Annotated in this window: 45 protein-coding genes and 1 pseudogene (2 of these 46 running past the window's edge); 15 read left to right on the top strand and 31 right to left on the bottom strand. The window is 73.7% G+C overall.

The features are described 5' to 3' along the window. The 4 genes from O7628_RS14565 to O7628_RS14550 all read right to left on the bottom strand — a co-directional run. Positions 1-144, bottom strand: partial view of a hypothetical protein gene (locus O7628_RS14565; protein WP_278131083.1) — the start only. 399 nt of this gene lie to the left of the window's left edge; the window shows 144 of its 543 coding nt (coding positions 1-144); its start codon is at positions 142-144; the stop codon falls past the left edge of the window. A 124-nt stretch (positions 145-268) separates the two neighbouring features. Beyond that, positions 269-2,653, bottom strand: a complete 2,385-nt coding sequence (locus O7628_RS14560; RefSeq protein ID WP_278131081.1) for a sodium-translocating pyrophosphatase — start codon at positions 2,651-2,653, stop codon at positions 269-271. Between the two features lie 376 nt (positions 2,654-3,029). Further along, complete coding sequence (locus O7628_RS14555) at positions 3,030-3,467, bottom strand: ATP-binding protein (RefSeq protein ID WP_074475345.1); 438 nt, start codon at positions 3,465-3,467, stop codon at positions 3,030-3,032. Continuing rightward, a complete protein-coding gene (locus O7628_RS14550; protein WP_178063006.1) occupies positions 3,464-3,820 on the bottom strand; it encodes an STAS domain-containing protein in 357 nt (118 codons plus the stop codon). Before O7628_RS14550 ends, O7628_RS14555 begins: the two co-directional genes overlap by 4 nt. Before the next feature lie 142 nt (positions 3,821-3,962). Here O7628_RS14550 and O7628_RS14545 point away from each other — a divergent pair, with 142 nt between their 5' ends. The 3 genes from O7628_RS14545 to O7628_RS14535 all read left to right on the top strand — a co-directional run bounded on the left by O7628_RS14545 (position 3,963) and on the right by O7628_RS14535 (position 7,467). Continuing rightward, the gene (locus O7628_RS14545) at positions 3,963-6,407 is read left to right on the top strand and encodes a DEAD/DEAH box helicase (RefSeq protein WP_278131078.1); all 2,445 of its coding nucleotides are present in this window, start codon (positions 3,963-3,965) and stop codon (positions 6,405-6,407) included. Between the two features lie 151 nt (positions 6,408-6,558). Beyond that, entirely contained in the window at positions 6,559-6,765 is a 207-nt protein-coding gene (locus tag O7628_RS14540; protein WP_043961488.1) for a hypothetical protein, read from the top strand. A gap of 123 nt (positions 6,766-6,888) precedes the next feature. Then, positions 6,889-7,467, top strand: coding sequence for a hypothetical protein (locus O7628_RS14535; protein ID WP_278131075.1), 579 nt, complete (start codon positions 6,889-6,891; stop codon positions 7,465-7,467). A 254-nt stretch (positions 7,468-7,721) separates the two neighbouring features. On the opposite strand, the pseudogene O7628_RS14530 reads toward O7628_RS14535, so the two are convergent. From O7628_RS14530 to ssd, 7 genes and pseudogenes are all read right to left on the bottom strand, one after another. After that, positions 7,722-8,036 (bottom strand): annotated as a pseudogene (locus O7628_RS14530) (Rv3654c family TadE-like protein); the annotation flags it as partial. Positions 8,037-8,182: 146 nt separating this feature from the next. Beyond that, entirely contained in the window at positions 8,183-8,500 is a 318-nt protein-coding gene (locus O7628_RS14525) for a TadE family type IV pilus minor pilin (RefSeq protein ID WP_074475394.1), read from the bottom strand. A gap of 125 nt (positions 8,501-8,625) precedes the next feature. Further along, complete coding sequence (locus O7628_RS14520) at positions 8,626-8,793, bottom strand: DUF4244 domain-containing protein (protein ID WP_074475350.1); 168 nt, start codon at positions 8,791-8,793, stop codon at positions 8,626-8,628. Between the two features lie 52 nt (positions 8,794-8,845). Next, positions 8,846-9,427 carry a type II secretion system F family protein gene (locus tag O7628_RS14515; protein WP_278136313.1) on the bottom strand — a complete coding sequence of 194 codons (582 nt, stop codon included), beginning with the start codon at positions 9,425-9,427 and terminating at the stop codon, positions 8,846-8,848. Positions 9,428-9,669: 242 nt separating this feature from the next. Beyond that, the gene (locus O7628_RS32685; RefSeq protein WP_347405160.1) at positions 9,670-10,992 is read right to left on the bottom strand and encodes a hypothetical protein; all 1,323 of its coding nucleotides are present in this window, start codon (positions 10,990-10,992) and stop codon (positions 9,670-9,672) included. Beyond that, positions 10,989-12,254 carry a TadA family conjugal transfer-associated ATPase gene (locus O7628_RS14505; protein WP_278131072.1) on the bottom strand — a complete coding sequence of 422 codons (1,266 nt, stop codon included), beginning with the start codon at positions 12,252-12,254 and terminating at the stop codon, positions 10,989-10,991. The genes O7628_RS32685 and O7628_RS14505 overlap by 4 nt, the downstream gene beginning before the upstream one ends. Then, entirely contained in the window at positions 12,251-13,306 is a 1,056-nt protein-coding gene (gene ssd, locus O7628_RS14500; protein ID WP_278136312.1) for a septum site-determining protein Ssd, read from the bottom strand. The genes O7628_RS14505 and ssd overlap by 4 nt, the downstream gene beginning before the upstream one ends. A gap of 405 nt (positions 13,307-13,711) precedes the next feature. Here ssd and O7628_RS14495 point away from each other — a divergent pair, with 405 nt between their 5' ends. Next, positions 13,712-14,590 (top strand): hypothetical protein, encoded by an 879-nt coding sequence (locus tag O7628_RS14495; protein ID WP_278131070.1) that lies wholly within the window; start codon positions 13,712-13,714, stop codon positions 14,588-14,590. Positions 14,591-14,661: 71 nt separating this feature from the next. Here the strand turns inward: O7628_RS14495 and O7628_RS14490 are convergent, their stop codons facing one another. The 8 genes from O7628_RS14490 to O7628_RS14455 all read right to left on the bottom strand — a co-directional run bounded on the left by O7628_RS14490 (position 14,662) and on the right by O7628_RS14455 (position 25,818). Then, positions 14,662-16,122 (bottom strand): endo-1,4-beta-xylanase, encoded by a 1,461-nt coding sequence (locus O7628_RS14490; RefSeq protein WP_278131068.1) that lies wholly within the window; start codon positions 16,120-16,122, stop codon positions 14,662-14,664. 282 nt (positions 16,123-16,404) lie between these two features. Continuing rightward, positions 16,405-18,306 carry an EAL domain-containing protein gene (locus O7628_RS14485; protein ID WP_278131066.1) on the bottom strand — a complete coding sequence of 634 codons (1,902 nt, stop codon included), beginning with the start codon at positions 18,304-18,306 and terminating at the stop codon, positions 16,405-16,407. Continuing rightward, positions 18,293-18,916 carry a sigma-70 family RNA polymerase sigma factor gene (locus O7628_RS14480; protein ID WP_278131064.1) on the bottom strand — a complete coding sequence of 208 codons (624 nt, stop codon included), beginning with the start codon at positions 18,914-18,916 and terminating at the stop codon, positions 18,293-18,295. The genes O7628_RS14485 and O7628_RS14480 overlap by 14 nt, the downstream gene beginning before the upstream one ends. Then, positions 18,913-19,206, bottom strand: coding sequence for a hypothetical protein (locus O7628_RS14475; RefSeq protein ID WP_178063000.1), 294 nt, complete (start codon positions 19,204-19,206; stop codon positions 18,913-18,915). The genes O7628_RS14480 and O7628_RS14475 overlap by 4 nt, the downstream gene beginning before the upstream one ends. A 207-nt stretch (positions 19,207-19,413) precedes the next feature. After that, complete coding sequence (locus O7628_RS14470; protein ID WP_278131060.1) at positions 19,414-22,728, bottom strand: DUF87 domain-containing protein; 3,315 nt, start codon at positions 22,726-22,728, stop codon at positions 19,414-19,416. Continuing rightward, positions 22,728-23,381 carry a hypothetical protein gene (locus O7628_RS14465; protein ID WP_278131058.1) on the bottom strand — a complete coding sequence of 218 codons (654 nt, stop codon included), beginning with the start codon at positions 23,379-23,381 and terminating at the stop codon, positions 22,728-22,730. Before O7628_RS14465 ends, O7628_RS14470 begins: the two co-directional genes overlap by 1 nt. Next, the gene (locus tag O7628_RS14460) at positions 23,368-24,414 is read right to left on the bottom strand and encodes a DUF559 domain-containing protein (protein WP_278131056.1); all 1,047 of its coding nucleotides are present in this window, start codon (positions 24,412-24,414) and stop codon (positions 23,368-23,370) included. The genes O7628_RS14465 and O7628_RS14460 overlap by 14 nt, the downstream gene beginning before the upstream one ends. A 363-nt stretch (positions 24,415-24,777) precedes the next feature. After that, on the bottom strand, positions 24,778-25,818 hold the full coding sequence (locus O7628_RS14455; RefSeq protein WP_278131054.1) for an EcsC family protein: 1,041 nt from the start codon (positions 25,816-25,818) through the stop codon (positions 24,778-24,780). Positions 25,819-26,395: 577 nt separating this feature from the next. Between O7628_RS14455 and O7628_RS14450 the strand changes: the two genes are divergently transcribed. Then, complete coding sequence (locus tag O7628_RS14450) at positions 26,396-27,199, top strand: HAD-IB family hydrolase (protein ID WP_178062988.1); 804 nt, start codon at positions 26,396-26,398, stop codon at positions 27,197-27,199. 60 nt (positions 27,200-27,259) lie between these two features. On the opposite strand, the gene O7628_RS14445 is transcribed toward O7628_RS14450, so the two are convergent. After that, positions 27,260-28,006, bottom strand: coding sequence for an oxidoreductase (locus O7628_RS14445; protein ID WP_278131050.1), 747 nt, complete (start codon positions 28,004-28,006; stop codon positions 27,260-27,262). Between the two features lie 213 nt (positions 28,007-28,219). Between O7628_RS14445 and acs the strand changes: the two genes are divergently transcribed. From acs to O7628_RS14425, 4 genes are all read left to right on the top strand, one after another. Then, a complete protein-coding gene (gene acs, locus O7628_RS14440; RefSeq protein WP_278131048.1) occupies positions 28,220-30,184 on the top strand; it encodes an acetate--CoA ligase in 1,965 nt (654 codons plus the stop codon). Positions 30,185-30,438: 254 nt separating this feature from the next. Beyond that, positions 30,439-33,231 carry an immune inhibitor A domain-containing protein gene (locus O7628_RS14435; RefSeq protein WP_278131046.1) on the top strand — a complete coding sequence of 931 codons (2,793 nt, stop codon included), beginning with the start codon at positions 30,439-30,441 and terminating at the stop codon, positions 33,229-33,231. Between the two features lie 333 nt (positions 33,232-33,564). Further along, complete coding sequence (locus O7628_RS14430) at positions 33,565-35,997, top strand: immune inhibitor A domain-containing protein (protein ID WP_278136311.1); 2,433 nt, start codon at positions 33,565-33,567, stop codon at positions 35,995-35,997. A 132-nt stretch (positions 35,998-36,129) separates the two neighbouring features. Beyond that, entirely contained in the window at positions 36,130-37,062 is a 933-nt protein-coding gene (locus O7628_RS14425) for an alpha/beta hydrolase (protein WP_043961451.1), read from the top strand. A gap of 46 nt (positions 37,063-37,108) precedes the next feature. Here O7628_RS14425 and O7628_RS14420 read toward each other — a convergent pair whose 3' ends face one another. Together O7628_RS14420 and O7628_RS14415 are read right to left on the bottom strand one after the other, a co-directional pair. After that, the gene (locus O7628_RS14420) at positions 37,109-37,474 is read right to left on the bottom strand and encodes a hypothetical protein (RefSeq protein ID WP_074475731.1); all 366 of its coding nucleotides are present in this window, start codon (positions 37,472-37,474) and stop codon (positions 37,109-37,111) included. Next, entirely contained in the window at positions 37,471-40,737 is a 3,267-nt protein-coding gene (locus O7628_RS14415; RefSeq protein ID WP_278131042.1) for an SseB family protein, read from the bottom strand. The genes O7628_RS14420 and O7628_RS14415 overlap by 4 nt, the downstream gene beginning before the upstream one ends. Positions 40,738-40,887: 150 nt before the next feature. Here O7628_RS14415 and mycP point away from each other — a divergent pair, with 150 nt between their 5' ends. Further along, positions 40,888-42,105: a type VII secretion-associated serine protease mycosin gene (mycP, locus tag O7628_RS14410; RefSeq protein WP_278131040.1), complete on the top strand. Its 1,218-nt coding sequence runs from the start codon at positions 40,888-40,890 to the stop codon at positions 42,103-42,105. 82 nt (positions 42,106-42,187) lie between these two features. On the opposite strand, the gene O7628_RS14405 is transcribed toward mycP, so the two are convergent. After that, positions 42,188-42,481, bottom strand: coding sequence for a WXG100 family type VII secretion target (locus tag O7628_RS14405; protein ID WP_074475415.1), 294 nt, complete (start codon positions 42,479-42,481; stop codon positions 42,188-42,190). Positions 42,482-42,506: 25 nt separating this feature from the next. Further along, positions 42,507-42,824 (bottom strand): WXG100 family type VII secretion target, encoded by a 318-nt coding sequence (locus tag O7628_RS14400; RefSeq protein WP_074475416.1) that lies wholly within the window; start codon positions 42,822-42,824, stop codon positions 42,507-42,509. Between the two features lie 282 nt (positions 42,825-43,106). Here O7628_RS14400 and eccE point away from each other — a divergent pair, with 282 nt between their 5' ends. The 4 genes from eccE (at position 43,107) to rarD (ending at position 46,859) form a co-directional block, all read left to right on the top strand. Beyond that, positions 43,107-44,939 carry a type VII secretion protein EccE gene (eccE, locus tag O7628_RS14395; protein ID WP_278131038.1) on the top strand — a complete coding sequence of 611 codons (1,833 nt, stop codon included), beginning with the start codon at positions 43,107-43,109 and terminating at the stop codon, positions 44,937-44,939. 62 nt (positions 44,940-45,001) lie between these two features. Continuing rightward, positions 45,002-45,388 (top strand): phage holin family protein, encoded by a 387-nt coding sequence (locus O7628_RS14390; RefSeq protein WP_278131036.1) that lies wholly within the window; start codon positions 45,002-45,004, stop codon positions 45,386-45,388. An 83-nt stretch (positions 45,389-45,471) separates the two neighbouring features. Beyond that, the gene (locus O7628_RS14385; RefSeq protein ID WP_278131033.1) at positions 45,472-45,912 is read left to right on the top strand and encodes a GNAT family N-acetyltransferase; all 441 of its coding nucleotides are present in this window, start codon (positions 45,472-45,474) and stop codon (positions 45,910-45,912) included. Further along, on the top strand, positions 45,909-46,859 hold the full coding sequence (rarD, locus tag O7628_RS14380) for an EamA family transporter RarD (RefSeq protein WP_278131031.1): 951 nt from the start codon (positions 45,909-45,911) through the stop codon (positions 46,857-46,859). The genes O7628_RS14385 and rarD overlap by 4 nt, the downstream gene beginning before the upstream one ends. A 417-nt stretch (positions 46,860-47,276) precedes the next feature. On the opposite strand, the gene O7628_RS14375 is transcribed toward rarD, so the two are convergent. Together O7628_RS14375 and O7628_RS14370 are read right to left on the bottom strand one after the other, a co-directional pair. Further along, positions 47,277-47,975: a zf-HC2 domain-containing protein gene (locus O7628_RS14375; RefSeq protein ID WP_178062982.1), complete on the bottom strand. Its 699-nt coding sequence runs from the start codon at positions 47,973-47,975 to the stop codon at positions 47,277-47,279. Next, entirely contained in the window at positions 47,972-48,466 is a 495-nt protein-coding gene (locus O7628_RS14370; RefSeq protein ID WP_229406618.1) for a sigma-70 family RNA polymerase sigma factor, read from the bottom strand. The genes O7628_RS14375 and O7628_RS14370 overlap by 4 nt, the downstream gene beginning before the upstream one ends. A 274-nt stretch (positions 48,467-48,740) precedes the next feature. Between O7628_RS14370 and O7628_RS14365 the strand changes: the two genes are divergently transcribed. After that, on the top strand, positions 48,741-50,867 hold the full coding sequence (locus O7628_RS14365) for a PhoX family phosphatase (protein ID WP_278131030.1): 2,127 nt from the start codon (positions 48,741-48,743) through the stop codon (positions 50,865-50,867). A gap of 142 nt (positions 50,868-51,009) precedes the next feature. On the opposite strand, the gene O7628_RS14360 is transcribed toward O7628_RS14365, so the two are convergent. The 5 genes from O7628_RS14360 to nuoL all read right to left on the bottom strand — a co-directional run. Continuing rightward, on the bottom strand, positions 51,010-51,792 hold the full coding sequence (locus O7628_RS14360; RefSeq protein WP_074475423.1) for an IclR family transcriptional regulator C-terminal domain-containing protein: 783 nt from the start codon (positions 51,790-51,792) through the stop codon (positions 51,010-51,012). Between the two features lie 178 nt (positions 51,793-51,970). Then, complete coding sequence (locus O7628_RS14355; RefSeq protein WP_074475424.1) at positions 51,971-53,053, bottom strand: polyprenyl synthetase family protein; 1,083 nt, start codon at positions 53,051-53,053, stop codon at positions 51,971-51,973. A 90-nt stretch (positions 53,054-53,143) separates the two neighbouring features. Beyond that, a complete protein-coding gene (gene nuoN / locus O7628_RS14350) occupies positions 53,144-54,697 on the bottom strand; it encodes an NADH-quinone oxidoreductase subunit NuoN (RefSeq protein ID WP_074475425.1) in 1,554 nt (517 codons plus the stop codon). Further along, positions 54,694-56,229 (bottom strand): NADH-quinone oxidoreductase subunit M, encoded by a 1,536-nt coding sequence (locus O7628_RS14345; protein ID WP_278131026.1) that lies wholly within the window; start codon positions 56,227-56,229, stop codon positions 54,694-54,696. Before O7628_RS14345 ends, nuoN begins: the two co-directional genes overlap by 4 nt. A gap of 64 nt (positions 56,230-56,293) precedes the next feature. Next, positions 56,294-57,671, bottom strand: the 3' portion of a protein-coding gene (gene nuoL, locus O7628_RS14340) for an NADH-quinone oxidoreductase subunit L (protein ID WP_178067032.1). Its footprint extends 566 nt past the window's final position; only the last 1,378 of its 1,944 coding nucleotides appear in the window; the start codon falls outside the window, past its right edge; the stop codon is at positions 56,294-56,296.

The raw sequence follows: 57,671 nt of genomic DNA, 5'->3' as shown, positions 1-57,671 counted from the left end.
GGCCCGCCACGGGCTGAGCGCCTCGCAGACCGACGCCGCCCACGCCTGCGGGCTGGGGCCGCCGCCGCACGCGGCCAGCGCCAGGACGAGCGTGGCGAGGACCGCCGTCAGCTTTCCGGCGGTCGCCGCCCGGCACGTGCGCATGCGTTGCAGCGTACGGCCTCCGCGCCGTCGTGCCACGGGTCGGTTTGCCGCCCCGGGCCCGCCACGGGGGTGCGGGCTCCCGGCCGGCGGTGGTCGACCGGCCGGGAACCCGCTGTGTCACCGCTCAGGCGTTGACCGTCTCCGGCCGCTGGTCGGCGCTGCCGGCGCCGGTGCCGCTGTCGTCGGAGTCGCCCATCGCGATGCCCTTGCGCTTGCTGAACACCACCGCCGCCACGACGATCAGCGTGGCCACCACCGCGATGCCGACGCGGAGGCCGACGTTGCGGTCGTCGCCGACGCTCCACGCCACGACGGCCGGCGCGATCAGCAGCGAGACCAGGTTCATCACCTTGATCAGCGGGTTGATCGCCGGGCCGGCGGTGTCCTTGAACGGGTCGCCGACGGTGTCGCCGATGACCGTGGCGGCGTGCGAGTCGGAGCCCTTGCCGCCGAACGCGCCGTCCTCGACGAGCTTCTTGGCGTTGTCCCACGCGCCGCCCGAGTTGGACAGGAACACCGCCATCAGGGTGCCGGCGCCGATCGCCCCGGCCAGGTACGCGGCCAGCGCGCCCGGCCCGAGGCCGAAGCCGACGGCGATCGGGGCGAGGATGGCGAGCAGGCCGGGGGTCATCAGCTCGCGCTGCGCGTCCCGGGTGCAGATGTCGACGACCTTGCCGTACTCGGGGCGCTGGGTGCGGTCCATGATGCCGGGCAGCTCGCGGAACTGCCGGCGCACCTCCATCACCACCGCGCCCGCCGAGCGGGACACCGCGTTGATGGCCAGCCCGGAGAAGAGGAACACCACGGCCGCGCCGATGATCAGGCCGACGAGGTTGCGCGGGTTCGCCACGTTCAGCGAGTTCAGGATCTCCGCGCCGACGTCGCCGACGCCCGCGTCCGAGTACGCCGTGCGCAGCGTGTCGGTGTACGAGCCGAACAGCGCCGTCGCCGCCAGGACGGCGGTGGCGATCGCGATGCCCTTGGTGATCGCCTTGGTGGTGTTGCCGACCGCGTCCAGCTCGGTGAGGATGCGGGCCCCGTTCTCGTCGATGTCGCCGGACATCTCGGCCACGCCCTGCGCGTTGTCGGAGATCGGGCCGAAGGTGTCCATCGCGACGATCACGCCGACGGTGGTGAGCAGGCCGGTGCCGGCCAGCGCCACCGCGAACAGCGACAGGGTGATGGAGCTGCCGCCCAGCAGGAACGCGCCGAAGACGCCCGCGCCGATCAGCAGCGCCGAGTAGACGGCCGACTCCAGGCCGACGCTGATGCCGGCGAGGATGACGGTCGCCGGGCCGGTCTGCGAGCTCTTGCCGATGTCCTGCACCGGGCGGCGGTTGGTCTCGGTGAAGTAGCCGGTGAGCGCCTGGATCGCGGCGGCCAGCACGATGCCGATGATCACGGCGGCGATGGTCACCCCGCGCGGACCCAGCGGCGGGTCGCCGCCGTCGACGCCGAGGCTGGCCCGCCACTCGGGCCCGAGCAGGTCGGCCCAGGTCGGCTTGAGGTAGACGAAGGAGGCGACCGCCACCAGCACCGCCGAGAACAGGGCGGAGAGGTAGAACGCCCGGTTGATCGCGGTGAGGCCGTTGCGGTCGGAGGCGCGCAGCCGGGTGATGAAGACGCCGACGATCGCCACCAGCACGCCGATCGTGGAGATGATCAGCGGGAGGACGAGGCCGTCGTTGCCGAACGCGGCCCGGCCGAGGATCAGCGCGGCGACCAGCGTGACCGCGTACGACTCGAAGAGGTCGGCGGCCATGCCGGCGCAGTCGCCGACGTTGTCGCCCACGTTGTCGGCGATGGTGGCGGCGTTGCGCGGGTCGTCCTCGGGGATGCCCTGCTCGACCTTGCCGACCAGGTCGGCGCCGACGTCGGCGGCCTTGGTGAAGATGCCGCCGCCGACCCGCATGAACATGGCGAGCAGGGCGGCGCCGAAGCCGAAGCCCTCCAGCACGGTCGGCGCGTCGCCCTTGAACAGCAGGACGACCAGCGCCGCGCCGAACAGGCCGAGGCCGACGGTGAGGAAACCGACCACGCCGCCGGTGCGGAAGGCGATCTTCATGGCGCCCTCCCGGCCGCCGGTCGCCTCCCGGGCCGCGGCGGCGACCCGCAGGTTCGCGCGGGTGGCCAGCCACATGCCGGCCCCGCCGATGAACGCGCTGAACAGGGCGCCCACCACGAAGAAGGCGGACCGGCCGATCTTCACCGCCAGCTCGCTGCCGTCGGTGTCGTGCACCGGCAACAGGAAGAGCAGCACCACGGCGATCACCACGAAGATCGCGAGGGTCCTGAACTGCCGGAGCAGGTAGGCCGAGGCCCCCTCCTGCACCGCTCCGGAGATCTCCTGCATGTTGGTGGTGCCCTTACCGGCTGCCAGCACGGCCTTGGTCAAGGCGGCGGCGAAGACGAGTGCCACCAGCGCGATGACCGCGGCGATGACGACGTACGTCAGGTTGGCTCCGGTAAGGGACAGTGCGCCGCCGTCGGCGGCCATGGTCCCGGACATCTGTGTCCTCCTGTACCGAACACTCGCGCCGGCCGGTGGAGACGCACGGACCGACGCCTGGATGCGGACTCGCAAGCGCGCCAACCCACTCCAGCGGACCAGCGATGAACACCCATACCCGCTGGCTGCGGGAAGGATCACTTGCTGACAACCCGCGTACTGTAGCCCTCCGTAGTGCCAGAGGTCACATTGAGGGGCACCCTGTTCGGATGATCTTCGTCGCTGTGTTACGCGAAGAATTCTGATATAAGCCCCGACCACGACGAACGGGCCGCCCTCCCGGTCGGGAGTGCGGCCCTGAGCAGGCAATCAGTGAGTTGAGCGCGGAGTCAGCCCGGACGACTGATCATGCGATCAGCAAGGGTTGAGCAGAGAGTCAGCGGTGCACCGGCCATACCATGCGGACCTCCGTGCCGACGCCCTCCTCGACGGGGCGCACCTGAAGATCCTCGACGAAACCGGCCAGCAGCGCGAAGCCCACGCCGGTGGTCAGATCGTCCTCGTTGAGCGACTCGTTGGCGAGCTGGTCGGCGTCCAGCGCGGCCAGGCCGATGCTCGCCTCGATCGGCGCCCGGTCCACCACCCGCACCGCGTACGCCCCGCTGTCGGACATCTCCACCAGCACCGGATCCGGCACGTTGTACTGCCGGTGCAGGGCCACCGCCCGGGTGCACGCCTCGCCGATGGCCAACCGCACCTCGTCGAGCAGGTCCTCGCGAACGCCGGCGCGGCGGGCCACCGCGACACCGACCAGCCGGGCGGTGCGCACGTGCACCGGGGCCGGCGAGAAGGAGAGCCGGACCGTCGCCATCAGGCGCCGGAGCCGGTCGGATCGGCCCCGATCGCCGCGTCGACGGTCGGGTACAACGGGAAGACCTGATCCAGGGCCGTGATCCGGAAGATCTTGAGCAGCGGCTCCTTGCCACAGACCAGCGCGAAGCTGCCGCCGGCCGCGCGCAGCCGCTTCAGCGCGCCCACCAGCACGCCCAGGCCCGTGGAGTCGAGGAAGTCGACCCGCCCCAGGTCGACCACGACGTGCCTGGCCCCGCCGTCGATCAGCTCCAGCAGCCGTTCCCGCAGGCGAGGGGCCGTGTAGACGTCGACCTCACCGCCGACCTCGAGCACCGTGTGCTCCCCCACGGCACGGGTCGCCAGCGACAGCTCCATCGGTCCTCCTCGCAAGAGTCGTAAACTCTCCTGGGCATCTAACCATCCCCGCCGGGGCCGTCCGCGAGGTCACCGGCGAAGGGCTCCCCCTTACCCACACCCCCGCCGGTCAACTCCGAACACTTGTGCGAGAGTGCAGGACATGCCCCCCGCAGCCACCGTAGCCGCAGGCCACGGCCCCGACCGCCCGCCCGGCGCGGCCCCGGCCGAGCTGCTGCGTCGGCTGCGCGCGCGCACCGGCGGCGACGCCGACCCGGTCACCCACGTCGAGCGGGTGCCGGCCCGGCCCGGCGAGCAGGCGTCGTGGCCGCCGTGGACCCCCGAGGAACTGCGCGCGGCGTTCGCCCGCCGCGGCGTCGTCGCGCCCTGGCGGCACCAGGCCGAGGCCGCCGACCTGGCGTACGCGGGCACGCACGTCGTCGTCGCCACCGGCACGGCGTCCGGCAAGTCCCTGGCGTACCAGCTTCCCGCGCTGGCCACCCTGCTCGCCGACCCCCGGGCCACCGTGCTCTACCTCGCGCCGACCAAGGCGCTCGCCGCCGACCAGTTGCGCGCCGTCGCCGGCCTGGACCTCGACGGGGTACGCCCCGCCACCTACGACGGGGACACCCCGCGCGCCGAGCGGGAGTGGATCCGCCGGCACTCCCGGTTCGTGCTGACCAACCCCGACATGCTGCACCACGGCATCCTCCCCGGGCACGCGCACTGGTCGGGGTTCCTGCGCCGGCTGGCGTACGTCGTCGTCGACGAGTGCCACACCTACCGGGGCGTGTTCGGCTCCCACGTCGCGCACGTGCTGCGCCGGCTGCGCCGCCAGTGCGCGCGCTTCGGGCGTACCCCCGTGTTCCTGCTGGCCTCGGCCACGTCGGGTGACCCGGCGACGGCGGCCGGGCGGCTCACCGGCCTGCCCGTCGCGGCCGTCACCGACGACGCCTCGCCGCGCGGCGGGGTGACCTTCGCCCTGTGGGAGCCGCCGCTGCTGCCCGGCGACCAGGCCCCCGGGGCCGGCGACCAGGCGGGCGGGGCCGGCGACCTCGCGCCGGTGCGCCGGTCGGCGCTGCGGGAGACCGCCGACCTGCTCGCCGACGCGGTCGCCTCCGGCGTGCGCACCCTCGCATTCGTCCGGTCCCGCAAGGGCGCGGAGGTGGTGGCCGCCACCGCGCGCCGCGCCCTCGACGAGGCCGTCCCCGGGCTCGGCGACCGGGTGGCCGCCTACCGGGCCGGCTACCTGCGCGAGGAGCGGCGCGAGCTGGAGCGCGCCCTGCTGCACGGCGACCTGCTCGGCCTCGCCTCGACCAACGCGCTGGAGCTCGGCGTCGACCTCGTCGGCCTCGACGCCGTGCTGATCTGCGGCTGGCCGGGCACCCGGGCGTCGCTGTGGCAGCAGGCCGGGCGGGCGGGGCGCTCCGGCGACGAGGCCCTCGCCGTGCTCGTCGCCCGGGACGACCCGCTGGACACCTACCTCGTGCACCACCCGGAGGCCCTGTTCGGCCGCCCCGTCGAGGCCACCGTGCTCGACCCGGCCAACCCGTACGTGCTCGCCCCGCAGCTCGCCTGCGCGGCGGCCGAGGCCCCGCTCACCCCCGCCGACCTGGACCTCTTCGGCGACGGCGCGAAGGAGGCCGTCGACTCGCTCGTCGCGGCGGGCGCGCTGCGGCAGCGGCCGACCGGCTGGTACTGGCGGCACCGGGAGCGCCCCGAGGTGGACCTGCGCGGCGAGGGCGGGGCACCGGTCTGCGTGGTCGAGGCGGCCACCGGGCGGCTGCTCGGCACCGTCGACGGCGGATCGGCCCACTTCCTCGTCCACGCCGGCGCGGTCCACCTGCACCAGGGCGTGTCGTACGTGGTCGACTCGCTGGACCTCGACGACGGGTGCGCGCTGGTGCACCCGGAGGAGCCCGACTGGTCCACCCACGCCCGGGACGTCACCTCCCTCACCGTGGCGTCGGTCCGCTCCTACGTCGACGCCGGGCCCGTCGGGCTCTTCCTCGGCGAGGTGGACGTGACCAGCCAGGTCGTGTCGTACCAGCGACGCCGGATCTCCTCCGGCGAGGTCATCGACACCCGCCCGCTGGACCTGCCGGCCCGCGAGCTGCGCACCGTCGCCGTCTGGTTCACCCTCTCCCCGGAGTCGCTGGCGGCAGCCGGCGTCGAGCCGGCGGACGTGCCCGGTGCGCTGCACGCCGCCGAGCACGCCGCCATCGGGCTGCTGCCGCTGATGGCCACCTGCGACCGGTGGGACATCGGCGGGCTGTCGACGGCACTGCACCCGGACACCGAGGCGCCCACCGTCTTCGTCTACGACGGGCACCCGGGCGGGGCGGGCTTCGCCGAGCGGGCGTACGGCACGGCCGCGCAGTGGCTGCGGGCCACCCGCGACGCGATCGCCGAATGCGGCTGCGAGGCGGGCTGCCCGTCCTGCGTCCAGTCCCCGAAGTGCGGCAACGGCAACAACCCGCTGTCCAAGCCGGGCGCGCTCCGGGTGCTCGACGTGGTGCTGGCCAACCTGCCCGCGCCGACCGACCCGGGGGCCACGCTGCCGAGGCAGGATGACCGACGCACCAGGGCTGGCGGCGTGCCGGGGTAGGCGGCCTCTGGGGCAGCCGGCGGCCACCCGGGTTTCGGGAGGCGTGCATGACCAAAAGGCGTAGTGGGCATTGATACATGGGAGCGCTTCCATGCCAGGCACCCACCCCACTACCCTGAGATCGCCGTTTCCAGCCGCCGGAGGAGGAGTCGTGGCCGACACCATCGCCGAGACCGTCGACCTGCTCTACACCATCGACCAGGAACACCTCACCCCCGACCAGCAGATCGCCCTCGGTGCCGCCATGGCCACGCTCGCCCAGGCGGAGCGGCTGGAACAGATCAACGAGCGGCTGCGCGGCATCCACCAGGTGCTCAACGCGTGGGCGCTCAAGGCCACCGTCGACGGCGGACGCTGACGCCGACGGGCGGACGACGACTGCCGGCCTGGCTCGCGGTCGTTGGTGGGCCAGCGGTTGTCGGCGGGCGGGCGGTTGTCGGCGGGCTGTGCGAGACTCCGGCGACCCTCTGGAGGAGAACTCATGCAGCTCGACACCTTGCAGCAACAGCAGCAGTTCCACATCCGGCAGCGCATCCGGATGATGGTCAACCAGTACGAGGTCCACTCCGTCGCCCCCGACGGTTCGGAAGGCGGGCTGCTGGCCTTCGCGCAGCAGAAGCGGCTGGCGTTCAAGGAACAGGTCACCATCTACACCGACGACAGCAAGCAGCAGCCGCTGCTCGGCTTCAAGGCCCGGCAGCGGCTGGACCTCGGCGCGACGTACGACGTGACCGACCACGCCGGCACCCCGATCGGGCTGTTCCGCAAGGACTTCGCCCAGTCGCTGCTGCGGTCCACGTGGCACGTCGAGCAGGCCGGCCTGCCGCAGATCACCGGCCAGGAACGCAGCATGCCGGTGGCGCTGCTACGCCGGTTCGTCGACTCGCTGTCCTGGCTGCCGTACCACTTCGACTTCACCGCAGGCGGCCAGCCGGTGTTCTCGGTCGTCAAGAAGTGGGGCCTGCGCGACCGGTACGTCGTCGAGGTGCACAACCCGCAGATCGACCGGCGACTCGTGATCGCCATGGCGATCGGCCTGGACGCCCTCCAGGGCCGCTGAGCCCTGCGGGCCGCTGAGCCCGACGGCCGCTGAGCCCCGCGGGCCGCCGGCCCGGTGGCGCTCGGCTTCCGGCTCGGCCGGCCTGGCGGCCCCCTGCCCGAAGGGCTGCCGGGCCGCCTCCTGGCCGATGCCCCGGGCCTGGGCCTGGGCCCCGGCCCCGGCTCCGCGACCAGGGCCGGGGCCGAGCCAGGGCCAGGCCCGGGAACCAAGCCAGGATCGGGGATCGGGGTCGCGCCAGGGCCGGGGATCGGGGGCCGGGACGGGCCGGCGCGGGCGGTCGCCGTGGCGACCCGGGTGAGACCGGGCAACGGCGTGACGACCACCTCCGTCGTCACCACGGCGTCCAGCCCGTCGAGCCGGCAGCCAGCCAGCCGCGCCCCGTTCGCCCGCGCGATCTCGCCGGCGGACGCGCAGGCCGCCTCGCCGCCGGTCAGCGCCTGAGCCGCTGCGGCGAGCGCGCCGAAGTCCGCCGCCACCGCAGCCCGCTGCTGCGCGACCCGGGCGGCACCGACGGCCACGCCGAAGACGCCCACCAGCACGAACGCCAGCCCGACGGCGAGCAGACACACGGTCGCCCCACCCCGCTCACCGTCCGGTCGCGGCCCCTGCGGGCCGCACGAGCGCCAGCCACGACATGATCGACACGAGTGTCGAACGCGACACGAACGCCGGGCGGGACACGAGCGGAACAGGCCCCGACGGGTCGGACGCTTCGTCACGGCCGTGGCCCCGGGGCACCCGGCTCGACGGCGGCGACCGCCGTGGCGGTGACGGTGACGAGGGGCAGCCGGGCGCCGAGGGCGCGCACGGGCGCCCGTACCGTCGCGGTGACCCGGTCGTCGCCCACCGAGACCGAGACCTCCGCCCCGGCGGGCGCCGCCGCTTCCCCCGCCGCCACGCCGGGCTGGCCCCGGGAGGCGGCGAGGGCCGCCTCCCGGGCCGCACCGAGGCAGCCGGCCTGCGTCGCGACCGCGTTCACGGCGGTGAGACCGGCGAGCAGGAGCAGCAGCACCGCCGGCAGGCCGGCGGCCAGTTCCGCCGTGAACGACCCGCGCTCCCGGGGCGACGGGGACGGCTGCCCGGCCGGCCGGCCGCCCTCGCCCGGCCCCGGTTGTCGCTCCGGCGCACCCCGATCGGGACCGACCTGCCGGCGGGCGGTCACTTCAGTGCCCGGTCGATGACGGCGGTCAGCGCGGACTGCACGTTGCCCGAGGTGAGCACCTTGAGCAGGATGCCGGCGAACGCGACGGCGGCGAGGGTGCCGACGGCGTACTCGGCGGTGTTCATCCCGGCGTCGCCGCGCAGGCGGTTGAGGATCTTGCGCATGGGCGTTCTTCCCTTCTGGACGGTCGCCGCGCAGCCGGTCGGCTGACGGCGCTCAGAGCACGTCGCCGAGGACGGCGACGATCACCGGCACCAGGCCGGCGAGAATGAAGGCGGGCAGGAAGCAGAGCCCCAGCGGCAGCACGATGAGCACGCCGGACCGCCGGGCGGCGGCCTCGGCGGCGGTCGACCGGTCGGCGCGCAGGTCGTCGGCGAGCCGGGTCAGCGCACCCGCGAGCGCGGCACCACTGTCGGCCGAACGCAGCGCGGCACCGGCCAGCCGTTCGGCCCCGGGCACCGGGAGGAGATGCGCCCACGCCTCCTCGGGCCGACCGCCGAGCAGCAGGGTCCGGCCGACCAGGCCCAGACGGTCGGCGAGCGGCCCGCCGAGCGCGTCTGCCACGGCCAGCACGGACCGGTCCACCGGCGCACCGGCCCGCATCGTGGCGGCGAGGAGATCCGCGGCGAGGGGCAGGTCGACGGCCTCCCGGAGCCGCCTCTCCCGGACTGCGGGCGGCTCGATCCGCCGCAAGCCCCGGTCCGCCGCGACGGCGGCGACGACCCCGCCGAGGAGCCCCGCCCAGCCGCCGAGCACCACCAGGACGGCGAGCCCGAACAGCCCCGCCCCGAGACGGATCGGGTCCGGCCACCACGGCGGCCGGGACCGGCCGGCCGCCTCGGCCGGCCCCGTCGCCGCGTGCGGCGCGTCCGCCCCGCCGAGGCCGGCCGGCCTGTCCGGCGGGGCCGTCTCCCCCGCACCGGCCGCCTCCCTCCGCCGGCCCAGGCTGCGCAGCCGGCGGGTGGAGCCCGCCCGCAGGCCGACGGACAGGGCGAGCACCGCCGCGACGACGAGGCAGCCGGCAGCCACCGCCTGACGGGTCATCGACTGCTCCCGCCGGGCACGGCACCGAGGCGTTCCGTCCACAGCAGGCCGGCGAGCTGAAGGACCACGGCCGCCACCGCGCAGCCGCCGCCGACGGGGGTGTGCAGCAGGACCGCGACCGGGTCGACGCCCACCCCGTAGCCGAGCCCGATGCCGCCGAGCGGCAGGGCGGCGAGCAGCCAGGCGGTCGCCCGTGCTCCGGCCGCCTGCGCCGCGGCGGCGGCCAGCCCCCGGTCGCCGGCCCGGGCGTCGGCCTCGATCCGTTCCAGCAGGTCGGCCAATGGCGCGCCGGTGCGGTCGGCGAGCCGCACGGCGGCCCGGGCCAACTGGCGGAGCCGATCCGCCCCGTCGGGCGGGGCGGCCGGAGAGTCGGGCTGCCCGTGGGCACCCGGCGCGGCACCGTGGGGAGCCCCGCCCGGCGCGCCGCTCAACAGGCCGGCGTCCGGGGCCGGGACGGACCGGCCGCCCGGGATGAGGGTCGCGGAGGCGGTCAGCACCGGCACGCCCGCACGCAGGTCCGCGGCGAGGGCGCAGAGCTGGTCGAGCCCGTGCCGGCGGGCGTGCTCCTCCTGCCGGACGCGCTGTCTCCGGGCCAGCCCCCGCACGAGGAGCGACCCGTACGCGCCGACCACCACGGCGGCCACCGGCCCGGCCAGCAGGCCACCCGATCCCGCACCTACCGCGCCGGCGACGAGCAGGGCCCGCCCGGGCGAGGCCGCCAACCACCCGGTCAGCCGCAGCGAACGGGGACCGGAGGCGGACAGCGCCCACGGGTCGTACGCCCCCTGGTAGGTGTCGACGGGCGCCCCGCCGGGACGGGAGCCGAGCTGCCCCGCTGGCGGGGCCGGGTGGTGTCCCGCCGTCGGGGGGCGGTCCGGTGTGCCGGCGGGCCGGCGCGGGTCACGGCGGCCGGGTGGGCCCGGTCGCCGGCCGCCACTGGGCTGGGTGACCGGGCTGGGCCATCCGCTCGGCGCGGTGGCGGGGCCGGTGCACCGGCCGGCCTGCGCCGACCGACCCGGCGGACGGAGGTGGCCGACGGGCCGCCCGGCCGCTGCCGGCCGCCCGGCCGGGCCCGGTGCGCCACCTGGGTCAGAGAGGTCGGACAGGTCCGAGAGGTCGGACAGCTCAGAGAGGTCGGACGGGTCAGGCCGCCGGGCGGCCCGGTCGTCGGCGCTCCGGTCGCCTGGTGGGTGCGGCGACGCGGGCGACAGCGTCCCGAGGACGGACCGCCGCCGGGCCCGGCCGTTGCGCAACGGCCACACCACGATCGCCGCGGCGGCGACGATGCACACGGCCACCAGCCAGCCCGCCGTGGTCACGTGGAGCCGCCACGGCGGTGGGCCGCCCCCGGAACCTCCGCCGGGTCGGCCCGGTCGGGACGCTCCCGCTGCGGCCACCCCGCGCCCAGGACCGGCGGGACCGCGACGTCCCGCTCCCGCAGCAACACGCCGAGGGCCTGCGCGGCGGGGCCGGCGCCGTGACCGCGCACCCAGGCGGGGACGACCGTGACGAGGCGGTCCGGGCCGTCCGGGAGCAGCAGGCAGACCGACTCCAGCACCCGGCCCCGCGCGCCCCGGCGGACCTGGAGCAGCACCTGGAGCGCGGCGGCGACCTGGGCGTGCAGCGCCGCCCGGGGCAACCCGCCCAGCATGCCGAGCGCCTCCAGCCGGGCCGGCACGTCCGAGGGCGTGTTGGCGTGCAGCGTCCCCGCACCGCCGTCGTGGCCGGTGTTCAACGCGGCGAGCAGATCCACGACCTCCCCGCCCCGGCACTCCCCGACGACGAGCCGGTCCGGACGCATCCGGAGCGCCTGCCGCACCAGGTCGCTGAGCCCGACCGCGCCGGAGCCCTCCACGTTGGAGGTGCGGGCCTGCAACCCGACCACGTGCGGGTGCACGGGGCGCAGCTCGGCGGCGTCCTCGACCAGCACGATCCGCTCGTTGCCGGGGACCAGCCCGAGCAGGGTGTTGAGCAGGGTCGTCTTGCCGGAGCCGGTGCCGCCCACCACCAGGTACGCGAGCCGGGCGGCCACCACGGCGGCCAGCACCGGGGCGACCGGCCGGGGCACGGTGCCCTGCCGCACCAGGTCGTCCAGGGTGAACGGGCGCTGCCGGAAGGTGCGCAGGGACAGGTAGGGCCCGTCGGTGGCCACCGGGGGCAGCACGGCGTGCAGCCTCGTGCCGTCCGGCAGCCGGGCGTCGACGCAGGGGGAGCCGTCGTCGAGGCGACGGCCTGCTCCGGCGGCGAGGCGCTGCGCCAGGCGGCGCACGTCGTCGACGGTGCCGACGGGCACCGCGACCTGGTGCAGGCCGTGGCCCCGGTCGACCCACACCCGGTTGGCGTTTACGAGAACGTCGGTCACCTCCGGGTCGGCGAGCAGGGGTGCCAGCGGCCCCGCGCCGACCAGGTCGTCGTGCACCCGGCCGGCGATGCGCAGCACGGCGGTGTCGCCGAGGACCGCCGCCGCCGGTTCGGCGCGGACGGCGGAGACCACCGCCGCGGGAGTGACCGGGGCGGCCGTGGCGGCGAAGCGTTGCCGCACCCGGCTGGCGATCTCCTCGCCGTCGGTGTGGCCGTTCACGCCGCACCCGGCACCGGGACGCCGGTCAGCTCGCCGACGATTCGCTGGCAGAGCGCGGCGAGGGGGCCGCGCCCGTCGGCGGCGGGGGCCTCCCCGCGCTCCAGCCCGCGGCACAGTCCCGGTTCGGGCCGCAGCGCGCCGGCCAGCGGCAGTCCCAGCGCGCGGGCCACCTCGGCGGCCTTGAGCCGGCCCGGGGCCGGTCCTCGCACGACGACGGAGAGCTGGGCGCAGTGCGGCGCGGCGGCCGCCGCCACCCGGGCGGCTGCGGCGGTGGCCCGCAGCTCGGCCGGCACGACGAGGAACGCCTGGTCGGCGGCCTGCAAGGCGAGCACGGCCGGGTCGTCGAGGTGCCGGGGCACGTCGACCACGACGAAGTCGCGCCCGCGCCGGGCCGCGTCGAGGGTGGCCGCCATGGCCGGGGCGGGCAACGGCAGGGGGTCGCCCCGGTCCCACGAGAGCACCACCAGGTCGCCGCGGCTGGGCAGGGCCCGGACCAGTGCCGGCGGGTCCACCCGGCCGTCGGCGTCGGTCAGCGCCGGCCAGCGCAGCCCGTCGAGTTGCTCCCAGCCGAGCACCAGGTCGAGCCCGCCGCCGAGCGGGTCGGCGTCGACGAGGAGCGTGCGCAGCCGGGCCCGGGCGGCGGTGACGGCCAGCCCGCCGGCGAGGATGCTGGCTCCGGCGCCGCCCCGGCCGCCGAGCACCGCGACCACCCGGGCGACGCCGTCGCCGGCCCGGTCGGGCGCGCACTCGGCGAACCGGTCGACCAGCCAGGGCTCGGCGGCCGGCAGCGTGGCGACGTGCTCGGCGCCGATCAGCTCGGCGATCTCCCAGCCGGGGTCGAGCTGCCCGGTCCGGCCCACCAGGACCATCCGTGACCTGCGGGGAAGCCGCGCCCGCAGGCAGGGCTGGGCCTGGTCGTCGCCTACCAGCACCAGCGGCGCCGGCGTCCACCGGGACCGGGCGGCGGCCGGGTCCGCGGCCACCTCGACCTCGGTGCCGCCGGCGGCGGCGAGCCGGAGCAGGTCGTCGAGCAGACCGTCGTCCGAGGTCACCACCAGGGGCAGTCGGCGGCGCGGCGGGAGTGGGGTACGGGGTGGTGGCATCGCGGCCTCCAGCAGTCGGGCTCGGGGGTGCTGCCGGAGAGCGTGCCCGGGTGGGACCCCGTCCGGCCGCCCACGATGGCTTCCCTGTGGACAGCCGGGGGCACTGTGGACAACGCCCGCGAGCCGAGTGGATCTGCTAAGGCGGGCCGAAGCGGCGCAGGTGGGAGGGGTCAGCCACGGCGGGCCCCTGGGCCTCGTCGCATGGCCCGCGCCCGAATACCCGGTCGGCCGGGTGCCCGATGGGCGGCCGAGGCAGAATTCCTCCCGGCAACCATTGACCTCCGGGAAACCCATTTCGCATAATTCGCTCTTCCGTGCCGCTGATTCGAGTGGCACCGTGCGCGGATCGGGGCCATGACCCACTCACGAGAGTTCGACGATCGGCGCAGGCTCGACATCTCCAGGGGCACCGGGGAAGGCGTCGGGACTGCGGCGCGCCTGCGCATCGGCGGCTGGGTGCCGCCGTCGGTGGAGCGCGCGGCTCTGCCGTCCACACCCCACCAGGCGTTTCCCGTCGGGGACGGCTGGGCCGCGGCGGGTCCGGGGGCGGCACCAGCCGCCCCACCGGCGGCCGCGCCGTCGAGGCGGGCCTACGGCAGCGAGGGGCCGCAGCTGGCCCTCGTGCTGGTCTCGGTGGTGGTCGGCCTGGTGGCCACGCTGGTCATCACGCTGCTGCCGCTGTTCAACGCCTACCAGCCGTACCAGCCGGGGCCGATCGCCCAGGAGCCCATCCGGGTGGGTCTGCCCACGGACAGCGCGACGCCCACGCCCACCCTCTCGCCGGCGCTGGGGTCGCTGTCGAACCGGGCGTCGGCCCGGGCGTCCGCGTCGAGCCGCCCGTCGACCGGCCGGCCCCGGGAGAGCGGCCCGGCCCCGACGGCCCGCGCTACCACGGGCCGGCCTGCCCCCGCGACGACCGGGCCCCGGCCGCAACCCACCCAGGCGGGTGCGCGGGAGCTTCCGGCGCTTCCGCCGTCCGCGGAGTCGCGCCTGCGGTCGACCAGCGGCGGGCGTTCGACGTACGTCGACTTCGTCAACGCCCGGCGCGAGCGGGTCGTCGTGTACTGGCTCGACTGGGACGGCCGCCGCCGGCAGTACCGGACGCTGGGGCCGGGCGAGTCGTACCGGCAGCAGACCTACGTCGGGCACCCGTGGGTAGTCACGAACGACCGGGGGTGGGGGCTGGCCTGCTTCCAGCCGGAGCCCGAGCCGCGCCGGGCCGTGGTGCGCTGAGACGACGGTGGCTCACCGTCGTGGCCGATGCCACGACGGTGAGCCACCGTTCCCCGCTAGTTGGCGACGAGCTAGTTGGCGACGAGGCGGAACTGCTGGTTCGCCTGCCCGTGGCAGTCGTAGAGCTGGACCTGCTGGCCGTTGCCGGTGCCCCACACGTCGAGGCAGCGGCCGGACTGGACGCCGGAGATGGTGCCGTTGGAGTTGACGTTCCACTGCTGGTTGGCCTGGCCGTTGCAGCTGTAGATCTGGACCGCCGCGCCGTTGCCGGAGCCGTTGGCGTCCAGGCACCGGCTGCCGCCGTACACGGTCAGTTGCTTGCTCGCGGTGTACGTCCACTGCTGGTTGGTCTGGCCGTGGCAGTCGTAGAGCTGCACCCGGGTGCCGTTGGTCTGCGACGAGTTGGGCACGTCGATGCACCGGCCCGACTGGCTGCCGACGATCCGGTTGGCGCCGCCGGAGGGCGGCGGCGTGGTCGGCGTGGCGGTCGGCGTCGCCGTCGGGGTGCCGGTGGGACCGGGGCCGGCGGCGTTGAGGGCGTTGAGGACCGAGGTGTACGCGGCCTTCTTGTTGCCCCCGCCGTCGAACAGCAGCGGGTTCTCGTTGGAACGCCAGGAGTCGCTGTCGCGGACGCCCCAGACGGTGATGCCGATGCAGCGGGGCACGTTCAGGCACGCCTGGGTGAGCCCGGCGTACTGGGTGGTCGAGGCGTTGGTGACGTCGACCTCGGTCAACGCCACGTCCACGCCCAGCGCCGCGAAGCTCGACAACGTGGTCTGGAAGTTGCTCGGCAGCGAGCTGCCGCCGGTGAAGTGGGTCTGCAAACCGACGCAGTCGATCGGCACACCCCGGGACTTGAAGTCCTGGATCATCCGGTAGACACCCTGCGTCTTGCCGTAGCTCCAGTTCTCGATGTTGTAGTCGTTGTAGCACAGCTTCACCGACGGATCGGCCGCCCGGGCGGTGCGGAACGCCACCTCGATCCAGTCGTTGCCGGTGCCCTGGAGGTTCGACTGCCGGCGACTGCCGTCCTCGTTGAACGCCTCGTTGACCACGTCCCACGCGGCGAGCTTGCCCTTGTAGTGGGCCATCACACCGTTGATGTGGTTGATCATGGCGGAGCGCAGCGCACTGCCGCTCATCCGCTCCATCCACGACGGCTGCTGAGCGTGCCAGGCCAGGGTGTGCCCCCGGACCTTCAGCCCACGCTGGGTCGCCCAGTTGTAGATCTGGTCCCCGGCCGAGAAGTTGAACTGGCCCTGACTGGGCTCCGTCGCGTCCGGCTTCATCTCGTTCTCGGCCGTGATCATGTTGAACTCACGCCCCGCGATCGTGCTGTACGTGGAGTCGTTCAACCGGCCCCCGGCGATAGCCGTGCCGAAGTAGCGACCCGACTGCGCCGCGGCGGCCCCCAGTGTGGTGGCCGCCTGGGCCAGGCTGGGCACCACCAGCGCCGCACCTGCCAGCACCAGCGCGCTGGCGGCGGTGGCCACCACCACGCGACGGCGGCCGTTACTCAGTAGACGTTTCATGACACTCCTTTGCATATCCATCGACGATGCGCAAAGTTGGAGGGAAGCGCGGATTCACGGGCCGGTTTCCGAAACTTTCGGAAACTGCCGTAACTGGACTGCAACATACCCGCAACTACGTAATCGGTCAACGTCGATGGCGCTGTCGGTCGAGGCCAGGAAGGCGTCGCCAGCCCACCACACGCTGACGGCACGCCGAAAACCCGGTCGGGGGCCTCCCCCGCCGGGCCTGACGATCGCTCCGCCGAGAGCCGAAACTTTCGGCCAGTGGCGCGCCCCGGTTCAGCCGAGGGCGGTGTGTCGCGGCGGGAACCGCAGTTCGAGCTCGACCGACTGCACCTCGTCCCGGCTCACCGTGATCGGTTCGGGCCGCCCCGTCCAGTAGCCCTGGGCGAAGTCGACGCCGTAGCTCTTCAGGCGCTCGACGGTCGCGTCGTCCTGCACGTACTCGGCCGCGACGCGGATGCCCAGCGTCTGGCACAGCTCCACCAGCTTCGACACCACCGCCTGATCGGCCGGCGACCGGCAGAGGTCGACGATGAACGTCCCATCGATCTTGACGAGGTCCACCGGGAGGTACTTCAGGTGCGCCAGCGCGCCGTACCCGGTGCCGAAGTCGTCGAGCGCCAGGTGGCAGCCCGCCGCCCTGATCCCCCGGGCGAAGGCCAGCGCCTCGTTCCGGTTCTCGATGAGGGCGGTCTCGGTGATCTCGAACGTCAGGCGCTCCGGCTTGACCCCGTGCCGGTCGATCGCCTCCGTCACGAAGGTGAGCAGGCCCGGGTCGGCGAGGGACTTCCCCGAGATGTTGACCTGGTAGTGGGAGGTCTGCGCACCCCGGCCGATGAACGCCAGGGCGTGATCGACCACCCACTTGTCGACCATCAGGATCTCGCCGACGCGTTCGGCCATGTCGAGGAAGGCCACCGGCGCGACCGGCTCCCCGGTGTCGCTGCGCACCCGCAGCAGGATCTCGTGGCGGGTGACCTGGTTGAGGCTGAGGTCGACGATGGGCTGGGCGTAGAGGGCGAACCTGTTGGCCGAGACCGCGTGCCGGATGCGGGAGCGGCACCGGGCCGTCCGTTCGGCGTCCGCGACCGGCTCGTCGAGGACGACGACGGCGGCGGTGTCGCGGCGCGCGTCCCGGGCCGCGTGCTCGCCGTCGACGAGCAGGTCGAAGCCGGTGGCGGGCACGCCGCTGGCGAAGCGCACCACGCCGGCCGAGGTGGTGAGCCGCAGGGTGTTCTGCCGGACGCCGAACAGGTGGTTCCGGAACGTCTCCACGATCCGGGCCGCCAGGCTCTCGGCCGCCTCCGCGCGGTCGTCGGCCGGCGCGAGGAGCACCCCCCACAGGCCGGAGCCGACCAGACCCGCGGTCACCCCGGGCCCGACGACCGTGCGCAGGAGCTGGGCGACCGCCGCCGTCAGCCGGTCGCGGTCGGTGTCGGTGAGGGCGTCCGGCAGCCGGGTGGCGGGCTCGGTCGCCACCACGACCAGGGCACCCCCGGTGGTACGGCGGGCCCGGTCGACCTCGTCGATGACGTACCCGCGGTTCGGCAGCCCGGTGAGGGCGTCCAGCACGGCCAGGTCGGCGCCGAGCATCCGGCTCCGGATGGCGAGCCGCCGGCGTTCCTGCCGGGCGAGTTCGAGAGTGGTGACGTCCTCGCCGGTCACGACGATCCCCGACGGCTCGCCCTCGCAGGTGGTGATCTCCAGGTGGCAGTGCACGTGGCGGATGCTGCCGCCGGGCTGGACCACCCGGAAGTCGACCTCACCCGGCCGGCACCGCGTCCACGCCGTCCGGACGGCGGCGCGGACCCGCCCGGCGTCGACCGGATGGACGAGCCCGAACAGCGTCTCGGGCGTGAGGCGCAGCGTCCCCGGCGCGTGCCCGAAGATCAACGCCATCTCGTCGGACCAGCTGAGCCGGCCGAGGCCGTCCCGCCCGCCGGCCACCCAGGTGACGGTGCCCGACTTCGCCAACTGGGCGGCGCGCGCGACCCTGGTCGCCTCGTCGACGTCCCAGGTCAGCGGGTCGACGAGGTCGGCGTCGACCATAATCTTGTAGCCCTCGGCGAGCGCGAGGTCGTACTGGCTCTGCGCGGCGCGCGCGACGCGGCGCGCGCGGGCGAGCTCCAGCGGGCTCGGCCGGGTCTCGGCCAGCGCCAGGATGTCATCGAGATCCACGACCTGCCCCCTGCCGCCGGTGGCCGTCCGGGCCGACGTAGCCGGCCTCTTCGGCCAGCTCGCGCAGCCCCCGCCGCGCGGCGACCTTGTAGGAGCGGACGCTGTTCTCGGTCAGCCCGAGGACGCGGGCGATCTCCTGGTTGGAGAAGCCCTCCTGCGCCATCTGGAACACCTCGGCGTGCCGCGCCGGGAGCCGGTGCAGCCAGCCCCGCAGCAGCTCCTGCGCCTCCCACACGTCGGCGATGTTCGAGTGCGGCGTCGTCGGCAGGTCCTCCGGCGCCATCGCGGCCTCCCGCAGGTGCCGCTGGTGGTCCTTGCGGATCTTGTGGCGCGCCGTGACGATGATCCAACCGATCGGCCGGTCGTGGACGCGCAGCTTGGACCACTGGACGCGCCCGTGCAGGTACGCCTCGTTGAGCGCGTCCTCGACCACCTCGCGGTCCCGGCACGCCGACCTGAGGATCCGCTCCACCTGGTGGTAGGAGGCCTCGGTGAACGCGGCGAACTCCTGGTCGTGCACGGCCTTCAGGCGCGCGGCCTCCGCCTTGCGTGTCGCCTCGCAGTCGACCTGCTCCGGGGTCAGGGCGGCGGTGCCCTCGAACTCGATCACGCCGCCTCCCCCGCGGCACCGGAGCTCGGCACGCCACGGCCGCCCAGCTCCACCTCGCGGTGCCCGTCGCGGTCGCGCTCCACGATCCGCACGACCTCGTGGTCGGCCTCCGCGAGCCTGACCAGCCACGTGACCCGGGCTGTCGTACGTGTCGTCAGCTCCCGTTCCTGCTGTATCCGCGCCCGGTACGCGACGCAGGCGCGCACCAGGCCGGCCACCACCCCCGCGACCGTGACGGCCACGGCCATCACCTGGAATCCGGTGAGCGGTTCCGCCAGCGCTTCGTTCATCGTTCCCCCTGCCCGTCTCGGTGTGACAACTACTATCCGTGGCGGGCAGCGGATGTAGACGCCTCAGCGTCCACAATGTTCCGGAAGATCCTTGATCAAGCCTTTTACCTGCTCGTACGGCGCAAAGTAGTGGGGGCGGAACGCTACGCGAAGGGGGCGTGGCAATCCCATCGGGGCAATTTGCACATCACCCAAAGTTACTCTCGGCTATCGGCCCGCCACTCCGGAACCGGCCCTCGCGCGGGCCCGGCCCAGCACCTCCTCGACGGTGAGCGGGCTGCGGGGATGGTGGGTCAACGAGAGCGGCGTCCGGATCTTCCGCGGCGCCGCGCCCTCGGCGGCGAGATAGAACTCGCCCACCGTCAGCCGGGAGATGTCCGGCACGTCCCCGCCCTTGGCCCGGGCCATCTCGCGGGCCGCCTCGATCTGGATCGGGCTGTTCATCAGGCCGTACAACTGCGTCGCCGCGTTGCCCGGGATGCGGTTGTGCAGCCCCTTCGGCGCCTGCGTGGCGAAGACCAGCCCCAGCCCGTACTTGCGCGCCTGGGCGGCCAGCGCCAGCGTGCTCTGGGTGCAGGCCGTCATCGCCCCGGACGGGGCGAACGTCTGCGCCTCGTCCATCACGAGCAGCCCCAGCAGCGGCCGGTCGCCGGCCGGGTTCCTCTTGATCCAGGCGAACAGCGCCATCTGGAGCTGGTTGACGAAGCTCTGGCGTACGTCGTCGGAGGGCAGGCCCACGAGGCTGACCACCGACACCCGGGCCCGCTTGCCGGGTGCGGGCGTGAGCAGCACCCCGGGATCCATCGGGGTGCCCTCGCCCCCGAAGAGCGGATCGTTGACCATGGCCGCCGTCAGGTTCTGGGCCAGGCTGAGGCCGATCTTCTCGGCGTCGTCGAGGTCGATGGTCCCGTCCGGCAGGTCGGCCAGCGTGTCGACGAGGCCCTTCAGCCGGGAACCGCCGCGCCGGCCGTAGTGCTCGACGGCCTTGCGCAGCACCGCCAGCCCCAGGTGCGCCCTGGTGGCCCGGCCGGTGACCATCGCGCGCGGCGCGAGGGCCGCGACGGCCGCCTCGACGGCCTCACCGAACTCGTCCGGGTCGTCGCGCACGCCGGTGAAGTCGGGCAGCGGCTGGAAGCTCAGCGGGCGGCCCGAGTTGCGGCGCGGCGTCCAGACCACCACGTCGGTGTACGTCAGGTAGTCCTTCGCCCGGTCCGCGTCGCCCGGCCGCCATCCCGTGGGCGGATCGGGCCACTCCTCCCCGAGGCGGGCGAGGTCGTTGTTCGGGTCGAGCACGATGGCGGAGACACCGGCGAGGGCGCACTCCTCGACGATGCGGCGGATCAGCACGGTCTTGCCCGAGCCCGAGCCCGCGAAGATCGTGGTGTGCTTGCGGAGCGCCTCCAGGGCCAGCGGCACGGGCGCGTCGTCGTCGTACCCGTGTCCGACGACGAACGCCGGCTCGGCCGGGACGGCGGTCGCCGGAGCCGGTGTGGCCTGGGCCGGGTTGGCCTGGGCCGGTGCGGCCTGGACCGGTGCGGCCTGGACCGGTGCGGCCTGGACCGGAGCGGCCTGGGCTGGCGCGGTGGGTGCCGCCACGGTGGGGATAGGCCCGTTGGGGATCGGCGTGGCCGGGCCGGCGGCGGGCCCCGGAGGCGGTTCGGCGTCCGTCGTCCAGCGGTCGACGTCGGCCAGCGCGTGCTGGAGGAACTTCAGGTCGCGGGTCGGGCGGCGGTCGACCAGCCAGCCCTGGAAGTCCATCGTGGCCTCGGCGAGCATGACCCGCAGCGCCGAGAGGATCCGCAGGTCCTCCTCGCCGACGCCGATGGTCTGCCCGCCCGCCGCGGTGAACGCGGCAACGGCCTTCCGGGTGGCGGCGCTGGTCGACCAGCCACGGTTGCGCAGCAGGAACAACGTGCGCTTGGCCGAGCCGGTGTCGAGGGCCGCCGCCACACTCGCCTTGCGGAGCCGGGCGAGCGCCGCGTTGCCGTGGTGGTCGTCGCTGATCGCCCGGAAGCACCAGTGCGCCTGGTCCTCCGTGCGCTCGTCGAGCGTCAGGCGCAGCCGGGCGTGCAGCGGCGGGTCGGTGCTCGGGGGCGGGTCGACGCTGAACGCCGCGCCGGCGTCGCCGCGTTCCAGGATCCAGGCGGTGAGCCCGGCGGCGAGCAGCGGCGGCATCGCCTCGTCCTCCGTCGCCCGCCCGAGCGGGGCGGCGACGTCGGCGGCGGCCCGCAGCTCGGCGAAGCGGGCGTCGTAGCGGTCCATCTCCTCGGCGGTGGCCGTGACCGGGGCGGCGGGGCGCGGCGCCCGGGGCTCCGCGGCGGCCGGCTCGCCCAGCGTGGTCATCTCCCGCACCTCGTCGGTCGCGAGGCAGCCCCGGATGTGCCGGTCGATCTCGATCAGCAGCTGGCGCGGGGTGAAGGCCCCCGCCTCGGCGAAGGCGCGCGGGGACACCGGCCACGAGGGATACGGCGGCGCGTACCCGACCTCGCCGTAGCGGACGGAGAACCGCTTCTCGATGATCGCCCGCGCGAGGTCGGCGTCGTCGATCCGGCGCAGGACCGGGGTCTCCCGGAACCGGTCGGCGACGGTGTCGGCGGCGGTGGACCGGATGATCGTCCACGAGTTCGGGATGCAGGCGAGGACGGTCAGCGTGCGCCGCGTCGCCTGCCGCAGCGACATCAGGCCGTCCGCCATCCGGGCCAGCATGAGCGACTGGTCCGGGCTCATCGCGGCGGCACCCACCACACTGGGGTCGCTCTGGATCGCCAACTGGGCGATCAGCGTGTCGACCTGGTCGATCGCCACCACCGACGGGCCGGTGAGCGCCAGCAGCCAGGACAGGTCCTGCACGATCTGCTGGGCCGGTCGCGGCGCGCGCCGCATCCCCCACGCCGCGCGTTCGCCGGCCACCACCTCCTCGCCGGAGAGGAAGTAGTTCTCCGCCAGGTCGCGGTGGACGATGTCCTCCGAGGCGGCCAGCGCGAGGGCGCGGGCGGTCTCCTGGCAGGTGCGGGCCGCGTGCCGGTCATAGTCGCCGAGCCCGGTGAGAAAGGCGTCGAGCGCCGGCCGGGTCAGCTCGGTGTCGCCCATCACGGCCCGGCGTGCCGTCCGGGGCGCGCCCACCAGCGCCGACAGCCGCCGCAGCAGCAGCTTGAGCTGCGTCTCGGGGCTGCCGGGCACCGGCCGGGCCAGGCCGTCCAGCAGGGCGGCGAGGACGTTGTCCCAGAAGCTGCCCGCGTCGAGCAGGCCGACCAGGAAGAAGTAGCCGCCCGCCTCCTGCACCCGCTGGCGGACCACGCCCAGCAGGTGGGTCTTGCCGGCCCCCCGCTGCCCCTGCACGACCAGGCCGAGCGGGCTGCCGTGCGGGCTCGACGCGGCCTCGTCCACCCCGGCGAGCACCTCCCGGACGACCGGGACGTGCAGGCCCTCGACGTGGAAGGGCAGCGGCCGCCACACGTCGTCGGGGACCGGCGCCCAGTCGAACCGCAGGGCCGCCAGCGCGGTCCGCTCCGCCTCGTCCATCACACGCCGATCGCCAGCAGATGGTTGTCCTGCCCGCCGAGGCGCAGCGCGGCCGCGATGTCCACCTCGGTGAGCGTCTTCTGGTTCGACTCCGGCGCGAGGGCGACGCCCTCGGAGCGGCTGAGCCGACGCAGCGCCTCGTCCAGGTCCTCGCGCGGCACGTCGGCGAAGAACGGGCGGAGGCGGCGCAGGCTCACCCAGGCCCCCGGGGCGTCGGCGAGCGCCCGGTACGCGCTGACGACCCGCGCCGCCAGCGCGCCCGCCGGGTCGACGGCGGCCGTGGACGCCGACGCGCGCACGTCGGTCACGGCGAACAACTCGGCCAACGTGGCGCAGCCGCTGCGCGCCAGGACCCGGTCGCGCAGGTTGGCCTGGAGGGCGGTCAACGCGGCGCCGAGCGCCGACGCGCCGCGCAGCGCGAAGTCGAGGTCGCTCTGCATCCGCACCCAGCCCTTGTCGTCGAGCTGGAGGGCGTACGTCGATCCGCTCTTGCGGCTCGCGACGTAGTGCAGGCGGGTGAGCTTGTCGCGCTGCGGCTTGCGTACGTCGAGGTGGTAGCGCTCGCGGAGCTCGGTGTTCAGCACCTCGCGCGCCTCGGCCATGAGCACGACGAGGATCGCGCTCTCCGATGCCGTCAGATCATCGCCGGCCATGCTGCCGTCCTTCCGCCATGTCCCGCCGACACTCCCGCAGATACGTGCCGATCTGCCGGACCACGGCACCGACGTCGTGGGTCACCCGGGCGTTGGTGAAGCGCAGGACGGCGTAACCATCCAGTTGCAACTGGACGTCGCGCTGCCGGTCGGCCTCGAAGCGGACCGGACGGCAGTGCTCCGGCCCGTCGATCTCCACCACGCACCGTTCGTCGGGCCACACTAGATCCAGCCGGATCGGCGTGGCCAGCTCGTGCGACCGGTAGCTCTGGTTCCACCGCCGCCCGACGGCCCAGCTCTCGACGGCGAGCGCCGCCTCCAGCCTCTTCTCGGCGTCGCTCGCCGGATGCGGCCGGCCCACCACCGCCCCGGGCACGGGTGACCCGTCGCGCGGCGCGGATGGCACGTCGCGCAGCGCGAATCGCACGTCGGGCGGCGCGAATCGCACGTCGGGCGGCGTGGGTAGCGCGTCGCGCGCTGTGCGGGGCGGCGTGAGCGGAGCGGCGCGCGGCACGGGCGGCAGCGCGACCGAGAACTCCGGGACCGCCTCCAGCCCGGCCGCGCCGGCACCGAGCAGCCAGGTGACCGGGCCGCCGTGCTGCACCAGCCAGGCGGCCCCCGCAGCGGAAACCGCGCCGGTGCCGGCGGTCGGCTCGACGAGCAGCACCACCCGACGCCGGCCGAACGCTCCCGCGACGAGCCGCGCCAGCGCCGCCGCCCGGGTACGCAACGGCAACTGCGCGCCGGACGGCCGCCGGGCCGTCACCGCGAAGACGGCCAGGTCCGGCAGGAAGGAACCGGGATAACGGTCGCGGCGGGACCGCGCCGCAGCGGCGGCCCGCACCGCTGCCAGCCCGGACGTGTCCGGGCGTACGCCGTCCGCAACCTCGGGCAGCCAGGCGGGCAGCACCTCGACGGCGATCTGTTCGAGCCGGTCCAACGCGGCGTGCACGAAGTCCACCGGCAGCGCGATCCGGGCGGCCGGGCGGTGCACCACGGCGGCCAGCTCCGCGTGGTCCCGCGCGATCAGCATGGCCAACGCGTCGGTGTCCGCGTCGGGCAGCGCGACGACCCGGTCGGCGGGGACGTCGGCGAGGCTCCGGTTAACCAGCAGGGTCCGGCCCTCCCCAACATCGACGCACGTCCCGGACAGAGTACGAACGCGCCTCGGACGACGCCACACCGTTGCGGGCCCGCTACGTAGGGCGTCGGGGGACGGAAAGGCTCTCCCACCAGCAGCGGGACGCTCGGGCAAGGTCGGAGAGTCGGCTTTCGGACCATGAGGTGCTGACGTCCCGACGCGCTGCCCGATAGCACCGACGTGAGCGATCGACCTGCCAGGACGTGCTGGCGTTCCCCACCACCCGCGCAGCCGCCACAGCTCATTCAGTAAGAGTCAGTCGCCCTTGGCAGGCGGGCCGTCCCCGTCCTCCTCCTTGCCGGCGGCCGCCTCATCAAGTAGACCGTCGATTTCCACCGTCGTCGCATCCACGACCGGTTCGGACGCCGCCGCGTCGACCACCGAGGTTGGCTCGACGATCCATGCCTCCCACGACAGGCCGTGCTTCTCGGCCAGATAGCGGGCGCGGTAGAGCCGCGTCGCGTCGTCGACAGCCGAACGGAGCATGTTGAAGCTGAGCCCCGCAGCGAGGACAACCCCGGCGATCGGCACGACCTGGGCGAGCCGCGCCTTGGTGAGCCGCAGTCCGAGCAGCTTGAAGATCTGCACGAGGACCGGCACCAGAGGCTCCTTTCCCAGCTGTTTCCACGTTGCACGGCGCATCATCTGCTGGGTGAGGCGGGACAGACTGGCGAGAGCGGCCGTCTTGCTCGTGGACGATGACGCTGTGCTGTAGTTCAGGACTCCCATCAGGAACAGTTCCTCTTCGGGCTCCCGAGGGTCGTAGCCGTAGTGGACGGCGACCTCGGCCACGGCACGACCGAGGAGGGCCAGCGAGAGCACGGCGTCCGACGCCACCGCCGCCACGGCTACAGCTGCCGTCGTGCCACCGCTGACGGTCGTGCTGACCACTGCTCCGGTGACCGCGACCGAGGCGACGCCGGATTGAAGGACCCCGATGAACGGGACGGTCAACATGGGTCGGCCCTGGTCGAGGTCCTTGAGGTCGAGCGACTCGAACAGCGACTCAGCGCCCAGATCCTGATGCTTGCGGCGCAACCTCTCGACCCGCTTTTCCAGCGAAGCCGAACGCACTGCGGGCAAGAAGATGGCCTTGAAGCCACCCTGCAACGCCTTGACGATGGTCTCGTCGCCGAGTTCCAAGGCCTTCTCCGCGCCGGGAGCCTTCCGGAGCTGCTCGCCGGCACGCTTGGCGACAAGCGCGATCTTGCTGGTAGCGCGTGCCTTTAGGCCATCCCGACGCTTGCGCTCACTGTCGAGCAGGGCGGACCAAGCCCGAGCCTCGTAGTCGGACATGACTGCTCGCATTTACTACGCCCCTCACCAACCATTGGACTCGCCCACCGGAGGGCAAACCTAGGCGACGCCCCTCGCATACTGAGCCTCTTGTCCGCCACCCGACGCCCGGCGCACCTCCGGCGCCTGTGCCGTAACAAGCCGGGATGAGACGCGAAACCCGGACCCTCACGCCGGCTGACACCCCTGCCTGCAGCAGGCCGCCCTCTAGGAACAGGCCGCGCCCGACTGACGCGTACATCTGAAAAGGGACGACCCCCGTCGGGGGGAGACGGGGGTCGTCGGGAGGTTCGGCTCCGGGGGGGTTGAGCCGAACCGGCTCGGCGGTCACGGGGGGTGCGATCGCCGAGGGCCTGCTGTCGTACGACAACGCGAATGTGCGTCGCAAGAACAAGCATGCCTGAGCAAACCGGTATACGTCGAGTGGTGTCGCCTCCACTCCCTGCGAAATCATCGCCGGAGAGTGTGACCGCCGTCACTGACGGCAGGGGGTGGTGACGGTTGCCGTTGGGGCCGGGCCGGAGTCCGTACCCCGGGCACCCGCCGACCATAGACCATCCGGCTAGACTTTCGCGCCGTGGGCCGAAGTGCCGCTTTTTTCGATCTGGACAAGACCGTCATCGCCAAGTCGAGCGCCTTGGCGTTTGGTCGGCCGTTCTACCGGGATGGGCTGATCACCCGGCGGGACGTGGTGAAGTCGGCGTACGCGCAGCTGATGTTCCGGCTGGGCGGCACCGACGAGCAGACCATGGCCAAGACCCGGGACTACCTGGCCGCGCTGTGCAAGGGCTGGCAGGTGGAGCAGGTCCGCCAGATCGTCGCGGAGACACTGCACGAGCTGATCAACCCCTACGTGTACGCGGAGGCGGCGGCCCTGATCGAGGAGCACCAGGCCGCCGGCCGGGACGTCGTGCTGGTCTCCGCCTCCGGGGAGGAGATGGTCCGGCCGATCGGCGAGCTGCTCGGGATCACCGACGTGATCGCCACCCGGATGGCGGTGGCGAACGGCCGGTACAGCGGCGAGGTGGAGTTCTACGCGGCCGGTCCGAGCAAGGTCGAGGCGGTCACCGAGCTGGCCAGGGTGCGCGGCTACGACCTGGCCGACTCGTACGCGTACTCCGATTCGATGAGCGACCGGCCGCTGCTGGAGTGCGTGGGGCATCCGTCGGTGGTCAACCCGGACCGGGCGCTGCGCAGGCTGGCCACCGAGAACGCCTGGCCGGTGCTGGAGTTCCGGCACCCGATCCCGCTGGGCCGCCGGCTGCGGGAGCGCCCGGCGGTGCCGGTCGCCGCGGCGGCGCTGGGCGTCGGCGTGGGGGTGGCGATCGGCATCGCCTGGTACGGCCGGCACCGCCGCACGCGCACCACCCCCGTGGCCTGACCGGCAGCCACACGAGCGGTCCGGGCGGCCCGGCCAGGCCAGCCGGGTCAGCCAGGCGGTTCAGGCGGCGGCGAGGATCTCGTCGCCGACGGCGGTGAGCTGGTCGGCGCCGAGCTCGACGGCGGTCATGTAGTGCCGCAGCCAGGAGCGCAGCCCGTCGGGGGTGCCGGTGGCGAACGCCCCGGCCGCGCCGACGTACTCGGGTTCGCGCTCGCGGTGGCCGACGTCGACGCCGACGAGCCCGCGGGGGTCGAAACCGGTGGACATCAGGACGAGCCGGGCGGCACCCCGGGCCACCAGGCCGGACGGCCCGGCGAACGGGCGCAGGTTGAGCAGCTCGCCGTGCACGACGGCGGCGAGCACGAGCGGGGGCACGGTGGTGCCGCCGGCGACGAGCCCGGCCAGGCCGTCGAGCCGGGCGGCGACCACCGGGTCGGCCACCGGCCGCCCCAGCTCGTTTTCGGGTACGACGTCCCGGGCGGCGAGCACGTGCAGCCGGGCGAGGACCTGCCGGGGCGACGTCGGCCAGCGCTCGGTCAGGCCGGGCAGCGCCCCGGCGACCCGCAGCGCGCCCTGGCTCACCGGGTCGGTGACCGTGCCGGCCCGGACGGACTCGCGGTCGTGGGCGTACCCCTCCAGGGCGGCGCTGGCCACGGCGCAGCGGAGGCTGACCTCGGCGGCGACCTGGCCGCCGTGCCGGCGCAGCGCGCGGTGCCGCAGCGCCTGGTCGACGCGGTCGCGGGCCCGCCCGACGGCGGGGGCGACGTCGGCGAGCGCGAGCAGGGGCGCGAGCGGATCAGCGGTCACGCTGCCACGCTAGCCACCTGCGGGGACGGCGGGTAAGAAGGGGACCCTTCTCTACCGTATGCGTTAACAGGGGGCCCTTCCTTACAGCTCGGCGCGTGGCGGGGGCCGCTCGGCGCGCGTGGGTTCGGGGAGCTGTCGCGGCCTCCGGCCGCCCCGACTAACCTCTGCGGGGGTAGGAGACGCAGGTCACGCGAGCGACGAGGGAGTCACGGCATGAGCGAGGCACTGGCCAACTTGCTGAACGAGACGCGGCAGTTCCCGCCGCCGGCCGCACTCGCCGCCAACGCCAACGTGACCGCCGACGCGTACGCCGAGGCCGCCGCCGACCGGCTGGCGTTCTGGGAGCGGCAGGCCGGGCGGCTGGCCTGGGCGCAGCAGTGGGAGCAGGTGCTCGACTGGTCGAACCCGCCGTTCGCGAAGTGGTTCGTCGGCGGCCGGCTGAACGTGGCGTACAACTGCCTGGACCGGCACGTGGAGGCGGGCAACGGCGACCGGGTGGCGATCCACTGGGAGGGCGAGCCGGGCGACACCCGCACCATCACGTACGCCGACCTGCACCGGATGACCTGCCAGGCGGCGAACGCGCTGACCGACCTGGGCGTGGTGGCCGGCGACCGGGTGGCGATCTACCTGCCGATGGTGCCGGAGGCGGCGGTGGCGATGCTGGCGTGCGCCCGGATCGGGGCGACGCACAGCGTGGTCTTCGGCGGTTTCTCCGCCGACTCGCTGAGCAACCGCATTCAGGATGCCACCGCCAAGGTGGTGATCACCGCCGACGGCGGGTACCGCCGGGGCAAGCCGTCGGCGTTGAAGCCGACGGTGGACGAGGCGGTGGCGAAGTGCCCGTCGGTGGAGCACGTGCTGGTGGTCCGCCGCACCGGTGAGGAGGTCGCCTGGTCGGAGCGGGACCACTGGTGGCACGAGACGGTGGAGACCGCGTCGGCGGAGCACACCGCGCAGCCGTTCGACGCCGAGCACCCGCTGTTCATCCTCTACACCTCGGGCACGACGGCCCGGCCGAAGGGCATCCTGCACACCACGGGCGGCTACCTGACGCAGGCGGCGTACACGGCGCACGCGGTGTTCGACCTGAAGCCGGAGACGGACGTCTACTGGTGCACCGCCGACATCGGCTGGGTGACGGGGCACTCCTACATCGTGTACGGGCCGCTGGCCAACGGCGTCACCCAGGTCATGTACGAGGGCACGCCGGACACGCCGCACAAGGGCCGGTTCTGGGAGATCGTCGACCGGTACAAGGTGAGCATCCTGTACACCGCGCCGACGCTGATCCGCACGATGATGAAGTGGGGCGAGGACATCCCCGCCGGGCACGACCTGTCCTCGCTGCGGCTGCTGGGCAGCGTCGGCGAGCCGATCAACCCCGAGGCGTGGATGTGGTATCGGCAGCACGTGGGCCGGGGTGAGCTGCCGATCGTGGACACCTGGTGGCAGACCGAGACGGGCGCGATCATGATCTCGCCGCTGCCCGGGGTCACCGAGACGAAGCCGGGTTCGGCGATGACCCCGCTGCCGGGCGTCGTGGCCGACGTGGTGGACGACCAGGGCCAGTCGGTGCCGAACGGCGGCGGCGGTTACCTGGTGCTGCGCGAGCCGTGGCCGTCGATGCTGCGCACGATCTGGGGCGACGACAACCGGTTCGTCGAGACGTACTGGTCGCGGTTCGAGGGCATGTACTTCGCCGGGGACGGGGCGAAGAAGGACGACGACGGGCACATCTGGCTGCTGGGCCGGGTGGACGACGTGATGCTGGTGTCGGGCCACAACATCTCCACCACCGAGGTGGAGTCGGCGCTGGTGTCGCACCCGTCGGTGGCGGAGGCGGCGGTGGTGGGGGCGACCGACCCGACGACGGGGCAGGCGATCGTGGCGTTCGCCATCCCGCGCGGCTCGGTCGACACGGCCGGCGAGGCGGGCGAGCAGCTCATCGCCGACCTGCGCAACCACGTGGCGCGCACGCTCGGCCCGATCGCCAAGCCGCGGCAGATCATGCTGGTGCCGGAGCTGCCGAAGACCCGCTCCGGCAAGATCATGCGCCGGCTGCTGCGGGACGTCGCGGAGAACCGGTCGCTGGGCGACGTGACGACCCTCCAGGACTCCTCGGTGATGGAGCTGATCTCCTCGGGGATGGGCGGCGGCAAGTCCGACGAGGACTGACGGCAGGCGTACCCCTCGGAGGGTGGCGGGCCCCGCGCGGGCCGCCACCCTCCGTGCCTGTGCGCGCGGACGGTGCGTGACCGCGGGGTGTCGGTCGGTCGGTTGGGGGGCACCAACTGAACGGACACAGGGGAGGCCACCCCCTGTCGGAAGGGTTGTTTCTCCTTTAGGTTCAGCCGCATCGGTCGGTTCGACGGATGTCTCTGCCGTGCGCGCCGGCCGGCTCCACGCCCATGCCCGAGAAACGGAGCGGCATGCACATGATTCCGCAACGACGGTCACGCCGACGCCTACTCGTCGCGCTGCCCGCCATCGCCCTCGCGGCCACGTCACTGACCGTGACGGGGACTGCGTCGGCCCAGACGTCCGGCCCGGCTCCTGCCACGATCGGGGCGGACGAGCACTACATCAACTACGCCGAGCCCGAGGTGCAGCCGGACACCGCCGGCAAGGAGGTCAAGGGCGCCGACGGCGTGTACACCACGGCGGCGGACGAGGCCCGGGCCTACGACCGCAAGTACGCCGCGGGCAACCCGACGACCGCCAAGCAACTGGCGAAGCTGGAGGCCCAGTCGATCCGCTCCGGCAAGAGCCCCCGGTGGATCAAGAAGGCCCCGACCACCCAGAAGGCGAAGCTGCTCACCCTGCTGGTGGAGTTCAACGACCAGGCCAACGACGACTTCACCGGCACGATGGTGCCGAAGACGGTCTTCGAGGACCGGACGTGCGTCCCCGGCACGGTGCAGAACGGGCCGAAGCACAACAACATCCCGAACCCGGCGAGCCTGCCGCACAAGGACAACAACTCGATGTGGGTGCCGGACTTCTCCCCGGCCCACTACAACAAGATGCTCTACACGAAGACGGGCATCACCGAGCGGGTCCGCAAGGACCTCAAGGGCCCGGACGGCAAGAAGGGCATCAGCCTCGCCGGCCGGACCATGCACAACATGTACCTGGAGATGTCCAAGGGCGCGTACACGGTGGACGGGCAGGCCAGCCCGTGGATCACCGTGCCGCACTCGGAGGGCTGGTACGCGGCGTCGCGCTGCTTCCAGGACGAGAACGGCAACTGGGTCGCCGGGCGTGAGCAGGCGATGAACGGCCACCCGGACAACCCGGCCGGGGCGGGCCGGCTGGCCACCGACGCGATCGACGCGCTGGCGGCCATGGACCCGAGCTTCCCGTGGGCCGACTACGACATCGAGGACCAGAGCGACCGCGACGGCGACGGCAACCTCTTCGAGCCCGACGGCGTGATCGACCACCTGGTGCTGGTGCACGCCGGCCAGGGCAAGTCCCGCGGCGGCGGCGCCGAGGGCGTGTACGCGGTGTGGGCGCACTCCTCGACCGTTCCGGGCGGCTACACCATCCCCGGCACGCAGCTCAAGGTGTCGAACTACATCGTGCAGCCGGAGGACGCCGGCGTCGGCGTCTTCGCCCACGAGTACGGGCACGACCTGGGCCTGCCGGACCTCTACGACACGTCCGGCAACGCCGACTCCGACGTGGACTTCTGGGACCTGATGGCCTCCGGGTCGCACAGCGGCGAGATCTTCCAGGCGCTCCCCACCCACATGGGCATCTGGGACAAGTGGGTGCTCGGCTGGGCCGACCCGGTGACGGTCGCCCCCGGTTCCGCCCCGCGCACCATCAAGCTCGGGCAGACCTCCCGCACGCCGGTCGGCACGGCCGACGGCATCAAGGTGGACCTGCCGGACAAGGTGATCACCCTGGCCACCCCGCACAGCGGGTCGAACATGTGGCACAGCGGCGCCGACCAGAACTGGGCGGACGTCAAGCTGAGCCGCTCGGTGAGCGTCCCCTCGGCCGCCGACGCCAAGTTCTGGATGTGGAACAACTACATCATCGAGGAGGACTGGGACTACGGCTTCGTCGAGCTCTCCACCGACGGCGGGGCGACCTGGTCCGAGCAGAAGGTCTACGACGCGGACGGCGCCGTGGTCACCACGCCGGACAACTACGCCGACCCGAACGGTCGGATGGCCGACTTCGGCGGCAAGAAGTACGGCCTGACCGGCTCGTCCGGCGGCTGGCGGCACGACTACGTCGACCTGTCGGCGTACGCGGGGCAGACCGTGCAGCTGCGGCTGCGGCAGGCCACCGACGAGGCGTTCGTGGAGCGCGGCTGGTTCGCCGACGACTTCTCGGTCACCGGCGGCGGCGCGACCACCTGGAGCGACGACGTCGAGGGCGGCGCGAACGGCTGGACCGCGACCGGCGGCAGCTTCACCGACACCACCGGCGCGGGTTGGAAGACCAACTCGGGCACCGAGGTCCGGGCGCACTACTACCTGGCCGAGTGGCGTAACTTCGACGGCTTCGACAAGGGCCTGAAGTACGCGTACGACACGGTGTACTCGCACGAGGCGTGGAAGGTCGACCGGATCTCCTACAACGCCCCGGGCATGCTGGTCTGGTACCGCGACACGGCGCTGGGCGACGTCAACCACGTCACCGGCCAGCTGACCGCCCTGCCGAGCTACGGCGCCAAGGGTGGCCTGCTGATCGTCGACTCGCACTTCGACCCGCTGCGGCGGCAGGGCACGGCGGCCGAGAAGGACCCGTCGGTGCTGGACAACCTGCCCAGCCGGCCCCAGTCGTCGAACGCGGCGTTCGGCCTGAAGAAGACGTACTCCTTCAAGGAGTGCCTGGAGGCGGCGGACGAGCCGTACAGCGAGTACTGCACGAGCTTCCCGGCGCAGCCGGCGGTGCCGCAGTTCACCGACTCCAAGGGCTGGTACCCGGGCATCGAGATCCGGGACGGCTCGCCGTACGCGCGGGACAGCGACGCCTCCGTGGTGCTGCCGTCGCGCGGCAACGTGCCCTACACCACCCGGGTGGTCAACCCGGACGGCACCCCGGCGCCCTCGTACTACGGGGTCACCCTGGGTGGCGGGGCGATCGTCCTGGGCACCGGCAACCCCGGTGACGCGAGCGCCGCCTACGGGGTCTCGCTGACGGTGAAGAAGACCGCGTGGAACAACGCGGTCGCCACGGTGAAGGTGACCGCGGCGACCCCGTGACGACGGGCGGTAACTGATCGGAAGATCAGCGGAGGGGCCGGCGGCGGCGACGCCACCGGCCCCTTCCGCATTTGTCGGGCCATACCCATCGAGATTCGTCGCTGCAATTCACCGTCGGGCGTCCGCGCTGCTCAGCCGGCCGGCGGAGGCGATCGGTGTGACGGTGAAAAGCGTTCCCACCAAAAGTTTGCAACAAATCGACGCACGCATCTTCCCACCCGTCCCGGGAGACTCTATGTTCACCATTGGTCCCACAGTCGGGACGACTCACCGGCTCCGACCATCGTTGGGCCGGTTCCCTCACACCGGAGGTACCACGTGCGGAAAGTCGCAGTGGGTCTGCTCGGGCTTTCGTTGACGGCGACGGGCCTGGTGGTTGCCACCACCGCCAACGCGGCGCCGACCGCGAAGGTCCCGACGGCCGCCCCGTCGGCCGCCGAGAAGGCCCCAGCGGATCACGATCTGCCGGACAAGTTCGAGGACAAGCGGCGCGCGCTCCGCCAGGAGGGCCTCAGCGAGGTCCTCTCCGGCCGGGCCAAGGCCCAGAAGATCAACGGCAGCACCGTCGTCAAGGTCGGCAAGACCGCCGGCGGCACGGCCACCGCGGCCGGCGCGCGCAGCGCCAAGAAGGGCCAGAAGGACCAGTACGTCGAGCTGGCCCGGGAGCGCACCGACAAGATCTTCGTCATCCTCGCCGAGTTCGGCGACGAGCGGGACCCCGCGTACCCGGACAAGGACATCAACCCGAACATCGCCGGGCCGACCACCTTCAAGGGGCCGCTGCACAACGAGATCCCCGCCCCCAACCGGTCGGTGGACAACTCGACCGTCTGGCAGGCCGACTACAGCGCGGACTACTTCCGCAAGCTGTACTTCGGCACCGGGCAGGGCGACGAGTCGCTCAAGCAGTACTACGAGGCCCAGTCGTCCGGGCGCTACAGCGTCGACGGCATGGTCACCGACTGGGTGAAGGTCAAGTACAACGCGGCCCGCTACGGCCGCTCCGACGACCCGATCGCGGACGACGACACCAGCAACCCGGCCAACGACCCGGCGGTCTGCGCGGACAACATCTGCCAGAACACCTGGGACCTGGTCCGCGACGCCGCCAACCAGTGGGTCGCCGACCAGAAGGCCAAGGGTCGCACCGACGCCCAGATCAAGGCCGACATGCAGTCCTACGACCAGTGGGACCGGTTCGACTACGACGGCGACGGCGACTTCAACGAGCCGGACGGCTACATCGACCACTTCCAGATCGTCCACTCCGGCGGCGACCAGGCCGACGGCGACCCGCACCAGGGTGAGGACGCCATCTGGAGCCACCGCTGGTCGGCGTACAACACCTCGCGCACCGGCCCGGCGAACTTCCCGATCGGCGGCACCCAGATCGGCAACACCGGCGTCTGGATCCGCGACTACACGATCCAGCCGGAGAACGGCGGCCGGAGCGTCTTCTACCACGAGTACGCTCACGACCTGGGCCTGCCGGACGACTACAACAACCTCAACGGCGGCGACAACAACAACGAGCACTGGACCCTGATGGCCCAGAGCCGGCTCGGCGCCAAGAACGACGCCGGCATCGGCGAGCGCGGCGGCGACCTCGGCGCCTGGAACAAGCTCCAGCTCGGCTGGCTCGACTACGAGGTGGTCAAGGCCGGCCAGAAGAAGACCCTGGAGCTCGGTCCACAGGAATACAACACGGCCAAGCCGCAGGCCGCCGTGGTGGTCCTCCCGCAGCGGGAGTACACCTTCGACTACGGCGCGCCGTTCGAGGGCAGCAAGCAGTTCTTCTCCGGTAACGACGACGACCTGGACAACACCCTGACCAGGACGATCGACCTGACCGGGAAGACCTCGGCGGCCCTGTCGCTCAAGGGCCGGTTCGACATCGAGTCCGGCTACGACTACCTCTTCTTCGAGGCGTCGACCGACGGCGGCACCACCTGGAACGCGCTGCCCGGCACCGTGAACGGCAAGCCGATCCCGCCGGTGTCCGGCAGCGACCCGACCCCGGGCCTCAGCGGCAGCAGCAACGGCGCGTGGACCGACATCAACATCCCGCTCAACGCCCTGACCGGCAAGAGCATCCAGTTCCGGTTCCACTACATCACCGACGGTGGCGTGGCCGAGGGCGGGTTCTTCGGTGACAACATCACCGTGACCGCCGACGGCCAGACGCTGTCCAGCGACGGCGCCGAGAGCGGCACCGGCGACTGGGCGGCCAAGGGCTGGAGCATCGTCGAGGCGACCTACACCCGGCTCTTCGACAACTACTACATCGCCGGCCACCGGTCGTACGTCTCGTACGACCAGTACCTCAAGACCGGCCCGTACTACTTCGGCTACGGCAACACCCGCCCGGACTACGTGGACCACTACGCGTACCAGGAGGGCCTGCTGATCTCGTACTGGAACCTCCGGTTCGCGGACAACGACACGTTCGAGCACCCGGGCGAGGGTCGCAACATGATCATCGACTCGCGTCCGGAGCCGCTCTACAACCTGACCGGCAACCCGTGGCGGGCCCGCGTCCAGGTGTACGACGCGCCGTTCAGCACGAAGAAGGCGGACTCGTTCACGCTGCACATCAACGGGCAGGCCCAGTACGTCCGGGGTCAGGCCGCGCAGCCGCTGTTCGACGACACCAAGCAGTACTGGTTCCCGGAGCTGCCGAACCACGGCGTCAAGGTCCCGGCCACCGGCACCAAGATCAAGGTGCTGGAGCAGAACGGCACCTCGATCAAGGTCCGCTTCTCCTGATCCGCTGATCAGCACACGCTGATCCATTGATCAGCACGCGCTGATCGACCGCTCCACCGCGATGCCCGGGCAGGCCACCTGCCCGGGCATCGCCCTTTCCGCCCCGGTGCCCGGGGGTCCTAGGCTGGGGCCATGACCGAGCAGCGCGGCGGGGCCGTCGACGAGTCCTGCGTCCTGACCGAGGGGCCGTGGACGCACCGGTTCGTCGGGGCCAACGGCAGCCGCTTCCACGTCGTCGAGGCCGGCACCGGCCCGATGGTGCTCCTCCTGCACGGCTTCCCCGAGCACTGGTGGGCCTGGCACGACGTGCTGCCGGCCGTCGCCGACGCCGGCTTCCGGGCCGTCGCGGTCGACCTGCGCGGCTACGGGGCCAGCGACAAGCCGCCCCGGGGGTACGACGGCTACACCCTCGCCGCCGACGTCGCCGGCCTGATCCGGGGACTCGGCGAGCGGTCCGCCACCGTCGTCGGCACCGGCGCCGGCGGGCTCATCGGCTGGACCGCCGCCTCGTTCCACCCGTCGCTGGTCCGCCGGCTCGTCGTGCTCGGCGCGCCCCACCCCCTGCGACTGCGGGCCGCGATCTTCGCCGACCCGCGCGGCCAGTTCGCCGCCGCCACCCCGGCCCTGAAGTTCCAGCTTCCCCGCTACGAGCACGTGCTCACCCGCGACGACGCGGCCGCGGTCGAGGAGATGCTGCGCCGCTGGGGCGGCCCCCGCTGGGTCGACGGCCCCGACTTCGACGCGTACGCCCGGCGCTGCCGGGAGGCGATGCGCATCCCGCAGGCCGCGTTCTGCGCGCTGGAGGGCTACCGCTGGGCGTTCCGCTCGGTGCTGCGGCTGCACGGCTACCGGTTCGTGCGGCTGATGCAGAAGCCCCTGGTCACCCCGACACTGCAACTGCACGGCGCACTGGACGTCGCGTCCCTGCCGCGCACCGCCCAGGGCTCCGGCCGCTACGTGACGGCCCCCTACGAGTGGCGGCTGCTGGACGACGTGGGCCACTTCCCGCACGTCGAGGCGCGGGACGTGGTGCTCGGCGAGATCCTGCGCTGGGCGAAGTCCTGAGGAGGTCCCGCCCCGACCCCGGGTCGCGGCCCGGCCGCCCGGCGGGTCAGAGCCGCTGCTCCCGCAGGTCGGCGACCGCGCCGGCCGGGGCCCAGCCCTGATAGACCCCGAAGTCGAAGACCTCCAGCCCCATCGCCTGCGCCACCGGCCACCGGCCACCCGTGTATTCCACCCGCAGCCAGCCGTCGTGCTCGGCGAGGACGATGAACGGCTGGCCCTGCCACGTGCAGGTGGTCCGCACGTACGCCAGTCCCTCCACCTCGGACGCCGGCAGCACCCGCACGTAGCGGCCGGGGCGGATCTCCTCGAACCCCTCGCCGGGCTCGGGCTGGTAGAGCCGCACGTCGTCGCCGTCGGGGCTGGCCTGGTATTCCCGGCCCCGCCAGCGGGCCACGTAGCCGTCGCGCATCAGCCGTCACCGGCCCGACGCCACAGCAGCGCGTCCGTGTCCAGGGTCGCGACCACCCGTTCGGTGCCGTCCGCCCCGATCCGCCAGAGCTGCGCGCCGTGCGGCAGCCGGGCGCTGTCCACCTTGAACTCGGCCACCACGTCGCTGCTGTCCCCCGGTGCGAAGCCGTTGCCCCGGAACGGCGGGCGCTCGATCACCCACCCCTCCATGGCCCGCATGGCGCCCTCGTTCTGGCCGCCGTACGGGATGCGGTAGAGGCTCGGCCGGTGGGCGGGCCAGCGCAGGACGTAGATCTCCTGCGCGTCCCGCGAGAACGGCGAGCCCGGGTGGCTCAGGCCGAGCGCGTCGTGCAGCTTGGCCGGGGTGTTCAGGTGGGCCAGCTCGCTGGCGCGGTGCACGAAGCCGGAGACCCGGTCGTAGCCGCGCTCCAGGTAGTAGGAGAGCTGGCTGGGTGCGACGGCCTTCTGCATCACCACCGGCTGGTTCGGGTCGACTGGCGGCGGCGTCTGTCGGGACGCGCCGGCCGCCGCCTCGGCCGCCGGTGGCGGCTCCGGTTCGCTCTCGACGTCGTCGCCGAGCCCCACGTCGGCCGCCCAGTTCGCCAGCGCGACGATCTGCTCCCCGGGCAGCTTCGCGCCCACCGGCGTGTTCGGGTTCACCGCGAACGACCAGGCGTCGTCGGGCCAGCGGCGGATGAGCTGGGCGAACTTGACCGACACGGTCTCCACCGGACCGTCGGCGTGGTCGGCCATCCGCTCCGGAGAGGTGTAGACGACGACGTACCGCTCGCCGTCGAGCCGCTCGGTCCGCCAGACGAAGCCCGGCTCGCCGGGTCGGCTGCCGTCGGCCGAGTCGGGTGCCACCGGGAGCAGCACCCGGGCCAGCAGCAGGGTGGAGAGGAACGTGTCGGTGCTGCCGGTGCCGGCGGCGGCGAGCAGGTCCTCCTCGACCTCGTTGGCCGGCTGGAAGTCGGGGGCGGGCGGCGCCGCCGGCGCCGGCTCCGGGTCCGGGTCCGGCTGCGGATCGACGACGGCATCACCGGCCAGCACGGACCCGTCGGCCGGCTCGGACACGCCGGCCGATGCGGGCGTGTCGGCCGCCGGCTCGGGCGCGTCGGTCGGCGTCGGCAGGTCAGGCGCGGCCGGTGCCGGATCGCCGGGGATTCCCGGCTGGAAGAGGGACCCGGCCGACGCGTCGGACGCGGGTCGCCTCGCCGGGGTGAACAGCGACACCGTCGCCTCCGCGTCGGCGACGCCGACGGGCGCGGCGGCTGCGGAGCCGGCCAGGCTGCCGGGCGCGGTCACGGGTTCGGCGGGGGGCGCGGCGACGGACGGGTCCGCGCCGACCGGATCGGGGACCGACTCGGTCGGAACGGTCGTGCCCAGCGCGACGGTCGGTTCGGTCGGAACGGTCGTGCCGAGGGGAACCGTCGCGTCCGGCGCACCGGTCGAGCCGAGCGGCACCGTCGTGCCCAACGAGACGGTCGCGTCCGGCGGCACCGTCGTGCCCAACGAGACGGTCGCGTCCGGCGAGACCGTCGTCCCGAGCGGAACCGTCGCGTCCGGCACAGCGGTCGTGCCCAGCGGAACCGTCAGGTCCGGCGACACCGTCGTGTCCAGCGCGACCGTGGCGTCCGGCGCGGCGACCGGGTCCGGGGCAGCGGCCGGGTCCGGGGCGGGCAGGTCCCGCGCCTCGATGATCGTGCCCTCGATGACGATCGGCGAGAAGGACGGGCGGGGCGCGGGCGGCCCGGAGACCGGCTCCGCGATCGAGGCGGTCACCTCCTCGACCAGTTCGTCCACCGGAGCGGGGCCGGGACGCTCCGCCAGGGGCCGGGTCGGCTCCTCGTCGGCCGCCCCGGGGCGGGGACGCACGAAGCCCCGCTCGGCCCCCGGCGCGGTGCCTCGACGCGGTGGCCCCTGCGCCGCACCGGCACCGGTCGGGCCGATGGGACGGGTCGGCTCGTCCGCGCCACCCGCCCGGCCGAAGAGGCCGGCCGGCGCACCGGCGCCGGTGGCCGCCGCGAGGGGACGGGTCGGCTCGTCGGCCGGCGGCACGGCCCGGAAGGCCCGGGTCGGCTCCTCCGCCGGCGACGGCCGGGGCGGCACCGCGCCGCCGGGCCGCAGGAGGCGGGTCGGCTCGTCGTGGGCCGCAGCGGGGCCGGACGCCTCGGCCGGCGACGCCGGCGGTGCCGCCCCGGCCCGGGAGATCGGCACCGTCGGCGGCTCGGGGGCGGGGGCGGGGGCGGGGGCGGGACGGAAGGGCTGGGTCGGTTGCTCGGCGAGCGGGTCCGGCGCGGGGCGTCGCCGGGGGAACGCCTGGCCGCCGCCGAAGCCCCGGGACTGCGGGGCCGGGCGCTCGGCGGGACGGCGGGGGTCGCCGAGCACCCGCGCCGCCCGGCTGCGGCCGGAAGCCGGTTCGAAGAAGGAGGTGGGCTGGCCGGGTGGCCCCGGCGGGGCGGCGGGCGGGCCGTTGCCGGCCGGCGTCGCCTCGCTCGGCGGGGCGTCCGCCGGCGGCCGCCGCCGGGGGACGTTCAGCCACGCCGAGCCGCCCGGCGCGGGCTCGCCGCCGGTCGCGGCGGAGGCCGCGGCGTCACGGGCGCGGCCACCGCCCGGCCCGTCCGGGCGCGGCGGGGCCGGGGGCGCGTCGGCCCCGGGCGGGCGGGGCGGGGCCGCCGCCGGGACGGTGAGCCGGGTGGTGGGCGTGCCGGCGGCGTCCGCGGGGACGGTGGCCGGCGCGCCCGGCAGCGGGCCACCGGCCGCCGTGCCGGGCGCGGGCGACACTGGCGCGTCCCGGCCGGGGACCACCGCCGTGGCGCGGGCCTTCGCGGCGGACTCGACGCGGTCCAGGCGGGCGCGCGCGCCGAGGGTGCGGCCCGGCAGCCGCACGTCGCCCCGGGAGAGCTGGGAGACGAACCAGGCCGGCAGGTAGCCCTCGATGGGCAGGCCCGGGTTGACCGCCAGCCACCACTCGTGGTTGGGCCACTCGGCGGCGAGGTCGGCGTATGCGCTGCGCCGGCTGGGCGCCGGGCTGCCGCCGAGGCAGGCCCGCAGCGCGGCGGGCGACGTGAAGGCCAGCACGTGTGTGCGGCCGCCGGTGGTCCAGGTGCCCCACCCCATCGGGACCTGCCCGGCCAGCGCCTCCGCGGAGACCGGCAGCAGCAGGTCGGTGCGGGCCAGGATCCGGAAGTAGAGCTCCTGGTCGTTGGCGCGGAGGGCGTCCCGCATCGCCGCTTCGGCCTCGGTAGCCGGCTCCCAGTCGGTCACGGCCACCTCTCCTCCCGCCATCAGGCCATAGCCATCGCGTACAACCTACAAGGTGGTAACAAGATCACAATGGCTGGCCGGGGACGCCCCGCCGGACAATCCGGATGCGGATAACATCCGGTTTCGAAGCCGACACGATACGGAGGCGTGATGCCCCGGCCCACCGCGCGTCCGGCCCTCGCCGCAGCGGCCGTGGCCCTGCTGTCCGCGTTCCCCGCCGCCCCGGCGCAGGCGGCCGGCGCGCATCGCGCGGCCCCCGGCTGCGCCACCCCGCCGACCCCGGACCGGCCCGTCGCGGAGACCCCGTGGCCGCAGCGGCGGTATGCCCCGCAGCGGCTCGCCGCGCTGGCCAGCGGGGCCGGCGTCACCGTCGGGGTGATCGACTCGGGGGTGGACCGCCGGCACCCGCAACTGGCCGGGCGGGTCGACGCCGGGGCGGACTTCCTCGACCCGGGCGGCGACGGCAGCGGCGACTGCGCCGGGCACGGCACCGGTGTGGCGAGCATCATCGCGGCCGAGCCCCGCGTCGGCGTCGCGTTCCAGGGCCTCGCGCCGGGTGCCCGCATCCTTCCGGTACGCGTCAGCGAGCAGCAGGTGGTCGAGGGGCGGGAGTCGGGGCGCACGGTCAGCGCCGTCGACTTCGCCCGGGCGATCCGCTGGGCGGTCGACCACGGGGCCGACGTGGTGAACCTCTCCGTCGTGCTCTACACCGACGACCCGGCCGTCCGGGCGGCGGTCGGCTACGCCGTCGCGCGGGACGTGGTCGTGGTGGCCGCCGCCGGCAACCTGCACGACGGCGGCGACCCGCGACCGTACCCGGCCGCGTACGACGGGGTGCTGGGGGTGGGCGCGATCGGCCCCGACGGGCGGCGGGCCGACTTCTCGCAGACCGGCCCGTACGTCGACCTGGTCGCCCCGGGCGGCGAGGTGCTGATGGCCGCCCCGGGACAGGGCCACCGGCGGGCCGAGGGCACCAGCTACGCCGCCCCGTTCGTGGCGGCCACCGCCGCTCTCGTCCGGCAGTATCGGCCGGAGCTGACGGCCGCGCAGGTGACGCGGCAGATTCTCGCCACGGTCGACCCCGCGCCCGGCGACGGGTACGGCGACGGGTACGGCGCGGGCGTGCTCAACCCCTACCGGGCGGTCACCGAGACCGGGGCGGGCCCGCAGGGGCCGGCTCGCCGGGCCGTGGCCCTAGCGGCGGGCGAGGCCGATCCGGCGCTGGCCGCCCGCCAGGCCCGGCGGGCGGCGGCCCGGGACCGGGCGGTGGTCGTCGCGGCCGTCGCCGGGGCGGCCGTGGCGGGCACGGCGCTGCTGGCGGTGGTGCTGCCCCGGGGCGGCCGCCGCCGCTGGCGGCCGGCGGCCTGACCACCTGCGGTGGCGGCGTTCGGCGGCCCTGCCGAACGCCAGAACGCCAGAGCCGCCGAACGCCGCGGCGGGCCGCAGCCGCTCACTGGAACAGGTTGACGTTCCGCTTCTCGGTGTCGAGGTAGTCGGACGCGGAGTCGTGGACCGCCAGCTTGATGTCGCGCAGCATCGCCTGGAGGTCCTGGGAGGCGGAACGCCACCGGGCCTGCCGCTGCTCGTAGGCCTGCCGGGCCTCGCCGTCCCAGCTCGCCACCAGCGGGGCGGCGTCGCGTTCGAGCTGGCCGAGCTGGCTGTCCAGCGTGTTCAGCGCCCGCTGGATGTCGGCACCCGCCTGCTGGAGGGCGGCGAAGTTGACGACCAGAACGCCATGGTCCATCGGATGATCCCCTTTCCGGGAGGTGCTACAGCGGCAGTTGGATGCCGCGGTTGGTGCCGGCGACCCGGCTGGCGGCTTCGTTGTCGGACACGTCGTACTGCTGGCCGGCGGTGCGGATGGCGGTGGCGGTCTCCCGCAGGGCCCGCTGCAACGCCGCCTGGTCCTGCGACCACTGCCGCTTCACCTGCTCGAACGAGCGCCCGCCGGCCCCCCGCCAGGCCTGCTGCAACACCTCCAGCTCGGCCAGCAGGCTGGTCAGCATGGCCTGGAGGGACTGGTCAACCTGCTCGAACTTCGCGGCGGTCTGCTGCAACACCGCGGCTTCTGCCTGGGTCTGGGACACCCGGACGTCACCTCGTCTCCTCGATCGTGGCTGGCCGTCGGACGCGCCCGCGGCGGACGCGCCGCCCGCCTGTCCCGGCGGCGACGCCGGGGCGGGATGGGGTCAGCCGGCTCGTCGCTGACGGTAGCGGCCCGGTGGCGGTTCTGCTACCCCGCCCGGCTCCCCTGTGGACAACCACGGCTCCCGCGATGGCGGGGCGGAGCCATACGATGACGCTGCGGAACCGCCCACGGTCACGCCCCGGGTCACGGCGGCGTTCCGGGCGGGCGTTGAGGAGGCGCGGTGACGGCCAGCACGACCACGGCCCCGGTCCAGCCGGCGCACCGGCAGCCGTTGCCCCCGCGGTGGATTCCGGCCGCCACCCGGCGGGGTCCGGCCGGGGTGCGGGCCGGTCAGGTGGTCGCCACGCAGGCGGCGGTGGCGCTGGCCGCCGCCGGGATCGGCCGGGGCGTGGGCGTGACCATGGCCGTCGTCGCGGTGGCCGCCGCACTGCTGGCCGCCACCTGGGTCCGGGTGCGGGGGCGCTGGCTGTTCTCCTGGCTGGGCGTCGCCGCCGGCCACCTGTCCCGCCGGCGGGCCCTGGCGTCGGCCAACGGCCCGGGCGCGCTGCTGGAGCTGCTCGACCCCGGCGTGGTGATCCGCGCGGCGGAGCTGGCCGGCCGTCCGGCGGCCGTGGTCGACGACGCGGAGGGCCTGACCGCCGTGCTGGAGGTCGGCGACCCGGGCGACCTGCTCGGCGACGGGCCGGGGGCGCTGCCCCCGCCGTCGACGCTGCTGCCGCCGGTCTCCCCGGAGCTGCCCCCGGTGCGGCTCCAGCTCCTGTTCGGCGGCTCGCCCGCGCCGGCCGTCGCGGTCGGGGGGAGCACGGTGGCGACGTCGTACCGGCAGCTCACCGACGGGCTGCTGGCCGGGCGCGACTCGGTGCTGCTGGCGGTGCGGGTGCTCCGGGTGGACGGGTGGACCGACGCGGACCTGCGCGCCGCCCTGTCCGGGGTGGTCCGGCGGATCGTGCGCCGGCTGGGGCCGGTGACCGCCCGCCCGCTCGGCGAGCACGCCGCGCCCCGCGTACTCGCCGAACTGGCCCACCACGACGGCGGCGGGCCGCTGGTGGAGACCTGGCCGGCCGTGCGGACGGGGGAGCTGCTCCAGACCACCTTCCGGGTGCGGCGCGGGCCGGACCCGACCACCGACGCGGGGCGGCTGCTGGTGCCCCGGCTGCTCACCCTGCCGGCCGCCGCGACCACGGTCTCGCTCTGCGTGGGGCCGCGCGCCGGTGCCGGCGGCGCGACCGTGCCGGCCGAGCTGACCGTACGCCTGGCCGCCTGGACCCCGGCCGGGCTGACGGCGGCGACGCAGGCGTTGCGGCGGCTGGCCGGCGGCGCGGGCGCGGAGCTCGACCGGCTCGACGGCCAGCAGCTTCCCGCGTTGGCGGGCACGCTGCCCCTCGCCCTCGCCGTTCCGGGCGCGGCGGCCGACCCGGCGGTCCTCGACGGGTTGGAGCTGCCGGTCGGCGACGCGGGGCTGATGGTCGGCGCGAACCGGCGCGGGGCGGCGGTGACGGTCCGGCTGTTCCGGCCGGAGGGCACCCGGTTGATGCTGGTCGGCGGGGTGCGCGCGGCGCAACTGCTGGTCCTGCGGGCGCTGGCGCTGGGTGCCCGGGTGGCGGTCCAGACGACCCGGCCCCGGGCGTGGGAGCCGTTCGTCCGGGGCGTCGCCACGCCCGACGGGCCGATCCCGGTGCTGCCGCCGGGCCGCGCGACGGACGCGGTGGCCGGCTCGGCGCTGCGGCCGGTGCTGCTCGTGGTGGACGCGGGCCCGGTGCCCGCCGACGCCGGTCCCGGGCCGGCCTGGCGCTCCACCCTGGTGGTCCGGGACGGCCTCACCGCGTCCGACGTCGACCAGCTGGGCCGGGCCGACCTGGTCGTGCTGCAACCGTTGCGCCCCGCCGAGGCCGCCCTGGCCGGCGCCGCGCTCGGCCTCGGCGGCTCGGCCGACTGGCTGACCCGCATCCGGGAGGACATGGTGGCGGTGGTGAACCGCCGGGCGCTGCGCTGGGCGCTGCTGTCGCCGACCCCCATCGAGTCGCAACTGATCGGCCGCCCCGACCGGGGTTGACGGGTCGGGCGGGACCGACGGCGGGTTCCGCCGGTGGCGGGTCCATGGCACCATCCGTGACCATGGGTTTCCTGAAGGGTCTTCTGATCCGGCTGGGCAGCACGGCGGTGGCCTTCTGGCTGGCCACCCTGGTCATCCCGGGCATCACGCTCGACACGGGTTCGGCCGTCGAGGCGATCGTCACGCTGCTCCTCGTCGCGGTCATCTTCGGGGTCGTCAACGCGGTGCTCCAGCCGATCGTCAAGACCGTGGGCTGCGGCTTCTACCTGCTGACCCTGGGGCTGATCGCCCTGGTGGTCAACGGTCTGCTCTTCCTGTTGACGAGCTGGATCGCGGGCGAGGCCGGGCTGCCGTTCCACGTGGACGGGTTCTGGCCGGAGGCGGTGCTCGGCGCGTTGTTCGTCGGCGTCGTGACCTGGCTGCTGGGCGCGGCCCTCGACCGCGACTGAGGCCGGGCCGGGGCGGTCCCGGCCCGGGCGGCGTGGGCGGATTCACGGCGCGCGGGGCCGGGCGGGCAGGCTAGCGTCGCAGGGTGTTCACCCTGACCCGCGACGACGGCCACCAGCTCAGCACCGACCCCGCCCGCCTCGACCTCGACCTCGTGCACCACTGGCTCTCCACCGACGCGTACTGGGCGTTGGGGCGGGACCGGGAGACCGTCGGGCGGGCGTTCGCCGGCTCGCTGCCGTACGGCGTGTACCGCCCCGGTGACGGCCGGCAGGTGGCGGTGGCCCGGGTGGTGACCGACCGCGCGACGTTCGCCTGGCTCTGCGACGTCTACGTGGACCGGGCGGCCCGGGGGGTCGGGCTGGGCACCTGGCTGGCCGGCGCGGTCCGTGACCACCTGGCCACGATCGGCGTACGCCGGATCGTGCTGGCCACCTCCGACGCGCACGGGGTCTACGCGAAGATCGGCTTCGCCCTGGTCGAGCCGGACCGCTGGATGCAGTACGACGGGCGGGGGCAGGCGTGAACCCGCTGCGCCTCGGCTACCTCTACGGCATCGGCGCGTACCTGCTCTGGGGGTTCTTCCCGCTCTACCTCAGGGCGCTCCAGCCGGCCGGCCCGCTGGAGATCCTGGCGCACCGGATCGTCTGGTCGGTGCTCTTCGTCGCGCTGCTGCTCGCCGCGCTGCGCAACGTGGGCTTCCTGCGGCGGTTGGCGCGTCGCCCCCGGGCGCTGGCCGGCATCGGCGTGGCCGCCGCGCTCATCGCGGTCAACTGGGGCACCTACATCTACGGCGTGAACTCGGCGCGGGTGGTGGAGACGGCCCTCGGCTACTTCATCACCCCGCTGGTGTCGGTGCTGCTCGGGGTGACCGTGCTGCGGGAGCGGCTGCGCCCCGGGCAGTGGCTGGCGCTGGGCATCGGCACGGCGGCGGTGGCCGTGCTCACCGTCGACTACGGCCGGTTGCCCTGGCTCGCGCTCACCCTGGCCGTCAGCTTCGCCGCGTACGGGCTGGTCAAGAAGCGCCTCGGGCTGCCGGCGGCGGAGGGGCTCTTCGTGGAGTCGGCGGTGCTCGCCCTGCCGGCCCTCGGCTATCTCGGCTGGCTTGCCGCCGACGGTGGCCTGGCCTTCGGCCACGTCTCGGCCGGGCACACCGCGCTGCTGGTGCTGGCCGGCGCGGCCACCGCGACCCCGCTGCTGCTCTTCGCGGGCGCCGCGAACCGGCTGTCGCTGACGGCGCTGGGCATGCTCCAGTACCTCGCCCCGATCCTCCAGCTCGGCTGCGGGGTGCTGATCTTCCACGAGCCGATGCCGCCGGCCCGGCTCGCCGGCTTCGCGCTGGTCTGGCTGGCGCTGCTGACCTTCACCGCCGACGCCCTCCGCCACGCCCGCAACTCCCGGCGCTCCCGCAGCCCCGCCACGACCCGGCCGCTCGCGCCGACGCCGGTGGGACAGGGGACGACGGGCCCCTGAGTGCGCAGCCGCGGCCCGTCGCTTTCCGTGACGGGATGCGGTGCCGAGCGCGGCAGCCCACCGGACTGACCGTCGGTCACCACTGTCCGACCACACGACGGACCTCGCGCCCCCTTTGCTCTGCACCCACCCACGCAGCACGCACCGCCGGCAGCACCGACGGGAGATCACTCCTGCCCGGGCGGCCCGGCGGCCGGTTGCGTGGGGTGACCGTTGCGTATCCGGGTGCAGAGCAAAGGGGTGAATCCGGGTGGTGTCCGGTCGGGTAGGACAACTACGCGCCGCAACATCGCCAAGGCGAGCAACGCCCACGATCACAGCCCCGCGCACAGTCACAGCCCCGCGCACGATCACGGCCCCGCCCACGATCACGGCCCCCGCAGGGGCACCGCCCCGCCCAGCGGAGCCCAGGCGGGCTCAGCGGGCGTCGTAGGCGAGGACCGGGGTGCCGTCGGCGCGCAGCAGCTCCAGCCGGACCAGCTCGCCGTCGGTGAAGTGGGTGGTGGCGGTCAGGCTCAGCTCGTCGCCGGGGGCGGCCAGCCAGGAGCCGATCTGCTCCGTCGCGCCGTCCGGGCCGTGCGCCACCAGCCGGAAGGTGTACGCCTCGCGGTGCCCGGCCCGCCGGTCGTAGCCGCAGCGCATGGTGACCTCGGTGCCCCACGGCGTGCCGGTCAGCCCCACCTCGGCGTGCACCGGCACCGTGCCGGCGATCGGCCGCATGGACGCCAGCGCGATCTGCGGGGTGGGCGTCGGGGTGATCTCGACGGGGGGCCGGAGGGTGGCCGCGCCGAACCCGGCGAACAGCGCCAGGACGGCGGCGGCCAACGCGGTCAGCGCGTACCGGCGGCGGGCGGCCGACCGCTCGCGGCGTCGGCGGCGGCGGGCGGCGTCGAGCAGCGCGGGCACCCGGGAGACCTCGGCGGGCGGCTCCAGGAACTGCTCCAGCCCGGCCGGGTCGAGCCGACCGAGCAGCCCGGGAAGCACGGCGATCTCGGCGACCGCGTCCCGGCAGGAGGCGCAGCCGGCGAGGTGCCGCTCGTAGGCGGCCCGGTCGGCCGGGGCGAGCGCGCCCAGGACGTACGCGCCGTCGTCGTGCGCGAACTCGCAGCGGGTCATCCCGTCACCCCCATCTCGGCCAGCGCCAACCGCAGGGAGCGCAGCGCGTAGTGGGTGCGGGACTTGACGGTGCCCGGTGGCACGCCCAGCCGGACCGCCGCCTCGGACACCGAACGCCCCTGGTAGAAGCACTCGATGAGCACCTCGCGGTGGGTCGGGCTGAGCCGGTTCAGCGCCTCGGCGACCGTCCACGCCTCCACCGCGCGTTCCGCCTCGTCGATCGTCTCCGGGGGCTCGGGCAGCTCGTCGGTGTAGATCTCGCCGACCCTCGTGGACCGCCGCCGCCACGCGTCGATGGCCAGGTTGCGGGCCGTGGTGAACAGCCACGCCCGCACCGATCCGCGCGTCGGGTCGAGCGACTCCGGGTGCCGCCAGGCCCGCAGCAGGGTCTCCTGCACCAGGTCCTCGGCCCGGGTCCGGTCGCCGTTGACCAGCCGCAGGGCGTGCGCGTAGAGCGCGTCGGCATGCTCGTCGTGCAGCGCGCGCAGCAGTTGGGCGTCGTGGTCGCTGATGACGACCTCCTCGCTGTCGCCGGAGTCCAGCGGCTCCCGCTGTCGAACGCGTCCAGCGATGCGTTCGCCCGACAGTACGTGCGGTGTCGCCGATCGGTTCATCCGCAGGTCGACGGGGAGGTCAGGCGCAGGTGTTCACATCCGGTTCATGTTCGGGCCGACCCGCGCTCACCGCGCCCTCCTAGCGTCCGCCGGGTACGCACGTCGGAGGGTCGACCCCGGCGTGCACCGACTTCCTTGGAGGCACCTCCCGATGAGCGACCGACCTCGGCTGCTCCCCCTGCTGGGCGCCACCCGCCACGGCAGCCGTGACGCCATGACCTGTCTCTACCGGTGCGGCAACGCCTGTGACCACCCGGTGCCCAACACCTCCGACAACCCGTACCTGGGCGACATCGTGGACGCCGAGGTGTCCCGGCGCGGCGTGGTCCGGGCCGGCGCGGTCGGTGCGCTCGTCCTGGGCTTCGGCGGCGCGGCCGCCGGGGCGCTGGCCGGCGCCGGGGCGGCGTCCGCCGCGCCGGCCACGCCGGTCGTGCCGGAGGCCGCCGGGTTCGGCCGCCCGGCCGGCGGGGTGGGCAGCGGCGCGCTGACCTTCCGGCCGATCCCGCCGAACAAGCTCGACACCCTGGTCGTGCCCAACGGGTACGACCACAGTGTCGTGATCCGCTGGGGCGACCCGGTGGTGCCGGGCGCGCCGGAGTTCGACGTGCACGCGCAGACCGCCGCGAAGCAGGCCAAGCAGTTCGGCTACAACAACGACTTTGTCGGCGTGCTGCCGCTGGACAAGCGGGGCCGCCGGGCGCTGCTCGTGGTCAACCACGAGTACACCAACGAGGACCTGATGTTCCCCGGCTTCACCAGCCTCGACGCGCTCACCGTCGAGCAGGTGAAGGTCGCCATGGCAGCGCACGGCATGTCCGTGGTCGAGCTGGAGCGGGTCGACGGCACCGGGCAGTGGCGGCCGGTATCCGGCGGCCGGCGGCCGTACAACCGGCGGGTCACCGCGCTGGCCACGAAGTTCGAGCTGACCGGCCCGGCCGCCGGCTCGGCGTGGCTGCGCACCGCCGCCGACCCGAAGGGCCGGACGGTGGTCGGCACACTGAACAACTGCGCGGGCGGCGTCACCCCGTGGGGCACGGTGCTCTCCGGCGAGGAGAACTTCAACCAGTACTTCGTCGGCGGGGACGCCGCGCCGGAGGAGCTGAAGCCGAAGCTGGCCCGCTACGGCATCAACACCACCGAGCGCTACCCGAGCGGCAACCGCAAGTGGGACCGCGCCGACGAGCGCTTCGACCTGGCGAAGAACCCGTACGAGGCGCACCGCTTCGGCTGGGTCGTCGAGATCGACCCGTTCGACCCGGAGAGCCGGCCGCGCAAGCACACGGCGCTCGGCCGGTTCAAGCACGAGGGCGCGAACGTCATCGTCGCCCGCAGCGGGCACGTGGTGGCCTACATGGGCGACGACGAGCGGTTCGACTACCTCTACAAGTTCGTCTCGGACAAGAAGTTCATGGCCGGCGACTCGTGGGTGGCCCGCAAGCACAACCTGACCCTGCTGGAGTCGGGCACCCTCTACGTGGCGCAGCTCGAAGGCAACTCGGCGGCCGAGATCGACGGCTCCGGCAAGCTCCCCGCCGACGGGGCGTTCAACGGCCGGGGCCGCTGGATCAAGCTGGTCAGCGGCACCCGCTCGTACGTCGACGGGATGACCGCCGCGGACGTGCTCACCTTCACCCGGCTGGCCGGCGACAAGGTCGGCGCGACCAAGATGGACCGCCCGGAGGACGTCGAGCCGAGCCGGCTGACCGGCAAGGTGTACGTGGCGCTGACCAACAACACCGACCGCGGCAAGGCGGGCAAGGCCCCCGCCGACGAGGTCAACCCGCGCAACCTCAACAAGCACGGGCAGATCCTGGAGCTGGTCGAGGACGGCAACAACAACGCCGCCGAGACGTTCGCCTGGTCGCTGCCGATCGTCTGCGGCGACCCGACGGACCCGTCGACCCACTTCGCCGGGTACGACAAGGCGAAGGTCTCCCCGATCTCCTGCCCGGACAACGTCGCCTTCGACGCCACCGGCAACCTCTGGATCTCCACCGACGGCAACGCGCTGGGCAGCAACGACGGCCTGTTCGCCACCGCCGTGGAGGGGCCGGAGCGGGGGCACCTCAAGCAGTTCCTCACGGTGCCGCTGGGCGCGGAGACCTGCGGCCCGTTCATCACCGACGACAACCGCTCGGTGTTCGTGGCGGTGCAGCACCCGGGTGAGATCACCGGGGCGACCGTGGAGAACCCGGCGTCGACCTGGCCCGACGGCGACTACGCCAAGCCCGGCGTGGTGGTCACCTGGCGGCTGGACGGCGGCCCGATCGGCAGCTGACCCGCTGGGCGTCGCGGCGGGCCCCCTCCCCACCAGGGCGGGGGCCCGTCGTCGTCCCTGCTTCCGGGTTCCCCGGCCCCGGCTTCCGGCCGCCGGTCCTCGGCTCCCGGTCCCCGGGCCTCGGCTCCCGGTGGCTGCGGGGTCAGTTCTCGGCGGCGACGGCGTCGGCGATGGCGCGGGCGGCGGTGAGCAGCTTGGCCCGGACCACCCGGGCGGAGGTCATCATCTCGCTGGCCGGCAACGAGCAGGCCAGCACCATCCGGCGTTCCATGTCCTTGTCGGGGACGACCAGCACGGCGGCGCACGCGACGCCCTGCCGGAACTGCCCCAGCTCCAGCTGCATGCCCCGGCGGTCGCCGGCCGCCACGTCCGCCTCGAACGCCTCGGGGGTGGTGAGGGTGGCGTTGGTGAACGGGCGCATGCCGTATTCCCGCAGGTAGCGGAAGCGCTGCTCGGCGGTGAGGGTGGCCAGCAGCGCCTTGCCGAGCGCGGTCGCGTGCGCGCCCTCGTCGAACCCGGGGACCAGGTCCTCCAGGTGCGGGGAGCGGTGCCCCTCGGCCACGGCGGTGACGGCCACCTGGCCGCCGACGAAGCGCCCGAGATAGTGGCTGTAGCCGGTGTCCAGGGCGGCGCGGCGCAGGCACTCGCCGACCGCTGCGGGCCCGCGGAACGCGGTGACCAGCTCGCGGTACCGGTCGGCGATCTCCAGGCCCACGATGTACGTGCCGTCCTCCCGGCGGATCACGTAGCCCTCGTAGGCCAGCGTGCGGACCAGGTGGTAGGTGGTGGCCACGGTCAGCTCGCAGCGCCGCGCGATCTGCTTGACGGTCAGCCCCTTCGGGGCGCGACCGACCGATTCGAGCACGCGTAGCGCGCGGGAGACACTCCGGATGAGGTCCGAAGGTTCCGCCAAGGGGTCGCGCACAACCACCTCCGCCGCCGGGGGACTTACACCATATGAAATCCAGGCGTCCGGCGAAATGCCTGTTCGGGTCGACGCTGCCAGATCATCCTAAACGGTCAGTGCGCCGAGCGACACGGTGAGTTGTCCGAGTCGGACTCACGAAGGGTTCGCGGAACCCGTACCGAAGGCTCGGGAGGCCTCAGCCGGTGCGGTCGGCGATGTAGTCGCAGAGGGACTCCAGCGCGCGGCGCGACGGCGTCTCCGGCAGCAGCGCGAGCTGCTCCCGGGCCTCCTCGGCGTAGCTGCGGACGGTCTCCCGGGCGCGCTTGAGCGCCGGGGACTCGCGGAGCAGGCCGAGGGCCTCGGCGTGCAGGGCGTCGTCGACGAGCGGGCCGGTGGCCAGGATCTCCCGCAGCCGCACCGAGGCGGCGTCGGAGTCGTCGGAGGCGAGCGCGTAGAGCACCGGCAGGGTAGGCACGCCCTCCCGCAGGTCGGTGCCGGGGGTCTTGCCCGACTGCACCGACTCGCTGGCGATGTCGAGCAGGTCGTCGGAGAGCTGGAAGGCGACGCCGATCGTCTCGCCGTAGCCTGCCAGGGCCTCGGTGTGCGCGGCGGACGCCCCGGAGAACAGGCCGCCGAAGCGGGCCGAGGTGGCGATCAGCGAGCCGGTCTTCTCGGCGATCACGCCGAGGTAGTGGGTCACCGGGTCCTGCCCGTCCCGGGGGCCGACCGTCTCGGCGATCTGACCGTGCACCAGGCGGGCGAACGTGCGCGCCTGCAACCGCACCGCCTCCGGCCCCAGATCGGCCGAGAGGTCCGCGGCGCGGGCGAAGAGGTAGTCGCCGACCAGGATCGCCACCGAGTTCGTCCAGCGGGAGTTGGCGCTCGGGGCGCCCCGCCGCACGGCGGCCTCGTCCATAACGTCGTCGTGGTAGAGCGTCGCCAGGTGGGTGAGCTCCATCACCACGGCGGCGGAGACGACCCGCGGGTCGGCCGGATCGCCGAACTGGGCCCCCAGCGCGACCAGCAGCGGGCGGAACCGCTTGCCGCCGGCGTCCACCAGGTGCCGGGCGGCCTCGGTCACCAGCGGGTCGGCGCTCGTCACGGTGGCCCGCAGCTCCGCCTCGACGGACTCCAGCAGGCCCAACACGGACGCCTCGACGCGGGCATCGGCCAGGTGCAGGCCGAGCGCGCCGAACTGACCCGTGCTCTCCCGACCCCGCCGAGCGGAGCCGGTGGCACCTGAACGCTCGCCAGCCGGATTCACCACGCTATCCACCATGCCACACCCGTTCGACCTGCTCCGGGGCGGGGATGCGGCGACGGGGCCGGCACGCTGTCGCGTACCGGCCCCGTCGCGGGGAAACGTCGGTCATCGCACGAATTCGGCGGCGCCGTTGGCGAGGTCGAGCAGCGGGCCCGGCACGACGCCCAGCACCAGCGTGGCCAGCACGCCGATCATGAGCGCCGCCGAGGTCAGCCCGCCCGGCACCATCACCGTCGGGGTGGACTCCCCCGGCTCGGACAGCCACATCATGACCACGACCCGCAGGTACGGGAACGCGAGCACCATGCTCGTCAGCACGCCGGCCACCACCAGCCACGCCTGGTCGGCGTCGAGGGCCGGGGCGAAGACGGCGAACTTGCTCATGAAGCCGCTGGTGAGCGGGATGCCGGCGAAGGCCAGCAGGATGAAGGTGAAGATCGCCGCGAAGAACGGCGACCGCTTCCCCAGCCCCGCCCAGCGGGACAGGTGGGTGGCCTCCCCGTCGGCGTCGCGGACCAGGGTCACCACCGCGAAGGCGGCCAGCACCGAGAAGCCGTACGCGGCCAGGTAGAACATCGTGCCGGCGAGCCCGTCCCGGCTCGGTGCGAGCACCCCGACCAGCAGGTAGCCCGCGTTGGCGATCGACGAGTAGGCCAGCAGCCGCTTGATGTCGGTCTGGGTGACCGCCAGCACCGCGCCGACCAGCATGGTGAGCACCGCCACCGCGCCGAGGACCGGGGTGAAGTCCCACGCCGCCCCGGCGAACGCCACGTGGAAGACCCGCAGCAGGGCGCCGAACGCGGCGACCTTCGTGCAGGCCGCCATGAAGCCGGTGACCGGCGTCGGGGCGCCCTGGTAGACGTCGGGCGTCCACACGTGGAACGGGGCGGCGGCGGCCTTGAACAGCAGGCCGATGGCGAGCAGCGCCATGCCGGCGAAGAGCAGCACCTGGCTCGCCGGGGACTCGGTGACCGCCGCGTGGATGGTGGCGAAGTCGACGCCGGCCGGGCGGCCCGGGATGCCGGAGGTGAAGCCGTAGACCAAAGCCACGCCGAACAGGAAGAACGCCGAGGCGTACGCGCCGAGCAAGAAGTACTTCATCGCCGCCTCCTGGCTCAGCAGCCGCCGGCGACGGGCCAGCGCGCAGAGCAGGTAGAGCGGCAGGGAGAAGACCTCCAGGGCGATGAACATGGTCAGCAGGTCGTTCGCCGCCACGAAGATCAGCATGCCGCCGATGGCGAAGCTGGCCAGCGGGTAGACCTCGGTGGCCCCGTTGCTGCCCTCGGCCTGCCGCCGGTCCTCGGCCGACTCGGCGGTGACGGCGGCCTGGGCGACGAACGCCCCGCCCCGCTCCACCGAGCGCTCGCCCATGAGCAGCAGCGACATGGCGGCGAGGACCAGGATCGCGCCCTGGAGGAACAGGGTCGGCCCGTCCACGGCGAGCGCCCCGCCGGCGGTGATCAGCCGGTCGTCGGCGTTGAAGATCACCATCACCAGCGCGGCGAGCACCGCGAGCAGCCCCAGCGAGAGCTGGACGAGGTGGCGGCGCTTGCGGGGCACGAAGGCCTCGACCAGCACGCCCAGCAGGGCGGCGCCCAGCATGATCAGGATCGGAGCGAGCGCCGCGTAGTCGATCGACGGCAGCTTGAGCTCGGTCACTTTGCGGCCTCCTGCACGACACCGCCGACCTCAGGGGCCGGATCGGTCCTGCCGACGTCCTCCATGGTGGCCCGGACGGCGGGGTTGATGACATCGGTGACCGGCTTGGGATAGAAGCCGAGCAGCACGATCAGCGCGATCAGCGGCGCGACCACGAACTTCTCGCGCAGGTTGAGGTCGCGGCGCATCGGCTCGACCTCGGTCAGGGCCGGGTTGAGGGTGCCCTGGGTCGTCCGCTGCACCATCCACAGCACGTACGCGGCGGCCAGGATGATGCCGAGCGTGGCGATCACCGCGACCGGCTTGTTCACCGTGAAGGTGCCGATCAGCACCAGGAACTCGGAGACGAACGGCGCGGTGCCGGGCAGGGCCAGCGAGGCCAGGCCGGCGAAGAAGAGCACCCCGGCCAGCAGCGGCACCAGCTTGCCCGCGCCGCCGAAGTCGCTGATCAGGGCCGAGCCGCGCCGGGCCACCAGCATGCCCACCACCAGGAAGAGCAGGCCGGTGGCGAGGCCGTGGTTGAGCATGTAGAGCACCGCGCCCGTGCCGGCCTGCGTGGTGAAGGCGAAGATGCCGACCCCGATGAACCCGAAGTGCGCGATCGAGGTGTACGACACCAGCCGCTTCAGGTCGTTCTGGCCGACCGCCAGCAGCGCGGCGTAGATGATGCCGATCACCCCGAGCGCGAGCGCGTACGGGGCGAACCACTTCGACGCCTCCGGGAACAGCGGCAGGCAGTAGCGCAGGATCCCGAACGTGCCGACCTTGTCCAGCACGCCGACGAGCAGCGCGGCGGCCCCGGCGGGGGCGGCCCCACCGGCGTCCGGCAGCCAGGTGTGGAACGGGAAGAACGGCGCCTTGATCGCGAAGGCGAGGAAGAAGCCGAGGAACAGCCAGCGCTCGGTGCCGGTGGAGATGTCGATCTGGGTGAGCGCCTGCCAGTCGAAGGTCTTCCCGCCGACGACCCACAGGCCGATCACGGCGGCCAGCATGAACAGGCCGCCGACCAGCGAGTAGAGGAAGAACTTCACGGCCGCGTACTGTCGCTGGTGGCCGCCGTAGCTGCCGATCAGGAAGTACATCGGCACCAGCATGACCTCGAAGAACACGTAGAACAGGAAGACGTCGGCGGCGGCGAAGACGCCGATCATCGTGGATTCGAGGACGAGCAGCAGGGCGAAGTAGACCGGGATCGAGCGCTTCGACGACTCGGCGTCGTGCCAGGACGCGAGGATGACCAGCGGCACCAGCACCGCGATCAGCATCAGCATCACCAGGGCGATGCCGTCGGCGGCGAAGGTGAACCGGGCGTCCCACTGCGGGATCCAGGTGTACGACTCGCGGAACTGGAGCCGCTCACCGCCGGTCTTGAAGGCCAGCCACATGACCACGGACAGGGCGAGCACCAGCAGCGACCACCCGAAGGCCACCTGCTTGGCCAGCTCCGGCCGGCGGCGCGGCAGGACGGCCACGACCAGCGCGCCGACCAGCGGCGCCACGGTCAGCACCGAGAGGAACGGGAAGTTGGACATTATGCGGCCTTACCTCCGTCGTCACTGCGTGGTCCGCCGGCGGGGGCGGCCGTAGAGAGGTCGATCACGCCAGCCACCCCGCCTGCACGGCCAGGAACGCCGCCACCACCAGCAGCGCGCCGGTCAGGATGGACGTCGCGTACGACCGGACGAAGCCGGTCTGCAGCCGCCGGAGTCGGCCGGAGCCCCCGCCCACGGCGGCGGCGAGGCCGTTGACCAGCCCGTCGACGCCCCGGTTGTCGAGGAAGACCAGCGCCCGGGTGAGGAAGATCCCCGGCTTCTCGAAGACCGCCTCGTTGAAGGCGTCGGTGTAGAGGTTGCGCCGGGCGGCGGTGACCAGCACACCCGCCGGCTGCGGCTCGGTGGCCGTGCCGTTGCGGAACAGCGACCAGGCGAGCCCGGCCCCGGCGATCGTGACGACCAGCGACAGGATCGTGATCACCGTGTGCGACAGCACGGCGTGGTGCTCCTCGCCGGCCTCGCCGAGCACCGGCGTCAGCCAGGAGGCCAGGCCGTCGTTCCACACCATCAGGCCACCGGCGACCACCGAGCCGATCGCCAGCAGGATCAGCGGGATCGTCATCAGCTTCGGCGACTCGTGCGGGTGCTCGATGTCCTCGGTCCACCGCTTCGGGCCGTGGAAGGTGAGGACGAACAGCCGGGTCATGTAGAACGCGGTGAGCCCCGCGCCGAGCAGCGCCGCGCCGCCGAACAGCCACGCCGTCCAGTCGTCCCGCGTGAAGGCGGCGACGATGATCGGCTCCTTGGAGAAGTAGCCGGACAGCGGCGGCAGGCCGATGATGGCCAGCCAGCCCATCATGAACGTGATCCAGGTGACCTTCATGTACTTCGACAGCCCGCCGAAGCGGCGGATGTCCACCTGGTCGTTCATGCCGTGCATGACCGAGCCGGCGCCGAGGAACATGTTGGCCTTGAAGAAGCCGTGCGCGAGCAGGTGGATGATCGCCAGGGCGTACGCCCCGCCGCCGAGGCCGACGCCGAGGAACATGTAGCCGATCTGGCTGACCGTCGACCAGGCGAGCACCCGCTTGATGTCGTCCTTGGCCGCGCCGATGATGCAGCCGAGCAGCAGGGTCAGCGCGCCGACGCTGACCACCACGAGCTGGAGCGTCGAGTTGGCCGAGAAGACCGGGTTCGACCGGGCGATCAGGTAGACGCCGGCGGTGACCATGGTGGCGGCGTGGATGAGCGCCGACACCGGGGTCGGGCCCTCCATCGCGTCCGGCAGCCACGCCTGGAGCGGGAACTGGCCGGACTTGCCGGCCGCGCCGAGCAGCAGCAGCAGGCCGAGCACCAGCACCGTGGTGCCGGTCAGCGAGCCGACGCCGTTGAACACCTCGTCGTACTGCGTGGTGCCGAGGGTGGCGAACATGATGAAGATGCCGATGGCCAGGCCGGCGTCGCCGACCCGGTTCATCAGG

Source organism: Micromonospora sp. WMMD956 (genome assembly GCF_029626125.1).
Classification (GTDB): domain Bacteria; phylum Actinomycetota; class Actinomycetes; order Mycobacteriales; family Micromonosporaceae; genus Micromonospora; species Micromonospora carbonacea.
The sequence above is the reverse complement of the archived record's forward strand: the minus strand, read 5'-3'. Positions and strand labels throughout refer to the sequence as shown.

What these genes read in the sequence shown, in the direction of transcription:
- O7628_RS14560 (WP_278131081.1), bottom strand. Translation starts at nt 2,653, where the DNA reads ATGTCCGGGACCATGGCCGCCGACGGCGGCGCACTGTCCCTTACCGGA.
- O7628_RS14365 (WP_278131030.1), top strand. Translation starts at nt 48,741, where the DNA reads ATGAGCGACCGACCTCGGCTGCTCCCCCTGCTGGGCGCCACCCGCCAC.
- O7628_RS14405 (WP_074475415.1), bottom strand. Translation starts at nt 42,481, where the DNA reads ATGGACCATGGCGTTCTGGTCGTCAACTTCGCCGCCCTCCAGCAGGCG.
- O7628_RS14520 (WP_074475350.1), bottom strand. Translation starts at nt 8,793, where the DNA reads ATGCGCAAGATCCTCAACCGCCTGCGCGGCGACGCCGGGATGAACACC.
- O7628_RS14545 (WP_278131078.1), top strand. Translation starts at nt 3,963, where the DNA reads ATGCCCCCCGCAGCCACCGTAGCCGCAGGCCACGGCCCCGACCGCCCG.
- O7628_RS14345 (WP_278131026.1), bottom strand. Translation starts at nt 56,229, where the DNA reads ATGTCCAACTTCCCGTTCCTCTCGGTGCTGACCGTGGCGCCGCTGGTC.
- mycP (WP_278131040.1), top strand. Translation starts at nt 40,888, where the DNA reads ATGCCCCGGCCCACCGCGCGTCCGGCCCTCGCCGCAGCGGCCGTGGCC.
- O7628_RS14490 (WP_278131068.1), bottom strand. Translation starts at nt 16,122, where the DNA reads ATGAAACGTCTACTGAGTAACGGCCGCCGTCGCGTGGTGGTGGCCACC.
- O7628_RS14465 (WP_278131058.1), bottom strand. Translation starts at nt 23,381, where the DNA reads ATGGCCGGCGATGATCTGACGGCATCGGAGAGCGCGATCCTCGTCGTG.
- O7628_RS14355 (WP_074475424.1), bottom strand. Translation starts at nt 53,053, where the DNA reads ATGGTGGATAGCGTGGTGAATCCGGCTGGCGAGCGTTCAGGTGCCACC.
- O7628_RS14550 (WP_178063006.1), bottom strand. Translation starts at nt 3,820, where the DNA reads ATGGAGCTGTCGCTGGCGACCCGTGCCGTGGGGGAGCACACGGTGCTC.
- O7628_RS14535 (WP_278131075.1), top strand. Translation starts at nt 6,889, where the DNA reads ATGCAGCTCGACACCTTGCAGCAACAGCAGCAGTTCCACATCCGGCAG.
- O7628_RS14455 (WP_278131054.1), bottom strand. Translation starts at nt 25,818, where the DNA reads ATGTCCGACTACGAGGCTCGGGCTTGGTCCGCCCTGCTCGACAGTGAG.
- O7628_RS14375 (WP_178062982.1), bottom strand. Translation starts at nt 47,975, where the DNA reads ATGACCCGCTGCGAGTTCGCGCACGACGACGGCGCGTACGTCCTGGGC.
- O7628_RS14470 (WP_278131060.1), bottom strand. Translation starts at nt 22,728, where the DNA reads ATGGACGAGGCGGAGCGGACCGCGCTGGCGGCCCTGCGGTTCGACTGG.
- O7628_RS14425 (WP_043961451.1), top strand. Translation starts at nt 36,130, where the DNA reads ATGACCGAGCAGCGCGGCGGGGCCGTCGACGAGTCCTGCGTCCTGACC.
- O7628_RS14390 (WP_278131036.1), top strand. Translation starts at nt 45,002, where the DNA reads ATGGGTTTCCTGAAGGGTCTTCTGATCCGGCTGGGCAGCACGGCGGTG.
- O7628_RS14475 (WP_178063000.1), bottom strand. Translation starts at nt 19,206, where the DNA reads ATGAACGAAGCGCTGGCGGAACCGCTCACCGGATTCCAGGTGATGGCC.
- acs (WP_278131048.1), top strand. Translation starts at nt 28,220, where the DNA reads ATGAGCGAGGCACTGGCCAACTTGCTGAACGAGACGCGGCAGTTCCCG.
- O7628_RS14435 (WP_278131046.1), top strand. Translation starts at nt 30,439, where the DNA reads ATGCACATGATTCCGCAACGACGGTCACGCCGACGCCTACTCGTCGCG.
- O7628_RS14460 (WP_278131056.1), bottom strand. Translation starts at nt 24,414, where the DNA reads ATGCTGATCGCGCGGGACCACGCGGAGCTGGCCGCCGTGGTGCACCGC.
- O7628_RS14495 (WP_278131070.1), top strand. Translation starts at nt 13,712, where the DNA reads ATGACCCACTCACGAGAGTTCGACGATCGGCGCAGGCTCGACATCTCC.